At 66.0% G+C, this 56,009-nt stretch carries 58 protein-coding genes and 2 tRNA genes (1 of these 60 running past the window's edge); 21 read left to right on the top strand and 39 right to left on the bottom strand.

What is annotated here, in order from left to right:
- Positions 1-3: 3 nt before the first annotated feature.
- Positions 4-516: a single-stranded DNA-binding protein gene (locus ACIQTX_RS11415; protein ID WP_402972192.1), complete on the bottom strand. Its 513-nt coding sequence runs from the start codon at positions 514-516 to the stop codon at positions 4-6.
- A 205-nt stretch (positions 517-721) separates the two neighbouring features.
- Between ACIQTX_RS11415 and ACIQTX_RS11410 the strand changes: the two genes are divergently transcribed.
- Positions 722-991 carry a hypothetical protein gene (locus ACIQTX_RS11410; protein WP_028501936.1) on the top strand — a complete coding sequence of 90 codons (270 nt, stop codon included), beginning with the start codon at positions 722-724 and terminating at the stop codon, positions 989-991.
- A 76-nt stretch (positions 992-1,067) separates the two neighbouring features.
- Here the strand turns inward: ACIQTX_RS11410 and ACIQTX_RS11405 are convergent.
- A tRNA-Arg gene (locus ACIQTX_RS11405) sits at positions 1,068-1,140 on the bottom strand.
- A gap of 87 nt (positions 1,141-1,227) precedes the next feature.
- On the opposite strand from ACIQTX_RS11405, the gene orn reads away from it, so the two are divergent.
- From orn to ACIQTX_RS11375, 6 genes are all read left to right on the top strand, one after another.
- Positions 1,228-1,854: an oligoribonuclease gene (gene orn / locus ACIQTX_RS11400; RefSeq protein ID WP_402972190.1), complete on the top strand. Its 627-nt coding sequence runs from the start codon at positions 1,228-1,230 to the stop codon at positions 1,852-1,854.
- A 36-nt stretch (positions 1,855-1,890) separates the two neighbouring features.
- Positions 1,891-1,963, top strand: a tRNA-His gene (locus ACIQTX_RS11395).
- 91 nt (positions 1,964-2,054) lie between these two features.
- Positions 2,055-2,684, top strand: coding sequence for a LysE family transporter (locus ACIQTX_RS11390; protein ID WP_402972188.1), 630 nt, complete (start codon positions 2,055-2,057; stop codon positions 2,682-2,684).
- A 27-nt stretch (positions 2,685-2,711) separates the two neighbouring features.
- A complete protein-coding gene (locus tag ACIQTX_RS11385; RefSeq protein WP_402972186.1) occupies positions 2,712-3,059 on the top strand; it encodes a metallopeptidase family protein in 348 nt (115 codons plus the stop codon).
- Entirely contained in the window at positions 3,056-3,352 is a 297-nt protein-coding gene (gene clpS / locus ACIQTX_RS11380) for an ATP-dependent Clp protease adapter ClpS (RefSeq protein WP_402972184.1), read from the top strand. Before ACIQTX_RS11385 ends, clpS begins: the two co-directional genes overlap by 4 nt.
- Positions 3,349-3,843 (top strand): DUF2017 family protein, encoded by a 495-nt coding sequence (locus ACIQTX_RS11375; RefSeq protein ID WP_402972182.1) that lies wholly within the window; start codon positions 3,349-3,351, stop codon positions 3,841-3,843. Before clpS ends, ACIQTX_RS11375 begins: the two co-directional genes overlap by 4 nt.
- 4 nt (positions 3,844-3,847) lie before the next feature.
- Here ACIQTX_RS11375 and ACIQTX_RS11370 read toward each other — a convergent pair whose 3' ends face one another.
- The 6 genes from ACIQTX_RS11370 to gatC all read right to left on the bottom strand — a co-directional run bounded on the left by ACIQTX_RS11370 (position 3,848) and on the right by gatC (position 9,399).
- The gene (locus ACIQTX_RS11370) at positions 3,848-4,351 is read right to left on the bottom strand and encodes a hypothetical protein (protein WP_402972180.1); all 504 of its coding nucleotides are present in this window, start codon (positions 4,349-4,351) and stop codon (positions 3,848-3,850) included.
- A gap of 61 nt (positions 4,352-4,412) precedes the next feature.
- Positions 4,413-4,730, bottom strand: a complete 318-nt coding sequence (locus ACIQTX_RS11365) for a hypothetical protein (protein WP_028501943.1) — start codon at positions 4,728-4,730, stop codon at positions 4,413-4,415.
- 37 nt (positions 4,731-4,767) lie between these two features.
- Entirely contained in the window at positions 4,768-6,024 is a 1,257-nt protein-coding gene (gene dinB / locus ACIQTX_RS11360; RefSeq protein WP_402972177.1) for a DNA polymerase IV, read from the bottom strand.
- A gap of 47 nt (positions 6,025-6,071) precedes the next feature.
- A complete protein-coding gene (gatB, locus tag ACIQTX_RS11355) occupies positions 6,072-7,586 on the bottom strand; it encodes an Asp-tRNA(Asn)/Glu-tRNA(Gln) amidotransferase subunit GatB (protein WP_402972175.1) in 1,515 nt (504 codons plus the stop codon).
- Positions 7,586-9,103: an Asp-tRNA(Asn)/Glu-tRNA(Gln) amidotransferase subunit GatA gene (gene gatA / locus ACIQTX_RS11350; RefSeq protein WP_402972173.1), complete on the bottom strand. Its 1,518-nt coding sequence runs from the start codon at positions 9,101-9,103 to the stop codon at positions 7,586-7,588. The genes gatB and gatA overlap by 1 nt, the downstream gene beginning before the upstream one ends.
- A complete protein-coding gene (gene gatC, locus ACIQTX_RS11345; protein WP_028501947.1) occupies positions 9,100-9,399 on the bottom strand; it encodes an Asp-tRNA(Asn)/Glu-tRNA(Gln) amidotransferase subunit GatC in 300 nt (99 codons plus the stop codon). The genes gatA and gatC overlap by 4 nt, the downstream gene beginning before the upstream one ends.
- A 67-nt stretch (positions 9,400-9,466) precedes the next feature.
- On the opposite strand from gatC, the gene ACIQTX_RS11340 reads away from it, so the two are divergent.
- Positions 9,467-11,167, top strand: a complete 1,701-nt coding sequence (locus tag ACIQTX_RS11340; RefSeq protein ID WP_402972171.1) for a long-chain-fatty-acid--CoA ligase — start codon at positions 9,467-9,469, stop codon at positions 11,165-11,167.
- A 46-nt stretch (positions 11,168-11,213) separates the two neighbouring features.
- On the top strand, positions 11,214-13,040 hold the full coding sequence (locus ACIQTX_RS11335) for a DEAD/DEAH box helicase (protein WP_402972169.1): 1,827 nt from the start codon (positions 11,214-11,216) through the stop codon (positions 13,038-13,040).
- A 23-nt stretch (positions 13,041-13,063) separates the two neighbouring features.
- Here ACIQTX_RS11335 and ACIQTX_RS11330 read toward each other — a convergent pair whose 3' ends face one another.
- The 4 genes from ACIQTX_RS11330 to ACIQTX_RS11315 are packed head-to-tail and all read right to left on the bottom strand — an operon-like array spanning position 13,064 to position 18,182.
- Positions 13,064-13,531 carry a hypothetical protein gene (locus ACIQTX_RS11330; protein WP_402972167.1) on the bottom strand — a complete coding sequence of 156 codons (468 nt, stop codon included), beginning with the start codon at positions 13,529-13,531 and terminating at the stop codon, positions 13,064-13,066.
- Positions 13,528-15,861, bottom strand: a complete 2,334-nt coding sequence (ligA, locus tag ACIQTX_RS11325) for an NAD-dependent DNA ligase LigA (RefSeq protein WP_402972165.1) — start codon at positions 15,859-15,861, stop codon at positions 13,528-13,530. The genes ACIQTX_RS11330 and ligA overlap by 4 nt, the downstream gene beginning before the upstream one ends.
- A gap of 38 nt (positions 15,862-15,899) precedes the next feature.
- Positions 15,900-16,997, bottom strand: a complete 1,098-nt coding sequence (gene mnmA / locus ACIQTX_RS11320) for a tRNA 2-thiouridine(34) synthase MnmA (protein WP_402972163.1) — start codon at positions 16,995-16,997, stop codon at positions 15,900-15,902.
- 9 nt (positions 16,998-17,006) lie between these two features.
- A complete protein-coding gene (locus tag ACIQTX_RS11315; protein WP_402972161.1) occupies positions 17,007-18,182 on the bottom strand; it encodes a cysteine desulfurase family protein in 1,176 nt (391 codons plus the stop codon).
- 101 nt (positions 18,183-18,283) lie between these two features.
- Here ACIQTX_RS11315 and glgX point away from each other — a divergent pair, with 101 nt between their 5' ends.
- The 3 genes from glgX (at position 18,284) to glgB (ending at position 24,695) form a co-directional block, all read left to right on the top strand.
- A complete protein-coding gene (gene glgX / locus ACIQTX_RS11310) occupies positions 18,284-20,356 on the top strand; it encodes a glycogen debranching protein GlgX (RefSeq protein ID WP_402972159.1) in 2,073 nt (690 codons plus the stop codon).
- A 65-nt stretch (positions 20,357-20,421) separates the two neighbouring features.
- Entirely contained in the window at positions 20,422-22,494 is a 2,073-nt protein-coding gene (locus ACIQTX_RS11305; RefSeq protein ID WP_402972157.1) for an alpha-1,4-glucan--maltose-1-phosphate maltosyltransferase, read from the top strand.
- Positions 22,491-24,695, top strand: coding sequence for a 1,4-alpha-glucan branching protein GlgB (glgB, locus tag ACIQTX_RS11300; protein WP_402972155.1), 2,205 nt, complete (start codon positions 22,491-22,493; stop codon positions 24,693-24,695). Before ACIQTX_RS11305 ends, glgB begins: the two co-directional genes overlap by 4 nt.
- A gap of 136 nt (positions 24,696-24,831) precedes the next feature.
- Here the strand turns inward: glgB and ACIQTX_RS11295 are convergent, their stop codons facing one another.
- Both ACIQTX_RS11295 and ACIQTX_RS11290 read right to left on the bottom strand, forming a co-directional pair.
- Positions 24,832-25,755, bottom strand: a complete 924-nt coding sequence (locus ACIQTX_RS11295) for a tetratricopeptide repeat protein (RefSeq protein ID WP_402972153.1) — start codon at positions 25,753-25,755, stop codon at positions 24,832-24,834.
- Positions 25,752-27,698 (bottom strand): glycosyl transferase, encoded by a 1,947-nt coding sequence (locus tag ACIQTX_RS11290; protein ID WP_402972151.1) that lies wholly within the window; start codon positions 27,696-27,698, stop codon positions 25,752-25,754. The genes ACIQTX_RS11295 and ACIQTX_RS11290 overlap by 4 nt, the downstream gene beginning before the upstream one ends.
- Positions 27,699-27,878: 180 nt before the next feature.
- Between ACIQTX_RS11290 and ACIQTX_RS11285 the strand changes: the two genes are divergently transcribed.
- Positions 27,879-28,940, top strand: coding sequence for an AI-2E family transporter (locus tag ACIQTX_RS11285; RefSeq protein ID WP_105525439.1), 1,062 nt, complete (start codon positions 27,879-27,881; stop codon positions 28,938-28,940).
- Positions 28,941-28,958: 18 nt separating this feature from the next.
- Here the strand turns inward: ACIQTX_RS11285 and ACIQTX_RS11280 are convergent, their stop codons facing one another.
- The 9 genes from ACIQTX_RS11280 to rpsB form a co-directional block, all read right to left on the bottom strand.
- A complete protein-coding gene (locus tag ACIQTX_RS11280) occupies positions 28,959-29,681 on the bottom strand; it encodes an alpha/beta hydrolase (protein ID WP_402972150.1) in 723 nt (240 codons plus the stop codon).
- Positions 29,678-29,965 (bottom strand): hypothetical protein, encoded by a 288-nt coding sequence (locus ACIQTX_RS11275; protein ID WP_081663061.1) that lies wholly within the window; start codon positions 29,963-29,965, stop codon positions 29,678-29,680. Before ACIQTX_RS11275 ends, ACIQTX_RS11280 begins: the two co-directional genes overlap by 4 nt.
- Before the next feature lie 9 nt (positions 29,966-29,974).
- Positions 29,975-30,625, bottom strand: a complete 651-nt coding sequence (locus tag ACIQTX_RS11270) for a transglycosylase SLT domain-containing protein (protein ID WP_028501961.1) — start codon at positions 30,623-30,625, stop codon at positions 29,975-29,977.
- 96 nt (positions 30,626-30,721) lie between these two features.
- Complete coding sequence (locus ACIQTX_RS11265; RefSeq protein ID WP_402972149.1) at positions 30,722-31,300, bottom strand: DivIVA domain-containing protein; 579 nt, start codon at positions 31,298-31,300, stop codon at positions 30,722-30,724.
- Positions 31,300-32,445, bottom strand: a complete 1,146-nt coding sequence (locus ACIQTX_RS11260; protein ID WP_105525443.1) for a phosphatidate cytidylyltransferase — start codon at positions 32,443-32,445, stop codon at positions 31,300-31,302. The genes ACIQTX_RS11265 and ACIQTX_RS11260 overlap by 1 nt, the downstream gene beginning before the upstream one ends.
- A gap of 5 nt (positions 32,446-32,450) precedes the next feature.
- Complete coding sequence (frr, locus tag ACIQTX_RS11255) at positions 32,451-33,005, bottom strand: ribosome recycling factor (protein WP_402972146.1); 555 nt, start codon at positions 33,003-33,005, stop codon at positions 32,451-32,453.
- 68 nt (positions 33,006-33,073) lie between these two features.
- Positions 33,074-33,790, bottom strand: a complete 717-nt coding sequence (pyrH, locus tag ACIQTX_RS11250; RefSeq protein WP_017830711.1) for a UMP kinase — start codon at positions 33,788-33,790, stop codon at positions 33,074-33,076.
- Positions 33,791-33,881: 91 nt separating this feature from the next.
- A complete protein-coding gene (gene tsf / locus ACIQTX_RS11245) occupies positions 33,882-34,709 on the bottom strand; it encodes a translation elongation factor Ts (RefSeq protein WP_028501965.1) in 828 nt (275 codons plus the stop codon).
- Positions 34,710-34,753: 44 nt separating this feature from the next.
- Complete coding sequence (gene rpsB / locus ACIQTX_RS11240) at positions 34,754-35,704, bottom strand: 30S ribosomal protein S2 (RefSeq protein ID WP_028501966.1); 951 nt, start codon at positions 35,702-35,704, stop codon at positions 34,754-34,756.
- Between the two features lie 306 nt (positions 35,705-36,010).
- Here rpsB and ACIQTX_RS11235 point away from each other — a divergent pair, with 306 nt between their 5' ends.
- Entirely contained in the window at positions 36,011-36,532 is a 522-nt protein-coding gene (locus ACIQTX_RS11235) for a murein hydrolase activator EnvC family protein (protein WP_402972143.1), read from the top strand.
- Positions 36,533-36,562: 30 nt separating this feature from the next.
- Here the strand turns inward: ACIQTX_RS11235 and ACIQTX_RS11230 are convergent, their stop codons facing one another.
- The 9 genes from ACIQTX_RS11230 to ACIQTX_RS11190 form a co-directional block, all read right to left on the bottom strand.
- Positions 36,563-37,465, bottom strand: coding sequence for a tyrosine recombinase XerC (locus tag ACIQTX_RS11230; RefSeq protein ID WP_402972141.1), 903 nt, complete (start codon positions 37,463-37,465; stop codon positions 36,563-36,565).
- A 64-nt stretch (positions 37,466-37,529) separates the two neighbouring features.
- Positions 37,530-38,723 (bottom strand): DNA-processing protein DprA, encoded by a 1,194-nt coding sequence (gene dprA / locus ACIQTX_RS11225; RefSeq protein ID WP_402972139.1) that lies wholly within the window; start codon positions 38,721-38,723, stop codon positions 37,530-37,532.
- Positions 38,720-40,249 carry a YifB family Mg chelatase-like AAA ATPase gene (locus ACIQTX_RS11220; RefSeq protein ID WP_402972137.1) on the bottom strand — a complete coding sequence of 510 codons (1,530 nt, stop codon included), beginning with the start codon at positions 40,247-40,249 and terminating at the stop codon, positions 38,720-38,722. The genes dprA and ACIQTX_RS11220 overlap by 4 nt, the downstream gene beginning before the upstream one ends.
- Entirely contained in the window at positions 40,246-40,608 is a 363-nt protein-coding gene (locus ACIQTX_RS11215) for a YraN family protein (protein WP_402972135.1), read from the bottom strand. Before ACIQTX_RS11215 ends, ACIQTX_RS11220 begins: the two co-directional genes overlap by 4 nt.
- Positions 40,609-40,740: 132 nt before the next feature.
- Positions 40,741-41,067, bottom strand: a complete 327-nt coding sequence (locus ACIQTX_RS11210) for a DUF2469 family protein (protein ID WP_017204525.1) — start codon at positions 41,065-41,067, stop codon at positions 40,741-40,743.
- Positions 41,068-41,138: 71 nt separating this feature from the next.
- A complete protein-coding gene (locus tag ACIQTX_RS11205) occupies positions 41,139-41,798 on the bottom strand; it encodes a ribonuclease HII (RefSeq protein WP_402972133.1) in 660 nt (219 codons plus the stop codon).
- Positions 41,795-42,520 (bottom strand): signal peptidase I, encoded by a 726-nt coding sequence (gene lepB / locus ACIQTX_RS11200; protein ID WP_028501972.1) that lies wholly within the window; start codon positions 42,518-42,520, stop codon positions 41,795-41,797. Before lepB ends, ACIQTX_RS11205 begins: the two co-directional genes overlap by 4 nt.
- A gap of 117 nt (positions 42,521-42,637) precedes the next feature.
- A complete protein-coding gene (rplS, locus tag ACIQTX_RS11195; protein ID WP_028501973.1) occupies positions 42,638-42,985 on the bottom strand; it encodes a 50S ribosomal protein L19 in 348 nt (115 codons plus the stop codon).
- Positions 42,986-43,154: 169 nt separating this feature from the next.
- Complete coding sequence (locus ACIQTX_RS11190; RefSeq protein WP_105525452.1) at positions 43,155-43,643, bottom strand: MFS transporter permease; 489 nt, start codon at positions 43,641-43,643, stop codon at positions 43,155-43,157.
- A 109-nt stretch (positions 43,644-43,752) separates the two neighbouring features.
- Here ACIQTX_RS11190 and map point away from each other — a divergent pair, with 109 nt between their 5' ends.
- Both map and ACIQTX_RS11180 read left to right on the top strand, forming a co-directional pair.
- On the top strand, positions 43,753-44,535 hold the full coding sequence (gene map / locus ACIQTX_RS11185; protein ID WP_028501975.1) for a type I methionyl aminopeptidase: 783 nt from the start codon (positions 43,753-43,755) through the stop codon (positions 44,533-44,535).
- A 99-nt stretch (positions 44,536-44,634) separates the two neighbouring features.
- The gene (locus tag ACIQTX_RS11180; RefSeq protein ID WP_402972129.1) at positions 44,635-45,228 is read left to right on the top strand and encodes a histidine phosphatase family protein; all 594 of its coding nucleotides are present in this window, start codon (positions 44,635-44,637) and stop codon (positions 45,226-45,228) included.
- 35 nt (positions 45,229-45,263) lie between these two features.
- On the opposite strand, the gene trmD is transcribed toward ACIQTX_RS11180, so the two are convergent.
- Genes trmD through rpsP form a run of 4 tightly spaced genes read right to left on the bottom strand, consistent with a single transcriptional unit; the run spans position 45,264 to position 47,275 of the window.
- Positions 45,264-45,983, bottom strand: coding sequence for a tRNA (guanosine(37)-N1)-methyltransferase TrmD (gene trmD, locus ACIQTX_RS11175; RefSeq protein ID WP_402972127.1), 720 nt, complete (start codon positions 45,981-45,983; stop codon positions 45,264-45,266).
- 19 nt (positions 45,984-46,002) lie between these two features.
- Positions 46,003-46,620: a ribosome maturation factor RimM gene (gene rimM / locus ACIQTX_RS11170; RefSeq protein ID WP_402972125.1), complete on the bottom strand. Its 618-nt coding sequence runs from the start codon at positions 46,618-46,620 to the stop codon at positions 46,003-46,005.
- Entirely contained in the window at positions 46,604-46,834 is a 231-nt protein-coding gene (locus ACIQTX_RS11165; protein WP_017830729.1) for an RNA-binding protein, read from the bottom strand. The genes rimM and ACIQTX_RS11165 overlap by 17 nt, the downstream gene beginning before the upstream one ends.
- Positions 46,835-46,840: 6 nt before the next feature.
- Entirely contained in the window at positions 46,841-47,275 is a 435-nt protein-coding gene (rpsP, locus tag ACIQTX_RS11160) for a 30S ribosomal protein S16 (protein WP_028501979.1), read from the bottom strand.
- Between the two features lie 210 nt (positions 47,276-47,485).
- On the opposite strand from rpsP, the gene ACIQTX_RS11155 reads away from it, so the two are divergent.
- Positions 47,486-48,637: a glutamate--cysteine ligase gene (locus ACIQTX_RS11155; protein ID WP_402972122.1), complete on the top strand. Its 1,152-nt coding sequence runs from the start codon at positions 47,486-47,488 to the stop codon at positions 48,635-48,637.
- Between the two features lie 21 nt (positions 48,638-48,658).
- On the opposite strand, the gene ACIQTX_RS11150 is transcribed toward ACIQTX_RS11155, so the two are convergent.
- The gene (locus ACIQTX_RS11150) at positions 48,659-49,630 is read right to left on the bottom strand and encodes a sugar-binding transcriptional regulator (protein WP_036274056.1); all 972 of its coding nucleotides are present in this window, start codon (positions 49,628-49,630) and stop codon (positions 48,659-48,661) included.
- A gap of 102 nt (positions 49,631-49,732) precedes the next feature.
- On the opposite strand from ACIQTX_RS11150, the gene ACIQTX_RS11145 reads away from it, so the two are divergent.
- The 3 genes from ACIQTX_RS11145 (at position 49,733) to glpK (ending at position 53,828) form a co-directional block, all read left to right on the top strand.
- The gene (locus ACIQTX_RS11145; protein WP_028501982.1) at positions 49,733-51,442 is read left to right on the top strand and encodes a glycerol-3-phosphate dehydrogenase/oxidase; all 1,710 of its coding nucleotides are present in this window, start codon (positions 49,733-49,735) and stop codon (positions 51,440-51,442) included.
- 92 nt (positions 51,443-51,534) lie between these two features.
- Complete coding sequence (locus ACIQTX_RS11140; protein ID WP_028501983.1) at positions 51,535-52,287, top strand: MIP/aquaporin family protein; 753 nt, start codon at positions 51,535-51,537, stop codon at positions 52,285-52,287.
- Between the two features lie 26 nt (positions 52,288-52,313).
- Entirely contained in the window at positions 52,314-53,828 is a 1,515-nt protein-coding gene (glpK, locus tag ACIQTX_RS11135) for a glycerol kinase GlpK (RefSeq protein WP_105525458.1), read from the top strand.
- A gap of 79 nt (positions 53,829-53,907) precedes the next feature.
- Here the strand turns inward: glpK and ACIQTX_RS11130 are convergent, their stop codons facing one another.
- Both ACIQTX_RS11130 and ACIQTX_RS11125 read right to left on the bottom strand, forming a co-directional pair.
- On the bottom strand, positions 53,908-54,825 hold the full coding sequence (locus tag ACIQTX_RS11130; RefSeq protein WP_402972119.1) for a hypothetical protein: 918 nt from the start codon (positions 54,823-54,825) through the stop codon (positions 53,908-53,910).
- 67 nt (positions 54,826-54,892) lie between these two features.
- The gene (locus tag ACIQTX_RS11125) at positions 54,893-55,798 is read right to left on the bottom strand and encodes a LysR family transcriptional regulator (RefSeq protein WP_402972117.1); all 906 of its coding nucleotides are present in this window, start codon (positions 55,796-55,798) and stop codon (positions 54,893-54,895) included.
- A gap of 78 nt (positions 55,799-55,876) precedes the next feature.
- On the opposite strand from ACIQTX_RS11125, the gene ACIQTX_RS11120 reads away from it, so the two are divergent.
- Positions 55,877-56,009 carry the start of an EamA family transporter gene (locus tag ACIQTX_RS11120; RefSeq protein WP_402972115.1) on the top strand. Its footprint extends 782 nt past the window's final position, so 133 of the gene's 915 nt are visible here — the first part of the coding sequence; it begins with the start codon at positions 55,877-55,879; the stop codon falls past the right edge of the window.

Below are 56,009 nucleotides of genomic sequence, written 5' to 3'. Positions count from 1 at the left end.
TAGCTACGACCCTGTCATCCCGATACCCGCCGGATCCCCCCATGACACATCGATAGGAAGCGACGAGGGCTCATCCTGTTCTGATCCGGAGTCGTCGACACCTGAGCCCGAAACAGACTCCTCCCTGGGCGTCGCTGTCGTGCCGGATTCTCCGGCGGGACGGGATTGTGGTCGGTAGGCCGTCGTTCCCCACCGCAGATCGTGCCCGATCGCATCGGCCTCGATGTCGACGCTCGTCCCGTGTTTGCCGTTGCTCTCCCAGTTGCGGATCTTCAGTCTTCCGGTCACGATCACCGTGTCACCCGTGCGCAGTGACGCCTTCGCGTTTTCGCCCAGCTGCCGGAACGCTGCTACCGAGAACCAGTTGGTCCCCGAATCCGTCCACGCCTGTGTCACGGCATCGAAACGTCGGTGCGTACTGGCGAGCCGGAAGTTCGTGACCGGTACTCCTCCCCCGGTCTGCGCCTGAGTCGGGTCTGTCGCGACTCTCCCCACGATGGTCAATGTGTCGATCATGTCGTTGTCCTTTCGGCGGCCGGATCTCTTCCGGGTCGCACCAGCGTGAACCACGCGAGGACGACGCGATCGATGAGAACACGTAGTCCGTGGACAGAGTCGGTGGTGCGACAAAAGTGCAGAGAAAGCGCTGATGACAGGGCGAGTATCCCCGAAACCGAATGTCGGAGGGCGGTCGTATCTTCAAATCAGGAAAGGAGTTCCGATGCCCGACAACTTGATCACCTCTCTGCCCGAGGTCCCCTTCGCGACGCCCCGTCTCTCGTCTTCGCGAGAACGCCTGGTCCGCGCAGCGGATCATCTCTGGCGAGTTCAGGATCAGCGAGACCATGTCCTCGGTCACCTGCGCATCGTCGCCGACCCGCTCGGGCTCCGCTATCGCGCCGAACGACTGCATCTCGCCACGGGTGTGTTCCGCATCGTCGGCGAATTCTGGCGTGCAGACGAAGCTGTCGCCGTGCTCCGCTACTCCTGAGCGCCGGAACGGTTGTCGGCTGGATTCGTGCCAGCCGGCGCTTTTACATCGATCGCCAGTCCGTGACTGCGTGAAGTGCCCCCGGCAGGATTCGAACCTGCGACCAAGAGATTAGAAGGCTCCTGCTCTATCCCCTGAGCTACGGGGGCGCACTCATCTACCGTACCGCTGTCCCGCAGTCGGTTGACGAGGCACACTCCGTCAGCCGATGTCGGGGCCGTAGATAGTATGGCGATATGGTATCTGCGTCCGAGAATGATCGTCTCGTATGGATCGACTGCGAGATGACGGGACTCGATCTGGCGGTCGATGAGCTCGTTGAAATCGCCGTGGTCATCACCGATTTCGAGCTCAACCCCATCGACCCGGGCTTCCAGGTGGTGATCCGGCCCAGCGACGCCGCCCTCGCGAACATGAACGACTTCGTCACCAAGATGCATGAGACGTCCGGTCTGATCGAAGAGATTCCCGGCGGCATAACGGTCGAAGACGCGGAAGCGCAGACTCTCGCCTACATCAAGCGCTTCGTACCCCTGGAGCGCAAGGCCCCGCTTGCCGGCAACACCATCGGCACCGACAGGATGTTCCTCGCGAAGTACATGTCGCAGGTCGACCAGTGGTTGCACTATCGAAACGTCGATGTCTCCAGCATCAAAGAGCTCTCGCGACGCTGGTACCCGCGGGTCTTCTTCCAGGCTCCCGCCAAAGATGGTGGCCACCGTGCACTCGCCGACATCCTGGAGTCGATCCGCGAACTCCGGTACTACCGGCAAGCGGTGTTCGTCGATGAGCCCGGCCCCTCCAGCGACGAGGCACGCGAGATCGCAACCCGGACGGTGTCCGAGTTCACTCCGAACATGTAATAGACTCGTATGGTTGCCCGCTCCGGTGGGCACATGGTGGGTATAGCTCAGCTGGTAGAGCGCTGGCTTGTGGTGCCGGATGTCGCGGGTTCGAGTCCCGTTACTCACCCTCTGAAAGAAGGCCCGAATCGTGAGATTCGGGCCTTCTTCGTCGTGCCGGCAAGGTCAGCGTCCCTCCCCTGAAGCTCTAGACTGACGGGGTGTCGCTCGCGGTCTGGTTCTCGTTGCTGACCGCGTCCGTCGTGATCAGCTTCACGCCCGGAGCCGGGGCGATCAACACGATGTCCAACGCCATGAATCAGGGTTGGCGGCGCTCGATCTGGGGCATCATCGGCCAGCAGATCGCGCTGATCGTCCATGTCGCGATCGTCGCCGCGGGGGTCGGCCTTCTGGTCTCGCGATCGGAGGTCCTGTTCAACGGCATCCGCTATGCCGGCGCTGCGTACCTCGTGTTCCTCGGGATCCGGCTCATCCTCACGAAGCCCGCTGTCGTCGATGATGATGTTCCCGTTCCTGTCGATTCTCGCGAGAGTCATTGGTCGATGATCCGTCGAGGCTTCTGGGTCAACCTCCTGAACCCCAAGGCGATCGTGTTCTTCCTGGCGTTCATTCCGCAGTTCATCCGGCTGGATGAGCCGCCAATCCCCCAGTACCTCACCCTCGTCGGCACCGTGATCGTCGTGGACGTGATCGTGATGTGGGGATTCTTCGCGGCTGCCGCGCGACCCTTCCGCCGCCTGACACGAACCGCACGCGGACAGCGCATTCTCAACACCGTCTTCGGGGTGTTGTTCATCGTCGTCGCCGGCATCCTCGTTCTCCTCCACTGACCCCGACTCGCCCCTAGGCTGGACGAGATGGACATGGATACCGCCTCTTTCGAGAACCTCGTGATCGACGAGCTCGACCAACTGCCCGACGACATGGTCGAGGGCTTGGAGAACGTGGTCTTCGTCGTGGAGGACCGCCCGGAGGACGGCAGTCTCGATCTACTCGGCCTGTACGACGGTCTGGCGCTCACAGAGCGGACCCAGTACGGGATGGGCGAGCTCCCTGACCGGATCGTCGTCTATCGCGAGCCTCATCTGGCGCAGTGTGATTCCGAAGACGAGCTCCGCGACGAGATCCACACGACTCTGGTGCACGAGATCGCGCATTTCTACGGTATCGACGATGAGCAGCTGCACGAGATGGGGTGGGCATGACGATCCCGGCCGCCGTTCCGGACGTCGATGAGGTCACCGACCTCAGCGCAGCTCCGCTCGAGCCCTGGCAGGTCGTCGTGTGGAACGATCCCGTCAACCTCATGAGCTACGTGGTCCGCATCTTCCGTACCTACTTCGGCTATTCCGTCGATCACGCCACCGCGTTGATGCTCGCCGTGCATCATGACGGACACGCTATCGTGTCCACCGGTCCGCGCGAGACCATGGAAGTCCACGCGCAGGCGATGCACGGCTTCGGCCTGTGGGCGACCGTCAGGAAGGCTCCGCTGTGACCTCGGAGCGGATCGTCATCCCGATCACGGTGATCGAAGGACTCCATCTCGCTCAGCTCGTGGACGACTTCGTCGAGCTCATCGACACGTCGCGGGATACCACAGACCCCGCCATCGACCGATTGACGCCCACTCCGTATCCGGATGATCCCGAGTCCGCGGCGGACTTCGCGGACAGCACGCGGGAGGATCTTCTCGACAGGCGACTCATCGAGGCTCGACGTGTGCGCGCGGCATTCGGTGAGTTCGGCGGCGGAGTCGACGCACTCGATGAAGCAGACCCCCTCGCGACCAGAGAGATCGTCGTCCCCACGCATGAGATCGACTTCTGGCTGAGAACTCTCACCGCGATCCGCCTCGTGATCGCCACTCGACTCGGGATCACCTCAGACGAGCAGGCCGGGGAGGACGGTCGTCACGATGTGTACGACTGGCTCGGGTATCGCTTGGAGCTTCTCATCCAGGCGGCTGACGAGGCCGAAGCCGGATGAGCTCCTAGGGCACCTCGACGATGCGGGTTGCGAGCGTCCGAGGATCGTCGCGTTCGATGTGAAGACGCTCCTGCGCAGCCCACCTGTCCCAGTGCGGGCGATAGGTGTCACCATCACGCGCGAGAGCGCGCGCCTTGCGAGCAGGCTCCGCTGACTCCACCCAGATCCGAATGTCGGCGAGCCCGGCCGTCGACGCCCGGAGGATGCCGCTGCCCTCGACGATCACGCCCAGGGCAGGATCGACAGCGTGACTCTCAGCCTCGGTCTGGCGTTCCCAGTCCCAGCGGCGCCAGGTGCCGAGATAGCCGCGACCGTGCGGACGAAGGATCCAGTCGAGAGCACGCTCCACGCCGTCGTCGAGTCCATCCCAGCCGGGGTAGAGCGAGTCGAGTGCAATGAGCTGTACATGCCCGCTGACCGGCCAGCGCCGGACGAGTCGGGCGGCGAGCGACGACTTTCCGGCGCCGCTGCCGCCGTCGATCAGGACGACAGGGTTACCCGCGGACACGGCTCGAACATCTTGCTCGATCAGGGTCGCGGCGTGCTCCAGAGCAGTCGCGACAGGATCGTCACTTCTTGAGTGCACGGATGATGCGGGTGATTGCTCGTCCGGCCACCCAGACGAACGGTACTGCGACAACCAGCAGCGTGACGATGTTCGGCTCGAAGCGCAGGCCCTCCTCACGACGCACGTAAACGCCGACGGGGACAGACACACCGCCGCCGCCACCGCCCTCGGCACCGTCGCCGCTACCGCCGCCGAAGCCCGAGTAGGTGAAGGCGACCGGGGTGATGCTCACACCATCGACGTCTTGCGGCTCTCCGTATGCGCTCTTCACGCCGAAGGACGCAGCTTGCTTTCCGAGTTCCAGTGCAATGTTCGGCATAACCCCACGGTAGTCGAGGAACACCGAGCGTGTGCGATCATTCCACGCCGTGGGCCTTGGGATGCTGCGCGGCGCCCCTGCCCTCTCCGCGGCCGATGTGCCGCGCGCGGGAGATCGTGGCGATGCCGAACCGTGCGACGGCGTCGTCGACCGCGCCCTCGACCTTGCGCCAGCCCTCGTCGTCATCCCACAAGCCCAGTCCGCCGCCGCCGGCAGGTCGCAGATTCTCGGCCCGCACGCCGACCAACCGCACAGGATCGCGCCGGTCTATCTGCTCGAAAAGTGCCTGTGCCGCCTCGCCGATGCGCTGCCCGACGGCCGTGGGCTCGCCCAGCGTCTGGGACCTGTTAAGCGTGCGGAAATCATCGAAGCGAATTTTGATGGCCACCGTGGAGGTCTCCCAGTTCGCGCGCCGGAGTCTGGCAGCGACGCGGTCGGAGAGGCGCAGAAGCTCGGCTCGGAGAAACGGTCGGTCGAGGATGTCCTGGTCGAAGGTCTCCTCGTGACCGATGCTCTTCTCCACACGCTCGGTGTCGACGGCGCGGGCGTCTTCCCCGAGTGCGAGCTGCCTGATCCGCCCGGCCAGGGCGGGGCCGACGGCACGTTCGAGCATCTCGCGCGGAGCATCCCGCACGTCCTGTATCGTGCGTATGCCACGGGCCTCCAGAGCCTCAGCTGCCTTCGGTCCGACTCCCCACATCGCACGGACAGGTCGGGGTGCGAGGAAGCCGAGCGTATCGGCCCCTGCGACGACGAGCATCCCGTCCGGCTTCGCGATGGTGGAGGCCATCTTGGCGACGTGCTTCGTCGCGGCGACACCGACGCTGCACGTGATGCCGACCTCGTCGAGGACCCGTTCGCGGATCAGCTCTGCGATGCGAGCCGGACTCCCCCACAAACGCCGTACGCCCTGCACATCGAGGAATGCCTCATCGACCGAGAGCGGCTCGACCAGAGGCGTGAACGACTCGAAGATCGCCATCACCTGTCGCGAGACCTCCTGATAACGGTCGAAGCGCGGGAGCACGATGCGCGCTGAAGGGCACAGCCGCAACGCCTGCGACACCGGCATCGCCGCTCGCACACCGTACCGACGTGCCTCGTATGAGGCGCTGGAGACGACAGAACGACCGTCGGGTGCGCCGATGATGAGCGGGAGCCCGCGGAGTGACGGATCGTCGAGTACCGCGACGGCGGCGTAGAACGCATCCATATCGACGTGGAGGATGCGCGTTCCGGTGTCATCGGCATCTGCGGACGAGACGATTCGTCCTCTGCCGTCACCGTGTCCCATGACACCATTCTGCCCCGGGCCTCGGACACGAGACCCGGGGTGGCACGCTACTGGGCAGCGCGCTCGAGAATGAGCTCACGGACACGAGCGGCGTCGGCCTGACCCTTCATCGCCTTCATGACCGCACCGATGACGGCCCCGGCCGCCTGCACCTTGCCGTCCTTGATCTTGGCCATCACGTCCGGCTGCGCGGCGAGAGCCTCATCGATCGCAGCGATCAGCGCGCCATCGTCCGACACCACGGCGAGGCCGCGGGCGTCGACGACCTCTTCAGGCGTGCCCTCGCCGGCGATGACGCCTTCGAGTACCTGGCGAGCAAGCTTGTCGGTCAGAGTTCCGGCGTCGACGAGCCGCTGAAGAGCCGCGACGTTCTCCGGGCTGATGAGCTCGGTGGGGTCCTTCTCCTGCACGTTCGCGGTGCGGGTGATCTCGCCTGTCCACCACTTTCGTGCGGTGGCCGCAGTTGCACCGGCGGCGATCGTCGCCTCGACGACCTCGAGCAGACCGCCGTTGCGGACGTCCTGGAACTCCAGGTCAGTGAAGCCCCACTCCGTCATCAAGCGACGGCGACGCGCGACCGGCTGCTCGGGAAGAGCCGCGCGCAGTTCTTCGATCAGCTCGGCGGCGGGCTCCACGGGCAGCAGATCGGGCTCGGGGAAGTAGCGGTAGTCATCTGCATCCGACTTCGGACGACCGGGCGACGTCGTTCCGGTGTCCTCGTGCCAGTGCCGCGTCTCCTGTGTGATCGTGCCCCCGTCGGCGAGAATCTGCGCCTGGCGCTGGATCTCGTACTTCACGGCTCGCTCGACGGAGCGCATGGAGTTCACGTTCTTCGTCTCGGTGCGGGTGCCGAGCTTCTCCGTGCCTCGCGGGCGCAGCGAGACGTTCGCGTCGCAGCGCAGGTTTCCACGCTCCAGACGGGCCTCGGAGATGCCGAGACCGCGGACGATGTCGCGGATCGCCTGCACATAGGCCTTGGCGACCTCCGGTGCGCGGTGCTCGGTGCCGTAGATGATGTTCGTCACGATCTCGACCAGCGGCACGCCCGCACGGTTGTAGTCCACGAGGGAGTACTCGGCACCCTGGATGCGTCCGGTCGCTCCCCCCATGTGGGTGAGCTTGCCGGCGTCTTCCTCCATATGGGCCCGCTCGATCGGGATCGTGATGATCGTGCCGTCTTCGAGTTCGACCTCGACCGATCCCTCGTACGCGATCGGCTCGTCGAACTGCGAGATCTGATAGTTCTTGCCGAGGTCCGGGTAGAAGTAGTTCTTGCGGGCGAACCTGCTCGACTCCGCGATCGAGCAGCCGAGGGCGAGACCCAGGCTGATCGACGAGCGGATCGCGGTCTCGTTCACGACCGGCAGCGACCCGGGAAGACCGAGGTCGACGGGTGCGATGAGCGTGTTCGGTTCGGCCGCGTGATACAGCTCGTTGGCCGGGTTCGGCGCATCGGAGAACATCTTCGTGTTCGTGTTGAGCTCGACGTGCACCTCGAATCCGAGAACCGGCTCGAACAGCTCGAGCGCCTTGTCGAAGTCCATGAGCTTGGCGGTGGCCATCAGCGCTTCCCTCCTGCGAGCTGCGGTGCGTGGGTGAGCAGCGGCGCACCCCACGAGTCGACGAGCAGCGTCTCGAGCGCGGCGCCGACCTTGTAGAGACGTGCATCCTCCCGCGCCGGGGCGATGAACTGGATGCCCACGGGAAGCCCATCGTCGTCCGCGAGACCGCTCGGGATCGAGATTCCCGGGACTCCCGCGAGGTTCACCGGGATCGTGGTGATGTCGTTGAGGTACATCTGCAGCGGGTCGTCGATCTTCTCGCCGAGCTTGAAGGCGGTGGTGGGCGCCGAGGGCGTCGCGATGACATCGACCTCGGCGAACGCGTTCGCGAAGTCCTGCTGGATGAGTGTGCGGACCTTCTGCGCGCTCCCGTAGTAAGCGTCGTAGTAGCCGGCGGACAGTGCGTACGTGCCGAGGATGATGCGGCGCTTGACCTCGTCACCGAAGCCGGCGTCGCGGGTCGCGGACATGACGTCCTCGACCGTCGGGTTGCCGTCAGGCGTGACCCGCAGGCCGAAGCGCACGGAGTCGAACTTCGCGAGGTTGCTCGATGCCTCCGCCGGGAGGATCAGGTAGTACGCGGCGACGCCGTATTCGAAGTGCGGAGCGCCGATCTCGACGATCTCGGCGCCCTGCGCCTCCATGAGTGCGAGCGCGCTGCGGAACGAGGCTGCGACGCCGGGCTGGAACCCGCTGTCGGGCAGTTCGCGAATCACGCCGACCTTGAGACCCTTGAGCACGTCTCCGCGCGCACCTTCTCGAGCTGCTTCGGCGAACGAGGGCCACTCATCGCGCAGCGAGGTCGAGTCCTTCGGATCATGTCCGCCGATCGCGTCATGCAGCAGCCCGGAGTCGAGGACCGTCCGCGAGACCGGACCGACCTGGTCGAGGCTGGAGGCGAGGGCGATCGCACCGTAGCGGCTCACGCCGCCGTACGTCGGTTTGACGCCGACCGTGCCTGTGACGTGGGCGGGCTGGCGGATCGAGCCGCCGGTGTCGGAGCCGAGCGCCAGCGGAGCCTCGAAAGCTGCGACGGCCGCAGCCGAGCCACCGCCGGAGCCACCGGGGATGCGGTCGAGGTCCCAGGGGTTGTGCGTGGGACCGTACGCCGAGTGCTCGGTGGAGGACCCCATGGCGAATTCGTCCATGTTCGTCTTGCCGAGAGGGATCAGTCCGGCGGCGCGAGAGCGCGCGACGACAGTGGCGTCGTACGGCGAGCGGTATCCCTCGAGGATGCGCGAACCGCTGGTCGTCGGCTGGTCGGTCGTGACGAGCACGTCCTTGATCGCGAGCGGCACGCCCGCGAGCGGGCCGAGGGCCTCGCCGGCAGCGCGACGGGCGTCGATGGCCGCTGCGGCCTCGAGCGCGCCCTCGTTGACGTGGAGGAACGCGTGGACGTCGCCGTCCACGGCGGCGATGCGGTCGAGGTGCGCCTGCGTCGCCTCGACGCTCGACACCTCACGAGAGGCGAGCTTCGCGGCGAGATCCGCCGCGTCCAGCCGGATGATGTCGCTCACTGCTCTTCTCCCAGGATCGCGGTGACGCGGAAGCGGCCATCGGCGGCATCCGGGGCGTTCTGAAGCACCTGCTCGTGCGTGAGCGTCTCGCCGACCACGTCGGGTCGGAAGACGTTGCTCAACGGAATCGGGTGACTCGTCGCTACGACGTCGTCGGTGGCGACCTCCGACACCTTCGCGATGTTGTCGACGATGGCGTCGAGCTGGCCCGTGAGCCTCGACACCTCGTCGTCGTTCAGCTGGATGCGTGCGAGCACACCGAGGTGGCGCACGAGTTCAGGGGTGATTTCAGACACTCCCCCAGTCTAGTTGGCGCGCTCCGAACTCCCATGCCCCGAGAGCTGCTCCACCTATGCTGGGCGGGTGAGCACGTTCCAGCCCCCTCGCCCGTGGATCGCCAGCTATGCAGCCGGAGTCCCGGATGACCTCCCTCCCGTCGAGGGATCCCTGGTCGACATCGTGGCCGCTTCGGCACGCGACTATCCGGATGCCCCCGCCCTTCAGTTCTTCGGTCGCGAGACGACCTACTCGGAGCTGCAGGCAGCGATCGACCGAGCGGCTACGGGCCTGCGGGATCTCGGTGTCCGCGCCGGTGATCCGGTCGCGATCGTGCTGCCGAACTGCCCGCAGCACATCGTGGCTTTCTACGCGGTTCTCCGGCTCGGCGCGGTCGTGGTCGAGCACAACCCGCTGTACACGCCGCGCGAGCTGCGCAAGCAGTTCGAAGACCACGGCGCGAAGCATGCGATCGTCTGGAACAAGGTCGTCTCCACAGTGCAGGAGTTCCCAGCGGATCTGGCCGTGAGGAACCTCGTCTCCGTCGATGTGACGCGCGCCATGCCGTTCGTCACGCGCCTCGCCCTGCGACTCCCCGTCGCGAAGGCACGCGAATCCCGTGCTGCCCTCACCGAGAAGGTGCGCGGGACTGTCGCATGGGATTCCCTGCTCGGCTCCGTCCCCCTTCCGGCGTCGCACCCCCAGCCGGGGACCGACGATCTCGCGATCATCCAGTACACCTCCGGCACGACGGGAACCCCCAAGGGCGCGGCCCTCACCCACCGCAATCTGCTGGCCAACGCCGCGCAGTCCCAGGCGTGGGTTCCGTCGATCCAGCGGGGCAAGGGTTGTGTCGTGTATGCGGTGCTGCCGATGTTCCACGCCTATGGGCTCACCCTCTGTCTCACCTTCGCGATGTCGATGGGCGCGCGGCTCGTGCTGTTCCCCAAGTTCGATCCCGACCTCGTGCTCGATGTCGTGAAGAAGCACCCCGCCACCTTCCTCCCGCTCGTCCCGCCGATCGCCGATCGTCTGCTCGCCGCAGCGAAGGCGAAGGGCGTGTCGCTCGACGGCATCGAGGTCGCGATCTCCGGCGCCATGGCTCTCCCGCACGAACTCGTCGTGCCTTTCGAGAAAGCCACGAACGGGTACCTCGTCGAAGGCTACGGTCTGAGCGAGTGCTCACCCGTCCTGATGGCGAACCCCGTCGCTGACAACCGCGTGCCCGGCACCGTGGGTCTCCCCCTACCGGGGACCGAGTGCCGTGTAGTCGATCCTGAGAACCCGGGCCAAGACGTGCCGGCAGGTTCCGCCGGCGAACTCGTGGTCCGTGGTCCGCAGGTCTTCGCGGGCTACTACGGCAAGCCGGAGGAGACCGAGGCCGTCTTCGTCGACGGCTGGTACCGCACCGGCGATATCGTCACGATCGACGACGCCGGTTTCGTGCGCATCGTGGATCGCATCAAGGAACTCATCATCACCGGCGGATTCAACGTCGCACCCACCGAAGTCGAGAACGCTCTGCGGCAGCATCCGCAGGTCGTCGATGCCGCCGTCGTGGGACTACCGAGTGAACACTCCGGCGAAGAGGTCGTCGCTGCGATCGTGGTCGATGCCGGAACCGATGTCGACGTCGAAGCCATCCGCGAGTTCGCCCGCAGCATCCTGACTCCCTACAAGGTTCCCCGCCGCATTTTCGTCGTCGATGAACTCCCCACGTCGTTGATCGGCAAGGTGCTCCGACGCCAGGTGAAAGAGAAGCTGCTGGCTCTCAACACCGGGGCGTAGGCCGCCCTCACAGGCGCCGAGCGTCGCCGCGCGCTACCCTTGGGAAGTGACCCCTGAAGATGCAGTGCTGACCGACGCCCCCGAGGACTCTCCCGCGACCCCCGGATTCGAGGAGCTCGGCATCACCGGGCCCGTCCTCAAAGCCATCAAGGACCTCGGCTACGAGACCCCGTCGCCCATCCAGGCGGCCACCATCCCCACACTTCTGTCCGGCCGCGATGTGGTCGGACAGGCGCAGACCGGTACCGGCAAGACCGCCGCGTTCGCGCTCCCTGTGCTCGAGCGCCTCGACGTCTCGCAGAAGACCCCGCAGGCACTCGTGCTCGCACCCACCCGGGAGCTTGCGCTCCAGGTGTGCGAGGCATTCGAGTCCTACGCCTCCAAGATGAAGGGCGTTCACGTCCTGCCCGTCTACGGCGGTCAGGGCTATGGCGTGCAGCTGTCCGCGCTGCGCCGCGGCGTGCACGTGATCGTCGGAACACCCGGTCGCATCATGGACCACCTCGCCAAGGGCACCCTCGACCTCTCGCAGCTGCAGTACCTCGTGCTGGATGAGGCAGACGAGATGCTGAAGATGGGCTTCGCGGAAGACGTGGAGCAGATCCTCGCGCAGACGCCGGAAGAGAAGCAGGTCGCCCTGTTCTCCGCGACCATGCCGCCGCAGATCCGCCGCCTCGCGCAGAAGTACCTGCGCGACCCGGAAGAGATCAGCATCAAGTCGAAGACGGCAACGGGGACGAACATCACCCAGCGCTATCTCGTCGTGTCGTACGCGCAGAAGGTCGACGCGCTCACCCGCATCCTCGAGGTCGAGAACTTCGACGGGATGATCGTCTTCGTCCGCACCAAGAACGAGACCGAGACGCTCGCTGAGAAGCTGCGTGCTCGTGGATACTCCGCATCCGCCATCAACGGCGACGTGCCGCAGGTTCAGCGTGAGCGCAGCGTCAACCAGCTCAAGGACGGCAAGCTCGACATCCTCGTCGCGACCGATGTCGCCGCCCGCGGTCTCGACGTCGAGCGCATCAGCCACGTCATCAACTTCGACATCCCGACCGACACCGAGTCCTATGTGCACCGCATCGGCCGCACCGGTCGTGCGGGGCGCACAGGAGACGCGATCAGCTTCATCACCCCGCGCGAGCGCTACCTGCTCAAGCACATCGAGAAGGCGACGCGACAGCAGCCTGCCCAGATGCAGCTGCCCAGCACAGAAGATGTCAACACGACGCGTCTGAACCGATTCGACGACGCGATCACCACCGCACTGTCGGAGACCGGCCGTATCGAGGCGTTCCGCGACATCGTCGCGCACTACGTCCGCCATCATGACGTGCCTGAGGGCGATGTGGCAGCGGCCCTCGCCGTCGTCGCACAGGGCGACAAGCCACTGCTCCTCGACCCGGCCAACGATCCCCTGACCAAGGCGGTCGAGGCCGACAACCGTCCCCCTCGTGAGCGCAGCGCGGGGGGACGTGAGGCACGCGAGCCGCGTACCGAGCGCCGAGGGCGTGGTGACTACACCGCGTACCGTATCGAGGTCGGTCGGCGTCACAAGGTCGAGCCGCGTCAGATCGTCGGTGCTCTCGCGAACGAGGGCGGTCTGGGCCGTGACGACTTCGGAGCGATCAACATCCGCCCCGACTTCTCAACCGTCGAGCTGCCTTCCAACCTCAACCCCGCAGTGCTCGACAAGCTCCGCGACACCCGTATCTCGGGGCGCCTCATCGAGATCAAGCCCGATCGCGGCCCTGGTGCCCGACGCACCGCCCCGCGTGACGGCGAGCGATACGAGCGCCGGGACAGCGACGAGCGTCCCGCGCGCGACAGCCGTGAAGAGAAGCCGTTCCGCAAGCCGCGCCACAAGAGCTGACGCCGACTCGCGCGCGGATCGGGCTATCTCGTTCCGCGCGCGAGTTGCGCTGCCACGTCGATCAGAGGCTCCGGATGCGCGAGTAGTGCGCGCTGTTCGGGGTGGGCGATCAGATGGGCGATCAGGCGATGGGCGCCTACGAGTGTCGGCGCCCAGTACCCTCCGACATGGTGACGGCTCAGGGGCACGGTGCGGAGTTTCCCACCGACGGTGAGCGTCACCGAACCGTCGTCGGGATCGACGCCGGGGTCGCTCAGCATCGCGGCTGTCAGCGCACCGAGAAGGACGGTGCTGACGAGACCGGGGAGACGGAACTTCGTCGTCGGCACATCGAGCGTGATCGCTTCCACGTCGGTCCATGCGACGATGCCGCGGTTCTCGATCCCTTCACGGATGATCACGGCTTCGCGCGTCAGACGCAGATGGTTCCGACCGGGATCTCCGACGGCCAATGCCTCCGCGACGACGATCAGCGGCCCGTAGCGCCTCACGAGCCTTCCGGCGTCGGCGGCAGCGCGTCCGGGCCCTCGGTCACGAGAATGTGGAACTGCGCGGCATCGAGCACGCGCACGCCGAGTTCTTCGGCCTTGGCGAGTTTGGAGCCTGCTCCGGGGCCGGCGGCGACGAAATCGGTCTTCTTCGAGACGCTCGACGCCGCCTTGCCGCCCGCGTTGATGATGGCCTCCTGCGCGCCATCTCGGGTGTACCCGTCGAGGGAACCTGTCGCGACGACCGTGAGTCCTTCGAGCACGCCGCCTGCAGCCACCGCTGCTCCGGGTCCCGGGTGACCGGGAGTCGACCACTGCACCCCCGCATCATCCCACTGGCGCACGATCTCCTGATGCCAGTCCACCTCGAACCAGGCGAGCAGCGAATCGGCGATGATGCCGCCGACGCCTTCGACAGCGGCGAGTTCGTCGCGGGACGCCGTTCGGATCGCTTCGAGGGAGCCGAACCACTGCGCCAGTGCCCGTGCGGCGACGGGTCCGACATGCCGGATGTTCAGCGATACGAGCAGGCGCCAGAGGTCTTTCGTCTTCGCCTTCTCGAGTTCGGCCAGCAGGGTGAGCGCCTGCGACGACGGCTGAGGACCGTCGAGCCCGGACTTCTTCTCGGTAGCGGTGGCATTGCGCCGGAAGGGAGCGCGTGTCTTGACGATCCCGTCCTCATCCTCCTTGGGAAGCCCCGTCTCAGCGTCACGGACGAACAGCTCGATGGGCACGAGTTGCTCGAGTGTGAGAGCGAACAGACCGGCTTCGGTCTCCAACGGGGGTACAGCAGGCGAAGTCGGCTGTGTCAGGGCCGCCGCCGTGACCTCACCCAGCGCCTCGACGTCGAGCGCGCCCCTGGAACCGATATGCTCGACGCGTCCGCGGACCTGCGCCGGGCACGATCGGGCATTCGGGCACCGCAGGTCGATGTCGCCCTCTTTCATCGCACGCAGTGGTGTGCCGCATTCCGGGCACCCGACCGGCATCACGAACTCTCGCTCGCTGCCGTCACGCTTCTCGACAACCGGACCGAGGACTTCCGGGATCACGTCGCCGGCCTTTCGCAGCACGACGGTGTCTCCGATCAGCACGCCCTTGGCCTTCACCACATCCTTGTTGTGCAGGGTCGCCTGGCGGACGACGGAACCTGCGACGTGTGCGGGTGCCATGACCGCGAACGGTGTCGCGCGACCGGTGCGGCCGACCGACACGACGATGTCGAGAAGCTTGGTCTGAACCTCTTCCGGCGGGTACTTGTAAGCGATCGCCCAGCGCGGAGCACGGCTCGTCGCACCGAGCTCGTCGTGGAGCTCGAGCTCGTCGACCTTGACGACGATGCCGTCGAGCTCGTGCTCGATGTCGTGGCGGTGCTCGCCGAAGTACTCCACGAACTCCACGACCTCGTCGACCGTGCTGCACACCTTCGTGTGTGGACTCGTGGGCAGGCCCCACTCCGAGAGCAAGTCGTACACCTCGCTCTGCGCCGCGACGGGAGGGTTGGTCCACGCTCCGATGCCGTGCACGTAGAGGGCGAGCGACTCGATCCGCAGGAGTCCGGCTTCGAGCTCGAGCCCGTTCTTCTTGTCTATCTGCTGACGGAGTCCCCCACTCGCCGCGTTGCGAGGGTTCGCGAACGACGGGAAACGTCGGGCGGCAGCGGTCTGCGCCTTCTCCTCGTCGAAGGGCTTCTTCGCCCCTCCACGCGACTCCCAGCGAGAGAGGGCATCGGCGTAGGCGCGGTCGCGGAAAGCCGCCTGGGCTGCGTTGAGCCGCTCGAACGCTGCCACCGGAATGAAGACCTCACCACGCACCTCGACGATCTCGGGGTGCCCCTCCCCGCTCAGCCGATAGGGGATCTCGGGGAGGCGCAGCGCGTTCTCGGTGACGATCTCGCCCACACGGCCATCGCCCCTGGTCGCTGCCGACGTCAGGATGCCGTTCTCGTAGCGGAGGTTGATCGCGAGTCCGTCGATCTTCAACTCGGTGAGCCAGGCGACGTCTCGTCCCGCTGCCGCCTTCGTCTTCGCTGCCCACTCACGCAGCTCCTCGAGCGAGAAGACGTTGTCGAGGCTGAGCATGCGCTCTGCGTGCTCGATCGTCGCGAGCCCGGTCACCTCGGCGGCTCCGACCATCTGCGTCGGCGAGTCCTGTCCCTGCAGCTCGGGGTGCAGCCGCTCGATTTCTTCGAGCCGGTGCATCCAGCCGTCATAGGTGAAATCGTCGACGACCGAGGAGTCGCGACCGTAGTAGGCCTCTTTCGCCTCGAGAATGCGAGTGGTCAGCTCGTCGGCTTCGGTTCGGGCGTCTTCCAGCGAGATGTTCTCCGGCACCCCGCCAGTCTACGAGCGGGCACCGACACCGGAAGTGCCTACGCGCCGACGGGAACCGCAGACACCGTGGTGTCGATCGTGAGTTGGCCGAGCACTCGCGTTCCGAGGTAGAGCACGGCGGTCTGTCCCGGTGCGACGCCGTCGAGCGGCACCTCTGGGGTGACGCGGACCCCGTCGTCCGAGACAACGGCGTGCGCGGCGACCGGCTCGGAGTGAGCGCGGATCTGCACGTGACACTCGAACGACGAGTCCCTCGGTGCAGCTCCCGCCCAGCTGAACCGCGCACCCGCGATCTCCGCGATCGCGAGCGCCTCCTTCGGTCCGACGACGACAGTGTTCGATACCGGGCGAACCTCGAGCACGAATCGGGGCTTGCCGTCCGACGCGGGCACACCGAGCTTGAGGCCACGCCGCTGCCCGACCGTGAAAGCGTGGGCGCCCTCGTGCGAGCCGACGACGTCACCGCTGCGGTCGACGATCTCTCCCGTGGCCGTGCCGACCTTCTCTGCGAGCCACCCTCGCGTGTCACCGTCCGGGATGAAGCAGATGTCGTGGCTGTCCGGCTTCTGTGCGACGCTGAGGCCGCGTGCTTCAGCCTCAGCGCGGACGATGGCCTTCGACGGCGTCGTTCCGAGCGGGAAGTACGTGTGTGCGAGCTGCTCGGCGGTGAGCACGCCCAGGACGTACGACTGGTCTTTGGCGTTGTCGGACGCACGATGCAGTTCGAGGCCGTCGGCGCCTTCGACGAGAGTGGCGTAGTGCCCCGTGCACACGGCGTCGAATCCGAGCTCGATTGCCCTCTCCAGCAGAGCCGCGAACTTGATCTTCTCGTTGCAGCGCATGCAGGGGTTCGGTGTGCGCCCCGCCTGGTACTCGGAGATGAAGTCTTCGATGACATCGTCGCGGAAGCGCTCCGAGAAGTCCCAGACATAGAACGGGATGCCCAGCATGTCAGAGGCACGGCGGGCATCGAGTGCGTCTTCGATCGTGCAGCAACCGCGACTGCCGGTACGCAGGGTTCCTCCGGCTCGGGAGAGCGCCAGATGCACTCCGACCACGTCATGTCCCGCCTCCACGGCCCTGGCAGCCGCGACGGCGGAATCGACACCACCGCTCATCGCCGCAAGGATCCGCATGAGACCAGTCTACGAGCGCACGCCTGTGCCGGCGCCGGACGCTCGCGCGTAGGCATCCGCGATCGCAGCGAGCACCGCGTCGACGTCGGCATCCGTCGACGTCCTGCCGAGCGAGAAGCGGAGTACGCTGCGTGCGTCGCGCTCGCTCCGCCCCATCGCGATCACGACGTGCGAGGGCTCGGCGACGCCCGCCTGACATGCTGATCCGGTAGATGCGGCTACCCCGGCCATGTCGAGAAGGAACAGCAGGCTCTCCCCCACTGCTCCAGGGAACAGCAGATGAGCATTCCCCGGAAGCCGCTCGGTCGGATCGCCCAAGAGCACCGCTGACGGCACTGCGGAACGGACACCGGTGACGAGGCGATCACGCAACGCACGCAAACGTGTCGCCTCCTGTTCGCGCTCCAGCTCGGCGAGCTCGATCGCGGTCGCGAACGCCGCCGCACCCGCGATGTCCTGAGTGCCGGCGCGAAGGCCGCGCTGCTGTGCGCCGCCGCGCAGCAACGCGGTGAGACGTGCCGTGCGTGCTGTGACGAGAACGCCGACGCCGACCGGTGCGCCGATCTTGTGTCCGGCCAGACTCATCGCCACGAGACCGACACCGCTCTCGGCGTCACCGCGCAACGAACGGAATGACAGCGGCACGTGTCCGAGCGCAGCGACGGCGTCGAGATGAAAGGCGACACCGGCAGTCGCGGCGGCGGCCGCCAGCTCTCGCGCGTCGTTGATGGTGCCAGCCTCATTGTTCGCGACGAGGGCCGTCGCCAGCGCGGCGCCGGGGAGCTGCGCTGTGAACAGCTCAGGCGAGATGCGGGCCTGAGAACTCACCGGCACCCGCCGCAGCTCCGCACCCTCGTTCACGAGCGCGGCCACGGTGTCCAGGGTGGCGTGGTGCTCGGCATCCGGCATCACGATCGCCGACGTCGCATCGGGGCGTGCGTGCCACAGTCCCTGCAGCGCGAGATTGATGGACTCTGTCCCGCCGGAGGTGAACACGATCTCGATCGGGTCGGCCCCGAGCACCGCGGCGACACGCTCACGGGACTCCTCGAGAAGCTTGCGTGCGTCCTGTCCGGCGCCATGGGTCGATGACGCGTTGCCGACCGTCTCCGACGCCTCCAACCAGGCCTCTCGCGCCTCCGGGCGCAGGGGCGTGGTCGCCGCGTGATCGAGATAGTGCCGCATGCTTCGATTCTCTCGCGAATCGGCGGCAGCGGGTTTCTTCCAACATGGAACCGGGTACGCGTTGACATGAGACTGCAACACAACGCGCCTAGGGTGTACTCATGCCCGCGTCCCGTGACCTCGCCGTGCCCGGCGGCTCCGCCCTCGACAACCTCGGCGTCCGTCTGCACGACGGCGTCGGAACGCTGCGCGTCTGGTCGCAGAACGCGTCATCGGTCGAGCTGGTGGTCTTCGATGCCACAGACCTCGACTGGGCCACCGATGAGATGCCGCTTGAGCGTCTCCCCGGCGGCATCTGGGAGATCACCACAGAACTGCTGCAGCCCGGCATCCGCTACGCCGTCCGCGTCGGTGGCCCGCACGGCCCCGGGAACACCTTCAACCCGGAATCCATGCTGTTGGACCCCTATGCCCGCGGTCTCGCGCAGGGCGACGGCTACGAGGAATGGCGTTCAGTGGTCATCGTCGACGGCTTCGACTGGGGCGACTCCCAGAAGCCCCGAGTACCACTCGATCGCACCGTCATCTACGAAGGCCACCTCAAAGGCCTCACCAAGCGCCACCCCGACGTCCCTCCCGCCCTGCACGGTACCTACGCCGGGCTCGCCCACCCCGCGATGATCGAGTACTTCCACTCGCTCGGGATCACGTCGATCGAGCTCCTCCCCGTGCATGCGTTCGTGCCCGAGCCCCGTCTGCTCGAGCGAGGTCTCACCAACTACTGGGGCTACAACACGCTGAACTTCTTCACCCCGCACACCGCCTACGCGACCGAGGAAGCACGCAAGGAAGGACCGGAAGCGGTCCTCGCAGAGTTCAAAGGGATGGTTCGCCTCCTGCACGAGGCCGGGCTCGAGGTCATCCTCGACGTCGTCTACAACCACACGTCGGAGGAAGGGATCGGCGGTCCGCGTTCGAGCCTGCGGGGCATCGACAATGCGAGCTACTACCGGCAGGACGAATCCGGTGTCTACGTCGACACCACCGGATGCGGCAACACTCTGAACACCGCCACGGATGCCGGGGCGCGACTCGTCCTCGACTCGCTGCGCTACTGGGCACAGGAGATGCAGATCGACGGTTTCCGCTTCGATCTCGCCACCGCGATCGCTCGTGACAGCACGCACGCCTACACGCCGGAGCATCCACTCCTGACCGCCATCGCGAACGACCCGGTCCTCGCCGACACCAAGCTCATCGCCGAGCCGTGGGATGTCGGACTCGGCGGGTGGCAGACGGGAAACTTCCCTGCCGGCTGGCACGAGTGGAACGACCGCTACCGCGACCGCGTGCGCAACTTCTGGTTGAGCGACATCGACTACGCACGCCGGGCGTCCGCACCGGTGGGCATCGGCGGGTTCGCCACACGTCTCGCCGGTTCCTCGAACACGTTCAGCGAAGACCGAGGCCCGCTCGCCAGCGTGAACTTCGTCACCGCGCACGACGGCTTCACCCTGCACGACCTGGTCTCCTACGACGTCAAGCACAACGAGGCGAACGGGGAGCAGAACCGCGACGGCGCAGACATGAACCGTGCGTTCAACCACGGAATCGAGGGGCCGACCGACGACCCCACCATTCTCGCCGCGCGCCGGAAGGCCATGCGCAACCTGCTCGGGACGCTGCTGCTCTCCGCAGGGATCCCGATGCTCACCGCCGGCGACGAGGTCGGTCGCACCCAGCGCGGCAACAACAACGCCTACGCGCAGGACTCCGCACTGACCTGGCTCGGGTGGGAGTTCGAACCCTGGCAGGAAGACCTGCGTGCGCATGTCTCCCGTCTGATTCGGCTGCGCCAGGAGAATCCGGCGCTCCGCCCCAGCCGCTACGCACGACTCGGCGAGCACATCCCCAACGCCTCCGTCATGGACTGGTACGACCAGAACGGCGAGACCATGGAGCCGTCGCAGTGGACGGACCCTGGCAAGCGCACTCTGCAGTACGTGGCGGCATCCACCCCCGACCTCGAGGCTTACAACCGCATCCTGCTGATCGTGCATGGCACCGAGTCGCCGATCGATGTTCGTCTTCCCGACGAGATCGAGGACGCTACCCGTTTCGTGTCCCTGTGGTCGAGCGCCCAGGAGCGTCCCTCCGACGAACACGAGGTCTTCGCGCCCGGTGACGTGCTACCGGTCTCCGGGACCTCGATGAGGTTGTTCCGCATCGAATGAGGGCTGCCTCCGACGCACCCCGCGGCGCGCTACCCGCTACCTCGTCAGCGCGGTACATTCGGGGTGTGACTGCACGTGCTGGTACTCGGTCCTCGGCTCTTCGGAGCCCCGCTCAGATCCCGGCGCGCGCGCTCGGCGACGCAGATGCGCCCGGTTCGCTGCTGACGACCCGCATCCCTCTGCTCCACCCCTCACCTACTGTTCCCGGCGGGTTCCCGCCGAAGGCATTCGTAGGCGAGGTCGTTCCGTTCAGCGTGGTCGCGTTCCGCGAGGGGCATGACGCCATCGGGGTACACGCGCGACTCACGTCGCCGTCGGGAGACGAGAGTCTGCATCGACTGTCTCCCCGCAATGACGGCACCGACACCTGGTCGACCGATGTCGCGCTCGACGAGCAGGGCGCGTGGCTCTTCCGTTTCGAGGCGTTCTCCGACGACTTCGCGACCTGGGCACACGCCGCAGAACTCAAGGTGGCCGCCGGCGTCGATGTGCCGGTCATGGCGGCGCTCGGTGCCGATCTGCTCACACGAGCCGCCGCGGAGAAGGATCGTCCTGCGGCGCAACGGAAGCGGCTGCTCGCCGATGCCGCCTCGCTGCGCCACGGCGATGCGGCGACGACCATCGCAGTGTCGACGGATCCCGCACTGGCGCAGATCTTCCGGGAGCGCCCCGTGAGCACCATCCGCTCCGTCGCCCCGGCACAGACGTTGAACGTCGACCGCGTCGCAGCAGGTGTCGGCGCTTGGTACGAGTTCTTCCCCCGCTCCGAAGGCGCCAGACGCCTGAAAGACGGCACGGTGAAGAGCGGCACTTTCCGCACGGCGACGAAGCGACTGCCCGAGGTCGCCGCCATGGGATTCGATGTGGTGTACCTGGTACCGATCCACCCGATCGGCGCCACGAACCGCAAGGGGCGCAACAACACCCTGACCACCGAAGTCGGCGACCCGGGATCTCCTTACGCGATCGGCGCGGCAGAGGGCGGACACGACTCGATCCACCCCGGGTTGGGCACTGCACAGGACTTCCGTGCCTTCGTGCGCGCCGCACGGAAGGAAGGACTCGAGATCGCGCTCGACCTCGCTCTCCAGGCCTCCCCCGACCACCCATGGGTGAGTGCGCATCCGGAATGGTTCACGACTCTCCCCGACGGCACGATCGCCTACGCCGAGAACCCGCCGAAGAAGTACCAGGACATCTACCCCCTGAACTTCGACAACGATCCCGCCGGCATCTACGCCGAGATGCTGCGGGTCGTGCTGCACTGGGTGGCGCAGGGTGTGAAGATCTTCCGCGTCGACAACCCGCACACCAAGCCGCTGCAGTTCTGGGAGTGGCTCATCGCCGAGGTGAACGCGGTCGACCCCGATGTGATCTTCCTCGCCGAGGCATTCACCCGACCGGCAGTCATGCGGGCGCTCGCCGCGGTGGGCTTCCAGCAGAGCTACAGCTACTTCACGTGGCGAAACACCAAGGCCGAGCTCGAGGAGTTCCTCACCTCGGTGTCTCACGAGACCTCCGACTACATGCGGCCCAACCTCTTCGTGAACACGCACGACATCCTCACCGAGTATCTGCAGTTCGGGGGTATAGCCGCCTATCGCATCCGCGCCTGCATCGCGGCGACGGCCGGTCCCGTTTACGGCGTGTACGCCGGATACGAGCTGTTCGAGAACGTCGCTCGTCCCGGCTCCGAAGAGAACATCGACAACGAGAAGTACGAGTACAAGTTCCGGGATTGGGCAGGCGCAGAAGCCCGTGGAGAGTCCCTCGCTCCCCTGTTGCGCCGGCTCAACGAGATCCGCGCCGCACACCCCGCACTGCAGCAGCTCCGCAACTTCCGGGCGCACTGGAGCGACGACGACGCGGTACTCGTCTTCAGCAAGCACTTGGCCGCGCCCTTCACAGCCACGGGACAGGCGGACACGATCATCGTGGTCGCCAACGTCGACCCGCACTCGGTTCGCGAGACGACGGTGCACCTCGACACCACGGTGTGGGATGTACCCCTAGGGGAGCCGTTTGAAGTCGAGGATCTCCTCACCGGTGAGGTGTGGACCTGGAGCGACCACAACTACGTGCGGCTCGACGCCTTCGCCGAGCCGGTGCACATCCTGAAGGTGAGGGAGCGATCATGAGCTACACAGAAGACGTCGCCGCATCCACCGAGTGGGAGGCGATCTCCTCAGCAACGCATCACGACCCGCACTCCGTGCTCGGCGCGCACACACGCAAAGACGCCGCAGATCGCACCGTCACCGTGATCCGAGTCCGACGGCCACTGGCCGCGGCCGTCGCAGCTGTCTTCGGCGACGGGACCAGGCTGGAGCTCACCCATGTGGCGCACGGCATCTGGGAAGGTCAGCACAGCGGTCCCCCACTCCCGTATCGCGTCGCGACGCGATACGCGGACAACGACGAGACGGTGTCCGGCGATCCCTACCGCCACCCGCCGACCCTCGGCGACCTCGATCTGCATCTGATCGCCGAGGGACGTCACGAACGCCTCTGGGACGCGTTGGGGGCGCATCTGCGCACGTTCGACGGGGAGATCGGCGTCTCGTTCGCCGTCTGGGCGCCGAACGCCACAGCTGTCCGTGTGGTCGGTGACCACAACGACTGGAGCGGCGAGGCCCACGCCATGCGCTCGATGGGTGTCAGTGGCGTCTGGGAGCTCTTCATCCCCGGTCTCCCGATCGGCACCCGTTACAAGTATCAGATCCGCACACGCGAGGGCGCATGGATCCTCAAGGCCGACCCGATGGCCCTCGCCGCAGAAGTACCGCCCGACACGGCGTCGATCGTGGCCACCTCCGCGCACTCCTGGTCGGACGGCGCGTGGATGACCAGACGGGCTGCCACGCATGCGGTCGCCCAGCCGCTGTCTATCTACGAGATCCACGTCGGCTCCTGGCGCGAGGGGCTCGGCTATCGCGAGATCGCGGATCCGCTGATCCAGCATGTGACCGACGCGGGGTTCACCCACGTCGAGTTCATGCCTTTGGCCGAGCATCCGTTCGGCGGATCGTGGGGCTACCAGGTCAGCGGCTACTACGCACCCACGAGTCGATTCGGCAGCCCCGACGACCTGCGGTACCTGATCGACCGACTGCATCAGGCCGGTATCGGGGTGATCATGGACTGGGTCCCCGGCCACTTCCCCAAGGATGCTTTCGCCCTCGCGCGCTTCGACGGTCAGCCTCTCTACGAGCACCCGGATCCTCGCCGCGGGGAGCACCAGGATTGGGGGACGCTCATCTTCGACTATGGGCGTCCCGAGGTCCGAGGATTCCTGGTCGCCAACGCCCTGTACTGGCTCAAGGAGTTCCACGTCGACGGGCTCCGCGTCGACGCCGTCGCCTCGATGCTCTATCTCGACTACTCGCGCGAGCCCGGCGAATGGGAGCCGAACATCCATGGCGGTCGCGAGAACCTCGAAGCGATCCGCTTCCTGCAGGAGGTCAACGCCACCGCGTACCGACTCCACCCGGGAATCATGATGATCGCCGAGGAGTCGACGAGCTTCCCCGGAGTCACCGCACCCACCGATCACGCCGGTCTCGGCTTCGGCTTCAAGTGGAACATGGGCTGGATGAACGACTCGCTCCAGTACATCTCGCGCGACCCGATGTACCGAGGTCACCACGAGGGCGAGATGACCTTCTCGTTCGTCTACGCCTTCGGCGAGAACTACCTGCTGCCGATCAGCCACGACGAAGTCGTGCACGGCAAAGGCAGTCTGCTCACGAAGATGCCCGGTGATCACTGGCACAAGCTCGCCAATGTGCGCGCGTACCTCGCCTACATGTGGGGCCACCCGGGCAAGAAGCTCCTGTTCATGGGCCAGGAATTCGGTCAGCTCGCCGAATGGTCAGAAGGCCGCGAGCTGGACTGGTGGCTCCTCGATCAGCCATCGCACGCGCAGCTGCAGGATTTCGTAGGGGTGATGAACCGCACCTACCGCGCCCAAGCACCACTCTGGGAGCGCGACAACGATGGCTCGTCGTTCAGTCGCCTCGGTGCGCCGAGCTGGGATCCGACGGTGATCGCATTCGAGCGACGCGACGCGCACGGAGGACGTCTGGTCGTCATCAGCAACTTCGCCGGCGTCGAGCGCACCGGGCACCAGCTCGCGCTGCCACGGGAAGGTGTCTGGGAAGAGGTGCTCAACACCGATGCTTCAGACTATGGCGGACGAGGGTCCGGAAACCTCGGCATGGTGTTCGCACGTCCTACGGAGAGCGGGTCCGCGATCGCGACCGTGACTCTGCCTGCGCTCTCGACGCTCTGGCTGCGCCATCAGCCCGATCCACACGTGCCGACCGTCAACCACGGCTGATCCGACGATTCGTCAGGTCACTCCAGAAGTGCTTGCGTGCGCCAGAACAGCTTGCGATTTCTAGAACAGCTCGCGAGGTCTAGAACAGCTTGCGTGCGCCAGAACAGCTTGCGATTTCTAGAACAGCTCGCGAGGTCTAGAACAGCAGAGACGACAGACGGTTCCGCGCCGAGACGACCCGCGGGTCGTCCGCACCGATGAGACCGAACAGCTCGACCAGACGCTCTCTGACGGGCGTGCGCTGGTCGGAGGGCAGCTGCGCGAACAGGTCGAGCAGTCGCCCGAACGCGTCGTCGACGTGTCCGCCGGCAAGGTCGAGATCTGCCACGTCGGACTGCGCCTGGACGTCGAGGGGATCTGCTGCGGCAGCCGCTCTGGCGGTCTGCAGATCAAGTCCCTGAACACGGTCTAGAAGACGCACTTGGCCCAAGCCTGCACGAGCTTCCTCATCGCGTGGGTTCTCTGCCAGGGCTTTCTCGTAGGCCGAGATGGCTGCGGCATAATCGCCGACCTCGATGGCTGCGAACGCTTCGGCGTGCAGCGGGGGAAGTGCGGGCTCGGCGGGCGGCTCGGGCGCTTCCCCCTCTTGCGCGACTGAGAGCGATCCGGTGACGCCGTTCTGCGCGGCCACCTGGAGAAGCTGAGCGAAGACATCGCGCACCTGCTGTTCCGGGACGACACCGGTGAACATCGGAACGGGCTGCCCGGCGATAAGCGCCACGACCATCGGGATGGACTGCGCGCGGAAGCTCTGGGCGAGTTGCGGATTGGCGTCGACGTCGACCTTCGCGAGCAGCACACGTCCGCCGAGCTCGCGGGTCACCTTCTCGATGATCGGGCTCAGCTGTTTGCACGGCCCACACCACTCCGCCCACAGGTCGATGACGACCGGGACGGTGCGCGAGAGCTCGAGGATCTGCCCGAACGTCTCATCGGTCGCGTCGACGACGACATCGACGACGCTCGGAGTCGGCGCGCCCTCGTCCGGAGTCGCCGGGCGGTTTCGGAGGCTCGACAGGTCTACCGCGCCGCGCAACGCGGCCGGAGAGATCTCACTCATTTGATCACCTTCACGGACAAGAGATCCTGGGCAGCTGCCAGGAGTCTGATCTGCTCTGTCGATCCCTTGGCCGGGACCGAGAAGAACAGTTGGAACTCGTAAGTCGTCTCGACGCCCTTCGCAGACTCAGTCGCATCGGTGAGTGCCTTGGCCTGAGCGTTGTCACCGAACCGGATGGACACATCCTCTCCGGTCGGCGTCACGGTCTCGGTGTCGGTGAGCGTGACCGCCACGATCGCACCACTGTCGAGAGTCGTCATCGAGATGGGGGCATCAGTCGTCGGCGCCATATCGAACGCAGCCTTCGAGGTGTCAGCGGCGCCCTTGTCCGCGAGCCCCTGGACCACGAGCTGACGGCTGTCGGTGATCGTCTTCGCGTACTTCAGAGCCAGATCATCGAACATCGCGTAAGACGCGCTCTGCTCCCCTTGGTCAACGACATCGGCGAACGTCGCAGCGAGGTCGGCCGGCGGAATCGTGAGGAACGCGGAGTCGGATGGGACGAGAGACGTCCCGAGCCAGGAGGCTGCGACCTCGGGGAAGACCGCGTCAGCGGACATCTCGGCGATGTTGGAGACCTTGTAGTTCGACCACGGGTCGGCCTGCGTCATCGTGAGGACGACCGGCGGCACGGTGTCGTCGCCGGTCTTCGACAGCATGAGCACGGTACGCGGCCACTGGTCAGTCGCCTCGGGAAGCACGACCTCGACCTCATCGGTCGGGATCGCTTTGGGGGGCACCGTATCCGGGAGCTTCGTTCGAAGGGCATATTCCGTGGTCCTGGCAGCAAGCGCCGGGCCTTCGAAGCGTGTCGACAGAAGGTCGAGATCGAGTGCCGCGTCGGCCTCGCTCACGGTTCCGGCGAGCGTTTTGAGAATGCGCTTGGCCTGAGCCTCGGTCACAGCCGGCGGCTTCTGATTCTCCGGCGCGATCACCGTCGGGCTCGGAGACGGCGTGGGCGAGGCAGAACCCAGCTGCGGCCAGGAGTCAGACGAGCACCCGGCGGCGAGGATCGCGGTGAGTCCGAGAACCGGAAGCGCCAGCATGCGCCGACGGCGTCGCGCCGGAACAGCACGCATGGAGCGCTTCGAGTCGGGGTCTTTGCTCTCGTCCACGATCTCCGCCTCCTCGACGTCTCCTTCTGACGGAGCGGCAGAATCGGTGGGAGGCTCTGTGGCAGCAGCCCCGGACTCTTCGATGGCGGCACGCTCCCCCGGAGGAAGCGCGGCGACATCGATCGGCTCCGTCGCCGGAAGCGGGCCCGGCCCCTTGCGACGGGGACCGCGTCCACGGCGCTGGTGACGGATCGCGAGCACGTACAGGATGAGCCCGACCAGCAGCACGATGCCACCTGCGACCATCAGAGGTCCGGCCCACGGCGTCGAGTTGTCCAAGGGCCAGGAGACCACGATGTCGTCCGGCGCATCGGCGGTGCCGTCGTAGGCGATCAGCAGGCTGGTGCCCTCGGGGAGCTGCATGTTCTCGGCGGTGAGCCGATTCTCTTCGGCGAACGAATCGAGCCAGAGGTCTGAGCCGCGCGGGTCGCGCCCCGCGGACTCCGAATCGGATGCGTCGCCCTCACCACCGTCGCTCGGAGCATCGGTGGCATCGGCGTCGGAGGACGCCGTGACGTGCTCGACGTCCAGATCGCCGCTCTTGCCCATCGTGACGTGGTTGTAGTCGGAGTCGGCGAGCCAGGCCTCCATGTCAGCGGTGCGACCGTAGCTGCCGAAGATCTCGCCCTGGCCCCGTACGATCAGGGTCTGCGCACCAGGGTTCGCCCGAAGGACGTCGCCGTCCATGAGTACGAACGGCGCAGGTTCGTCGATCTCGACCTGGGTCTGCTGGGACGCGGGCCCCATGAAAATGGTGCGTTGGGCGATCCCCGCCCCGATCAGCACCGCAGCAAGCACGAAGGCCACCACGGCCCATACGAAACGCACGAATAGTCTCCTCACGCATCACCGGCATCTGCCTGCGACACAACACTCGACATTTCAGACTAGCGAAATCAGCTGTGTGTTGCCCACGAGCAGATGCAGTGCGCTCGCGCTCGGCACGTCGCCAGTGCCATTTCGGGGCGTCTAGATAGCCTTGCTGCATCCGTCTCGAGGAGTCGATACATGAAGATCCACAATCCCTTCCGCACCGCCCTGGTGGCGACGCTCGGCGTGGGGTTGGGAATCCTGCTGATCAACAGCGTGCAGAATCTCTCCACGGTGCTGCTGTATCTCGGCACGGCCCTGTTTCTGAGCCTCGGCCTAGACCCGCTCGTGTCGTTCCTCGAGCGGCGACGCCTCCCCAGGTGGGCGGCGGTCCTCGTGACGATCGTCGCAGTGCTCGGAATCTTCTCGGGCATCGTTCTCATCGTGCTCCCGGTGCTGGTCGACCAGATCTCCCAACTGATCGCCCAGATCACGGCGATCGTTCAGCGCGGCACCGCGATCGACGACCTCAAGCAGTGGATGACGGATGCGTTCCCCAACCTCAGAGTCGACGACGTCTTCAGCTACGTCGAGAACTGGCTCACCACCAATCTCACCGAGATCGGCGGCTCGATCGGTCAGGGCTTCCTCGTGGCGAGCGGTGCCGTGCTCAGCGGACTGTTCGGCGCGTTCATCGTGCTCATCCTGACCATCTATCTCACGGCTTCCACTCCCTCGCTCAAGCGCGCGGTCTACCAGCTGGCCCCGGCGTCGAAGCGTGACCGCTTCATCGATCTGTCGGAGCAGATCACGGATTCGGTCGGCTACTACGTGATGGGACAGGTGACGCAGGGTGTGATCAACGGCGTGCTCAGCGCGATCTACCTGTCGATCATCCAGGCGCCGTTCCCCGCAGTCCTGGCAGTCGTCGCGTTCTTCTTCTCGCTGATCCCGCTCGTCGGCACCTTGACCGGCTCCACGATCATCGTGCTGGCGTGCCTGATCCCGGGTCTCGGCTCCCCCGCGACGGCGATCGCAGCAGCGATCTACTATCTGATCTACATGCAGATCGAGGCCTACATCATCTCGCCGCGCATCATGAGCCGGGCCGTGTCGGTACCGGGAGCCGTCGTCGTAGTGGCCGCACTCGCGGGCGGCAGCTTGCTCGGGCTACTGGGGGCACTCATCGCGATCCCGGTCGCCGCCAGCATCCTCATCATCTACCGACAGGTGCTCATCCCCCGGATGAACGAGCTCTGAGCCCGTCTCGCAGGCCGCTCAGTCCGCAGTCGGCCAATGAGTGGCAAGCGGCAACGCAGACGGGTTTACCGCGGCGACGATCTCCGTGAGCACACGACGGGTCTGCGTCTCGCCCACCCACAGGTGCTTCCCGCCCTCGACCGCGATCAACTGCGCGTGCGGGATGGCGGCGAATCGTTCACGGGCTTCATCCGGACGCAGGTAGTCATCCAACTCCGGCACCAGGACGATAACGGGGACGTCGGTGGTCGCCCAGGCAGCGACCTCGTCGGGCGTCGCACGATGCAGAGGCGGCGAGAGCAGGATGATGCCCTCGATATCGTGCTCTCGTCCATACTTCAGAGCAAGCTCGGTACCGAACGACCACCCCAGGAGCCAGGGACGCGGGAGCGCGCGCTCCCGGACGAACTCCATTGCGGCAGCGACATCGAACAGCTCTGCGCCCCCGCCGTCGAAGGATCCCTCGCTCGTCCCCCGAGGAGACGTGGTTCCTCGTGTGTTGAAGCGCAGGACCGCCAGGTCGGCGAGAGCCGGGAGCCGGGCGGCTGCCTTACGGATGATGTGCGAGTCCATGAATCCGCCGGCAGTGGGAAGCGGGTGCAGAGTCACCAGCGTCGCGACCGGCTGAATCGTCTCAGGCTCGGACAGTTCGCCCACGAGCGTCAGGCCATCGGCCGTCGTCAGCTCGATGTCCTCACGCCGCGCCGGGAGCTCCAGCGGTCCTCGAATCTCGATACTCATGCCAGTCTCCAACAGTGTGTGTGCCAGTGCCGGCGGGCGGCGAGGTCGGCGGCATCGCCCAAGACGCCGTCTGCGCGCCAAGCGACGAGATGAGCTGTGCCGGCCTCGATCGCCCTGCTGCAACCGGGGCAGATGTACTCCTTCTGCGCCTGGGCCGCGGAGACCGGCTGGACCGTCCACTCACTGCCTCGGCGAGTCTCAGAACGCTTCCACCCGGCTATGAGCCGATCCAGCGAGTCTTCGTCGTCAGGGCGCGCCGGAGGGCGTCTGCGGGAGCGTGGCATCGTGCCTGCTCACCACCAGTGGTTGTTGACCCAGAAGTTGTAAGCGCCCGCCCAGCTGCCGTAACGACCTGTGGCGTATCCCGTCGCCCAGCGCAGATTGTCGACGGGGTTGTAGCCGTTGCCAGGCACCTTGCTGCACGGCAGAGCCTGCACGAGACCGCAGGCACCGGAAGACTTGTTGGTGGCGTTCGGGTTCCAACCGCTCTCACGCGAGACCACGTAGTCGACGTACTGCCAATCGCTCTGCGCGATACCAGCCGCTGCCATCCACTCTGCGGGAGCGCCTCCGCCCGTGTACGGCGGAAGGGATCCGCCAGAGGACCCCCCGGAGGAGCCGCTGCGCGGCGCTGCCGCGGCCGTGGGTACCGGCTCGGGCGGGGGCTTCGGCTTCACATACACATCGAAGTTTCCGCGGACCAGCGGCGTGATGTCTGCACCCTCGACGGTGACCGTGAGGTTCTGCGTGTCGGCGAGAGCCAGCGAGTACGCCGAGTCCGGAGCCTCAGCCTGCGCAGGCGTCGCCAGCGCTACACCGGTCGGAGCCACCAGCGCTCCCGCGAATCCGACCACCGCGATGGCGCTGAAAACACCGACGACCCCGCGCCGGCGTGACCAGCGGCGAGTGCCCGTGCGCGCCGAACCAGCATTCGCTGCGGGCACCAGCGAAAGTTCGTTTCGTTCGAGAGTCATGTCGTTTCGGGGGTTCACGATGAAGGACAGTCTACGCAACGGTGCCTGAATCGACCATCAGGAATCTCAGCGAACGGCGAGAATCACGTCGATGGTGGCATCGAGAAGGGCATCGACCTGCTCTTCACGGTATCCGCCGCGCTGCATCCGGAACGCCGCTGAGCGCAGTTGCTCGACGGTCAGCGCGTCGCCATCGCGGAGGTATCGGACGATTCGCGTCGACACGTGATCGACCTCATCGATGCGGTAACCGAAGGTGAGGACGCCGGTGCGGGCGAAGCGATGACGACGTGGTCGCGCCAGGTGATCCAGGATGGTCTGTGCGTCGGATCTCGCTTGCTCGACCCACACACCGGCGCCCTGTGCACGAACGACGCGCTCGCGCTCCCGCGCGGCGAAGGCGTCTTCGACTCGACCGAGCGCGGCATCGACATCTGCGACGACGTAGCCGCCCTTCACGAGAGGAAACGAAGCGGTTCGCACATCGTCGGCGCTGAGTTCGTCGCCGCCGGCCTCGAAGGCCCGACGCGCTGACGCGAGAAAGGTGTCGACAGCGGCGCGGTGATATCCGCGGACACGTCCCGAGGTCAGCGCGAACGCCGCCGGAGCCTGAGTCGTCTGTTCGTCGAGCTGGTTTTCGGTCATCACAGAACCACCCAAGGAGAGAGGAGGAAGTACAGACAGAGCGCCGGGATCGTCGATGGCAGGATGCTGTCGAGCCGGTCGAGCAGCCCACCATGCCCCGGCAGCCAGGAACTCATGTCCTTGATGCCGAGATCGCGCTTGAGCATGGATTCGCCGAGATCGCCGAGTGTCGCGGACAACAGGATCGACGCCCCGAAGATCAGGCCGGTCCACCACGGCAGTTCGAGGAGGAAGATCGCCAACAGAACACCGGCTGCGAGCGATGCGGCCACGGCACCGCCGAACCCTTCCCAGGTCTTTTTCGGGCTGATCTTCGGTGCCATCGGATGACGTCCGAACGCCAAGCCCGCGGCATAGGCGCCCGTATCAGCGGCCACGGCGATCGCGATGAAACTGAGCACCCACCACTCTCCGCCTTCCTGCTTGAGCAGGATGAGCGCGATGCCCGCGAGGAAAGGCACATAGACCTGCACGAAACCGCTGATCACGGCATCCGCCAGCACATCGCCGTAGGTTCGTCCGTCTTTCACGACCATCTGCGCGATGAGACGCCAGACGATCACGAATGCGACGGCAACGAACAGCATGACCCAGCAGAGCCATGGTTCTGCGAAATACGCCGAGAGCACCAGGAACGCGGCCGCGATCAGCTGCGGAACGACATCGATGCGGCGGCCGGAGCTCCGAAGGGCCCTGGAGAGTTCGTACACACCCAGTAGCGCGGCGGCGAGGGCGAACGGAACGAACAGCACCTTGAAGAACAACAGCGATCCGAGCAGCGCCGCACCGAAGGCGAGACCGATCAGGATCGCCAGGACGAGGTCGCGGCCCGTGCGCTGCTTGATGCGTTCGTTGGCCTGATCCAGCTGGTCGCGGGCATGCGAGACGTGACTGCCGAGTTCATCTCTCGCAGCCCGCCACTGTTCACGGATCGCATTGTGATCCGCCGTGTCGAGTGGACTCGCACCGATCGGCGCCACGCCATCCGCAGACACCGGAAGATCGGGTCGCGGCGGGACCGCGGCAGCGTCGAAAGCGGGGAACGCCGCATCCACGAGCGGAACGCCGTCGGAAGACGTATCGTCGCGTGCGTCAGCACGCGGGAACGGCTTGTCTCCCTCGGCGTCTCGCGTTTCGTCGGACATCCTGACTACACCTCGAGGAGTTCGGCCTCTTTGCGCTTCAGCGCGTCATCGATGAGCTCGACGTGCTGACGAGTCAGCGCGTCGAGCTCCTTCTCCGCGCGAGCGATGTCATCCTCGCCGAGCTCGCTCTTGAGCGCATCCAGCTCGTCCTTTGCCTTGCGACGGATACCACGCAGGTGCACCTTCGCGTCTTCCGCCTTGGTCTTGACGAGCTTGACGTACTCCTTGCGACGCTCAGCGGTCAGCTCGGGCATCGTCAGGCGAACGAGGTTGCCATCGTTCGTGGGGTTGGCGCCGAGGTTGGGCATGTCACGAAGAGCCTGCTCGATCGCCTTCAGCGCAGACTTGTCGTACGGCGTGATGATGAGCGTACGAGCCTCCTGGTTCGCCAGCGATGCGAGCTGGGCGATCGGAGTCGGCGTGCCGTAGTAGTCGACAAGCACCTTCTGGAACATCTGGGGGTTCGCACGACCGGTGCGCACCGTGGAGAAATCCTCCTTGGCAGCTTCGACCGCCCGGTTCATACGAGTGGTGGTTTCAGCGAGGACGTCCGCGATCACGGTGACTCCTATCGTCGGGGTGTTCAGCAAATTCTACCGGGCGAAGTCGTCTCCGCCGTGTCACACGCTCAGGCGGTGACGAGGGTTCCGATGGGCTCGCCCAGCAGCGCACGTGTCACGTTGCCGGCCGGTTCCATGCCGAACACGCGCATGTCCATGCTGTTGTCCATGCAGAGGCTGAAGGCGGTCGAGTCGACGACCTTCAGACCACGCTGCAGAGCGTCGCGATAGGTGACGCGCTCGATGCGCTCCGCATCGGCGTGCTTGTTGGGGTCTGCGGTGTAGATGGCATCCACGCCGTTCTTGGCGACGAGAACCTCGTCCGCACCGATCTCGAGGGCACGCTGCGCTGCCACGGTGTCGGTGGAGAAGTAAGGCAGACCGGCGCCGGCTCCGAAGATCACGACGCGCCCCTTCTCGAGGTGCCGCTCCGCACGGCGCGGGATGTAGGGCTCGGCGACCTGGGTCATCGAGATCGCCGACTGCACGCGGGTCGCGGCACCGGCCTGCTCGAGGAAGTCCTGCAGGGCGAGGGCGTTCATGACCGTCCCGAGCATGCCCATGTAGTCGGCACGTCCACGGTCCATGCCTCGCTGGCTCAGTTCAGCACCGCGGAAGAAGTTGCCGCCACCGACGACGATCGCAACCTCGACCCGATCGACCGCTGCGGCGATGTCACGTGCGATCTGCGAGACCACATCGGGGCTGACACCCAGCTGCCCTGCGCCGAATGCCTCGCCGGAGAGTTTGAGAAGGACGCGGCGGCGTCCAGTGCGTTCAGTCATGGTGGGTGTCCTCTCGTCCCGATTCAAGATAATGCCTTCTGGGCATGAAGAAGGGGTTCGGATCATTGCGATCCGAACCCCTTCGACGTTGCTACGCGCCGACCTTGAAGCGCGCGAAGTCCGTCACGGTGATACCGGCGTCCTTCGCCACCTGGGCGACAGAGAGCTTGTTGTCCTTTGCGTAGTCCTGCTCGAGCAGGGCGACCTGCTTGATGAACGCGGACACGCGACCCTCGACGATCTTCGGGAGAGCCGCTTCCGGCTTTCCTTCGTTGCGGGAGATCTCGGTGACGATCTCGCGCTCCTTCTCGACGGCGTCTGCAGGGACATCCGCGCGCGAGAGGTACGACGGGTTCGCGAACGAGATGTGCTGGGCGATGCTGCGCGCAGTCTCCGCGTCGTCACCCGAGTAGGCGACGACGACGCCGATCTGCGGCGGCAGGTCCTTGCTCGTGCGGTGCAGGTAGACCTCGACCTTGTCGCCGGCGATCGTGCGCACGCGGCGCAGCTCGACCTTCTCGCCGATGATCGCGGCCTCTTCGGAGATGACCTGCTCGACGCTCTTGTCGCCGGCAGATGCGGCGAGAGCGGCGTCGACCGAGTCGGCCTTGACTGCTGCTGCAGCGTCGGCGACCTTGTCTGCCAGCGCGATGAAGCGCTCGTTCTTCGCGACGAAGTCGGTCTCGCAGGCGAGTTCGATGAGCGTCACAGCGCCGTCCTGCTCGCGAGCGACGATCAGTCCCTCGCTCGTGGAACGGTCAGCGCGCTTCGCGTTGCCCTTCGCACCCTTGAGACGCAGGATCTCGGTGGCCTTCGCGACGTCTCCGTCAGCCTCCTCGAGCGCCTTCTTGGTGTCGACCATTCCGGTACCGAGCTGCTCACGCAGCGCCTTGAGGTCAGCGATGGTGAAGTTGGCCATGTGTGGTGGCTCCTTGCTTCGTTATGTATGTGTGAACGAGGGGATTACTTGGCGTCGGCAGCCTCGGCGGCGGCGACCTCAGCGGTCTCCTCACCGGAAGCGGCGGCGATCGCCTCGTCGTGTGCCTCAGCACCGGCCTCGTCGGCAGCGGTCTCGTCGGCAGCGGGCGTCTCGACGACAGCGGCCTCGTCTTCAGCCGTCACGATCTCAGCAGCGTCAGCGGACTCCTGGACCTCCTGGGCCGGAGTCTCGAGGAGCTCCTTCTCCCAGTCGGCGAGCGGCTCGGCGTCACCCGTCTCCGGGTTGTGCTTCTGCTGCAGGCCCTCGGCCGCGGCGTCGGCGATGATGCGAGTCAGCAGCGAGACGGAGCGGATAGCGTCGTCGTTGCCGGGGATCGGGTACTGGAAGTCGTCCGGGTCGGCGTTCGTGTCGAGGATTCCGATCACGGGGATGCCGAGCTTCTTGGCTTCATCGATCGCGAGGTGCTCGCGCTTGGCGTCGACGACCCAGATGGCCGAAGGCGTCTTGGTGAGGTTGCGGATACCACCGAGCGACTTGTGCAGCTTGTCGAGCTCGCGCTTCTTGAGAAGCAGCTCCTTCTTCGTGAAGCCGCTGTTCGCCGGGGTCTCGTAGTCCAGCTCCTCGAGCTCCTTCATGCGTGCGAGACGCTTGGAGATCGTCTGGAAGTTGGTGAGGAGTCCACCGAGCCAGCGCTGGTTGACGAAGGGCTGGCCCACGCGGGTCGCCTGCTCGGCGAGGATCTCCTGCGCCTGCTTCTTCGTGCCGACGAAGAGGATCGTGCCACCGTGGGCGACGGTCTCCTTGACGAAGTCGTAGGCCTTGTCGATGTAGCCGAGCGACTGCTGAAGGTCGATGATGTGGATGCCGCTGCGCTCGGTGAGGATGAAGCGCTTGACCTTCGGGTTCCACCGACGGGTCTGGTGTCCGAAGTGCACGCCGCTGTCGAGCAGCTGGCGGATGGTGACCACAGCCATGGTCGTCTCCTGGTTCTGGCGCGAATCTGCGCCGTTGAGGTTGCAAGCCGATCGGATGATCGGACTTCCTGGTGCCCGGCTCACACCCGCCCGCTCAGAGAGAAGGACCTGTGGGAGTGGATGCCGCGAGATGAATCGCTTTGGGCACGCGTAGTCACCTCGATTTCGAGGTGCTCCCCCAGCATACAGGATCGTGCACCCGCACTCGCCCTGCACCTCGTGGCGTCATCCTGACTTTCTCCCGGCGGGCAGGCATCCTCACGCCCCCTGTATTCACGACCGAAAGCGGATGGGCAGACTTCCGGCATGCGCGTCTTCTCGCTCCCCACGGTCCGCACTCTCGCGACGATCGTTGTCGCCCTCGCCGCGATCCTTGTTCACGCGGTCGCGGCTCCACCTGAATCAGTCGACTGGCCCCGCTGGCGCTGGCCGCTGACAGGTCAGCACAGCGTTGTGGCCCCATACCGGGCTCCTGCGCACGAGTACGGCCCTGGCCATCGCGGGGCTGACCTTGCGGCGCGGCACGAAGCGGTGGTGCTCGCTCCGGCCGACGGGGTCGTCGCCTTCAGCGGAACAGTGGTCGATCGTCCGCTCCTGACCATCGAGCATGCGGACGGTCTCGTGACGACCTTCGAGCCCGTCCGATCTGCGCTCCGTCCTGGCGACTCCGTGTCAGCGGGCCAGGAGATCGGGCTCGTCTCTGTCGGGGGCCACACCTCGGCGGGTGCACTGCACATCGGTGTCCGACATGACGGCGACTACGTCAATCCGCTGCTGCTCTTCGGCGAGGTGCCGCGAGCGATCCTTCTCCCCTGTTGCTCCGGGTAGTGATCGACCGGATGCCTGCTGGGCGTCGGATCAGGCCCTCGGATGGGCAAGCCGGTAAGTGGCGGTCAACCGCTCGGTGGAGACGTGTGTGTATATCTGCGTCGTGCCGAGGCTCGCGTGGCCGAGAATCTCCTGCACGGCTCGCAGATCGGCGCCGCCGTCGAGAAGGTGGGTGGCCGCGGTATGGCGCAACGCATGTGGTCCTATCGTCTCGGCGCCCACGATCGGAGCCAGGACCCGGGCGACGAGTTCGTACACCGTACGCGGTCCGATCCGAGCGCCGCGGCTTCCCAGGATGACGGCCGAGGTGTAGCTACGCGATCTCTCCACGAGAGTGGTTCTGCCACGACGAAGGTATGCGCTCAAGGCATCCCGCGCGGGCGTGCCGAACGGCACGACGCGCTCCTTCGCCCCCTTGCCGAGCACACGAGCGGTGGCAAGGTCGAGGTCGAGGTCGTCGATGTCCAGTCCGCAGAGCTCGGAGACGCGAATCCCTGAGCCGTAGAGCAGTTCGAGGATCGCGTGGTCCCGCAGCGCAATCGGGTCGCCCTCCCCTGCGGCGTCGCGGTGGGCGTCGAGCAGGCCGGACATCGCGTCTCTTGAGGCGACGGTGGGCAGAGTCCGTCCCTTCTTCGGCGCGACGAGTCGGAGGCTCGGATCATGTTCGACGAGCGCTTGCTCGTGCGCCCAGCTGAAGAACGCGCGGGCTGTGGCGGAGCGGCGGGCCAGCGTGGATCTCGCATCACCGCGCTGCGTCGCCCGCCACAGCCAATCCCGCAGTACTTCAAGGTCCACCGCGTCGAGTGAGATACCACCTGCTGATGCGTCGAGGTCGCGCAGGTCTGAGCGATACGCCTTCACGGTCGCAGGCGAGAGCCGACGCACCCGCTCCAGGTGGTCGGCGAACGACTCGGTCGCGGCCGCGAGATCCATGATCTCAGCTTGCCCTCGCTCGCGAGGTCTTCCCGGACGCCTCGCCGTCGCGACTCCCGGAGCTTCATCGTCGCCGTGGCTGCGGAGCCCGACGCCACCCCCGATCATCGCGCGCGACATCTCCCTCCAGATGCAGAAGCCCGAGCAAGGCACGTACCCGGTTCGGCGACAGGCCAGACCTTCGCGCAACCTCTTCGACCGACAGGCCTGACCTCGTACTCATCGCGTCGAGGAGTCGAACGCGATTCGGGTCACGTTCGACATGTTCCGCCGGCCGCTCAACGATCTGCCCCCACAGCTCCCGCACCTCGCGGGCGGAAGTGACGCACTGCGCGTCGTACTCGCGCAGTAGACGATGACAACCGGCCGACGTTGTGGAGGTCACGGCGCCCGGAACCGCGCCGAGAGGACGCCCGAGGGTTGCCGCGTGGGCTGCAGTGTTCAACGAACCGCTGCGCCACCCGGCCTCGACGACGACGGTGGCCTGGCCCAGTGCCGCGATCAGCCGGTTCCTCGCGAGGAACCGCCACTTCGTCGGTGCCGTACCGCAGGGCGGCTCGCTCACCAACGCCCCCTCGTCGGCGATCTGTCGTAAGAGCGTCTGGTGCCCGGCCGGGTAGGGGCGGTCGACTCCCCCGGCCAAGAATGCGATCGTCGCACCATGGACGCCGAGCGCGGCACGATGTGCGACGCCGTCGATCCCATAGGCACCGCCCGACACGATCACCGCCCCGCTCGCTGCGAGATCACCGGCGAACTCCGACGCGACGTGCTCGCCGTAACCGCTCGAGGCCCGTGCCCCGACGATCGACACCCGGGGTACCCGGCTCAGCAGCCCGGCGCGACCGCGCACCCAAAGCGCCGTCGGAGCGCTGGGACCGAGATCTCCGAGAGACTCGGGCCAGAACTCGTCTCCGGGGATGATGAGCTGCGCACCGACATCGGCCGCTCCTCGCAGAGCATCGTCTACAGCCTTGATGTGCAGCCGGGGACGCCACCGCGTTCGGGCCTCGACGAGTGCGCGCGTCGCGGAAGCACTCCCGACGCCCGGCGAGAGCAACGAGGCCGAGTCACCCATCGCCAGCGACAGCGCATCTTCTGCACCGAGCGACTCGATCAGCGCGCCGGCGACCGCGTCGCCCGGCTCTGCGATCACGGTCCAAGCGGCACGCGCAACACACTCGCGGAGGTCATCGCCCGGGTGGATGCGCCGGATGACGGCGACCACCTCGGCATCGGCGAGCAGGGTATCGATCATCGCGGCAGCCCCCGCCGCAGATGCAGTGCGCGTCCGATCTCGTCGATGCCGGGGCGGTCGAGCTCAGCCAGGTCAGCCATCGTCCACGCGACGCGGAGCACGCGGTCATAGCCTCGCAGTGTGAGCGCGCCACGCTCGAGTGCGCGGTCCAGCGGCGAGCGGGTGGTCGGCGGGAGGCGCAGAGACCCCTGACGCAACCAGGTACCCGGCACATCGGCGTTGCGTCGCCACCGAGTGCTCCTCAATCGGTGACTCGCCCGCTCCCGAGCAGCCGCGACGCGGTCACGCGCATGGGCCGTCGTCGTGTCTGCTCTCGCTTCACCCATCGCACGTGACGCGGCGACACGACTGACCTGCAGATCGATGTCGATGCGGTCACGGAGCGGTCCCGACAGCCGCGAGGAGTAACGCCGGATCGACATGGGCGGACAGATGCACTCCGCGCCACGGACCCCATGGTTTCCACAGGGGCAGGGATTCATCGCGAGCAACAACTGGAACCTCGCAGGAAACGTGGCAGTGAACCCCGCGCGGTGCACCTCGATCACACCGGACTCGAGTGGTTGCCGAAGCGCATCGAGGGCGACCCGGGAGAACTCCGCTGCCTCGTCGAGGAACAGCACACCTCGATGGGCCCTGGCGATCGCTCCCGGCCTTGCGACGCGTGATCCTCCGCCCACGAGCGCTGCGACAGACGCACTGTGATGCGGCGCCTCGAGCGGTGGCAGCGTGTCCAGCACAGCAACAGACTCACCGCTGAGGGAACGCACGGACGCGACCTCGAGAGCCTCCTGCTCACTGAGCGGCGGCATGACGCCGGGCAGTCTGCGGGCGAGCATCGTCTTGCCTGCGCCCGGAGGCCCACTCAGAAGCATGTGGTGCCCGCCCGCTGCAGCCACGATGAGCGCTTCCACCGCCTCCTCCTGCCCGACGACGTCGGCGAGATCGAGCAGTTCCCGATCGGAGTTCGTCGACGCCGGGCCCTCGACGGCATCGACGTCTGGTGCCTCGACATCGGCGCCGTGCCAGACGGCGACTTCCGCCAGCGACGAAGCCGCTCGCACCTCAACACCCGGCACCAGCTTCGCTTCTGCTTCATTGCCCCTCGGCACGATCACCCGTTCGAATCCGGCGCCTACAGCCGCGAACACGGCAGGGAGGACCCCGGGAACGGGCCGGATTCGACCGTCGAGCCCGAGTTCGCCGACATGGACGGTAGCTGCGATCGAGCGCGGATCGATCAATCCGGCGGCAGCGAGGGAGGCGACTGCGACCCCGAGGTCGAACCCGGCCCCGTGTTTGGGAAGACTCGCCGGAGACAGGTTCACGGTGAGTCGACGCCGAGGCAGGTCAAGTCCGGCGTTCTTGCAGGCGTTGTGCACGCGCTGCACTGCCTCCCCCAGCGACTTGTCCGGCAGCCCGATGATCCGGAACTCGGGAGTCTGATTCGACATGTCCGCCTCGACCTCGACGAGATGCCCGTCGACCCCGGTGAGTGCGACCGCCCATGTGCGCGCGGTGCTCACGCGATGTCCACCAGATGCTCGAGTGCACCGACGGACGGGTCAGGTCCGACGATGCCGATCGCCTCCAGCCGAAGGACGCGACCACGAGCGGCGTCCGGGTGCTCAGCGATCCAGGCCTGCGCGAGTTGCCACAGTCGACGGAGCTTGCGCCGGTCGATCGCCTCGAACGGGTGCCCATATGCAGCCGTTCGTCGTGTCTTCACCTCGACCACCGCGAGATGACCGCCGCACGCGGCGACGATGTCGATCTCACCTTGCGCACAACGCCAGTTCCTGGTGAGCACTGTGTAGCCATTGCCCGTCAGGTGCTGCGCTGCGCGCTCTTCCCCTGCTCTGCCGAGTTCATCCTTCGCTGCCATGTGCCCAGCATCACGCGGGATCCGCGCTGGCGGATCCGATATCGCGACCCTCGTGCGGACATTGGGGAGAAGTCAGCTCTTCGCTTTGATGTGGAGAGAGCCGTCACCGCGATCGCCTTGAGGGCGAGGCCATCACTCTCCGTCGAGCGAGAGCTCCTGCGGGAGCTCGAACTCCCGGCGCTGCAGCTCCTCGACGTTGACGTCTTTGAACGTCAGTACACGCACAGCCTTCACGAAGCGGTCGGCACGGTAGATGTCCCACACCCAGACATCGCTCATCGAGATCTCGAAGTAGAAGTCGTGCTCGGTGTCACGGCGGACGACGTTGACCTCGTTCGCCAGATAGAAACGGCGCTCGGTCTCCACGACGTACTGGAACTGCGACACCACATCCCGGTACTCCCGGAACAGTGCCAGCTCGAGCTCGCGGTCGTAGTCGTCGAAGGCTTCCTCATCCATGATGTCTCCATCCTAGAGTCGTGGGCGGTGCGGTGCGGCATCGCGCTCTTCCGACAGACCGACCGATTCGTTCAGAAGAGCGTGGGAACGTCAGCGATCGCCCAGGACGCCCTATGGAACGGGGATAGTCCGATACTTCGGATGGCATCTCGGTGCTCGGGGCTCGCGTAGCCCTTGTTCCGGTTCCATTGATAAGACGGGTGGCTCTCGTGAAGCTCCGTCATATATGAGTCGCGCGCCACCTTGGCGATCACCGAAGCCGCAGACACCGACGCGCAGTCACGGTCCGCCTTGATCACCGGTCGAACTCGCAACGGCACGGGGTGCACCTTCGACACGTAGTCGTGGTTTCCGTCGAGCAGGATGAGCGCTCCCTCCAGTGCGGCGCCCTGGGCCGCGATGGCCTGAACCGCGCGCGATGCGGCAAGCCCGAGTGCCCGCATGATGCCGTGCTCGTCGACCTCTGCAGCGCTCGCCCAGCCGACCGCAGAGGCCTGCACCCAGGCAGCCGCGCGGGCTGCGACGTCGGGGCGGCGCTTCTCGGTGACGAGCTTTGAGTCGCGGAGGCCCTCGGGCACCCGACGACGAGCGCCTGCCGCATCCATAGCCGCAGCCCCGACGGCGACCGGCCCGGCAAGAGCACCTCGACCGACCTCATCGAGCGAGACGATCAAGTCGCACTCGCCGAGGAGCTGACGCTCCAGGGTGAGACGCGGTGCGACAACGGTCATTCCGGCGCCGGTACGCCGTTGAAGATCTCGTGGTGACCGTCGATCGGCCCCATCCGATTCAGCGGCCATGTCGTGAGGAATGCCTTGCCCACGATGTTCTCCATCGGGACGAAGCCTCCGCTGGGAAGATCCTGGTGCGCACGCGCGTCGCGCGAACGGTCGCGATTGTCACCGAGCAACCAAACGGAGTCCTCGGGGACGACGACGTCGAACGGCTCGTTCGATGCGGCGGTGTCTCCCGGAGGGAGGTTGAGGTAGCTGAGCTCGTCGATGGGTGCCCCGTTGATGGTGATCTGACCCAGGGCGTTGCAGCACACCACATGGTCGCCGGGAAGACCGATGACTCGCTTGACGAGGTGGTCCTGCGAATCGGTCGCAGAGATGCCGACGAAGTTCAGGACCCAGTCGACTGCTTCGACCAGCGGCGGCTGGGCCGGCGTCTGCGGCTGAGCATCGAGCCAGCCACCCGGGTCCTTGAAGACGACGACATCTCCCCGTTCGTAGTCGGTCCACCTCGGTGTGAGCTCGTCGACGAGGATGCGGTCGTTGATCAGCAGCGTGCGTTCCATCGAGGCTGAGGGGATGTAGAAAGAGCGCACGACGAAGCTCTTCACCACGAACGAGACCAGAGCGGCGATCACGACGATCACCAGCACGTCGCGGAGGAAGACCAGGAACCCGCGGCGACGTCTGGAAGTGGGCGCGGACGAGGATTCAGTCATCAGGTTCCTTCACGATCATGCACCGGCTTGCGGCGACGGTATCTAGGTTCGCACACCGTGGGGAGAACACAGCACCCCGGGACATCGTGTCCCGGGGTGCTGTGGAGATGCTGCGACTCAGCGGTCGCGCTTCTCCTTGATCTTCGCCTTCTTGCCACGGAGCTGGCGGAGGTAGTAGAGCTTCGCACGACGCACGTCACCGCGCGTGACGACCTCGATGTGGTCGATCACCGGGGAGTGCACCGGGAAGGTACGCTCGACGCCCACCTGGAAGCTGATCTTGCGGACGCAGAACGTCTCGCGCACACCGTCGCCCTGGCGGCCGATGACGACGCCCTGGAAGACCTGGATACGAGAGCGGCTGCCCTCGGTGATGTTGACGTGCACCTTGACGGTGTCACCGGGGAAGAAGTCCGGGATGTCCGAACGAAGGGAAGCCGCGTCGACGGCGTCGAGGATCTGCATGATCGTCTCTCTCTGCACCCGCCACAGGTCGCATGCATGTTTTCAAAGGAACAAGAAAAGGATTGAACTGTACGGAGCTGACGCGTCCGCGGGCTCCCCTGTGGCAGAGCCGGTCACAGCACAAACAATCATTCTGCCATGGATGCCGCGCCCGTCCAAAACGCCGACGTCAGTCGCGGGTGTCGGTCTCCCGCACCACGATGACCTCGTGCGCCCGCGTCGGAGGCGCCGGTTCATCGACGGTCGGGATCGTGGACCACGTGATGGTCTCGCGCAGTCGGGATCCGCTGCCCTTCGCCTCGTTCCACAATTGCCAGAGCTGCAACCAGATGAGGCCGATACCCGCGATGATCGCCCCGGTGAGCAGCCACGGGAACGCTCCGTCGATGAAGAATCCGACAGCGATCGTGAGCCCGTGCCAAAGCGTGAACCCGGCGACGTCCCACCACGAGACGGCCCTTTCGATGCGGACGGATGGACGGGATCGAGTCAGCAGGGTGAGCAGAAGCTGGCCGACGAAGACCGACGGCATCGCGATGAGGAGCACCCAGAAGATCGACCAGCCGCCCTGGAAGATGCCCCACCCGATCAGCAGCCAGAGTGGCAGCAGGAAAGCCGCCGGAAGGAGCCACCGGAAGAAGGCCTGTCGCAACCACATGCTCAGATCGTACGACGCCGCTCACCCGCGCGCCCCGGTGTTCGCTGAGAGCGGTCGGGGATCCTGCCGCGCCGGATCAGGGAGAATGGACATGACGAGAGGACACCCGATGATCGAACTGCGCACCCCTGCTGAGATCGATGAGATGCGCGCGGCAGGACGATTCGTCGCCGAGACGCTGGCGACGCTGCGCGACGAGACGAAGGTCGGGACGAACCTCCTCTCGATCGATCGCCGCGCGCACGACATGATCCGCAAGGCCGGAGCCGAATCCTGCTACATCGACTACCACCCTTCCTTCGGCGCGAGCCCCTTCGGCAAGGTCATCTGCACCTCGGTCAACGACGCGGTGCTGCATGGGCTCCCCCACGACTACACGCTGCGCGACGGCGACCTCGTCACGCTCGACTTCGCCGTGTCGGTAGACGGATGGGTCGCTGACTCCGCAGTGTCGTTCGTCGTCGGAACGGCGCGTGAAGAAGATCTCCGACTCATCGACACCACCGAGCGCGCCTTGACCGCCGCTATCGACACCGCCACGGTCGGGAACCGCATCGGAGACATCTCCGCCGCCGTCGCGGCAGTCGCGCACGGCGACGGCTACTCGATCAACACCGACTTCGGCGGACACGGTGTCGGACGCACGATGCACGGAGACCCCCATGTCCCGAACGACGGCCGCGCCGGTCGGGGATTCCCCCTGCGTGCCGGGCTGGTCCTCGCACTGGAGCCGTGGTTCCTGGCGACGACAGACGAGCTGGTCACAGACCCGGACGGGTGGACTCTACGCAGCGCTGACGGCTCCCGCGGCGCGCACTCGGAGCACACCATCGCGATCACGGAAGACGGCCCGATCATCCTCACGGACCGGTCCTTCCTCGGTGTCGACTGAGGGTGTTCCGCGCCCCGACGGCGCGGGGCCGACTCGACGTCGGTGACGGGCGCCGAGCCTTTTGAAGACTCCACCTGCGGCGTATGCCATCCTGAGTCCATGATTCCGCAGGACCGTCACGTGCCGGAGCGTCTGCTCCTCGCTCGGCACGGGCAGACGACCTGGAACGTACAGCATCGCTTGCAGGGCCAGCTCGACTCCCCTCTCACCGACGAAGGCATCGAGCAAGCTCAAGCGATCGCGGCGAGGGTCGTGAATGCCGGCGTGCACACCGTGTGCTCCAGCCCACTCGGCCGAGCGATGCAGACCTCGATCATCATCGCCGACAGGATCGGTGCCGACCTCATCGAGGTTCCGGAACTCGCTGAGCTCGATCACGGAGAGCTGGCAGGCATGACCTGGGATGAGATCGATGATGTCTATCCGACTGCGAGAGAAGAGCGCGCCGCGAACCGCTACGGCTGGGCCTTCCCCGGTGGCGAGAGCTATGCGCAGGCCAGGGCGCGGGCTCGCAAGGCTCTCAGCAGCTGCGGATGGGCGTCAGAGGGCACACCACTGCTCGTGAGCCACGAGATGATCGGACGCATGCTTCGCGCCGAGCTGCGAGGGCTCGACGCCTCGAGCGCCCTCGCATTGAGGCATCCGCACGGAGTCGTCTTCGAGATCGATGGGCGGTCGGAGCGCATGCTCTGACGAATACCCGGACCGGATTCGGCTCTCAGCCCCGATCAGGACTGAGCGGAGTCGTCGTCCGGGAGAAGATCGGGACGACGATTCTTCGTGCGCTCGAGCTGCTGTTCACGACGCCAGGCGGCGATCGCGGCGTGGTTTCCGCTCAGCAGCACCTCCGGCACGGAACGCTCGCGCCATGATGCGGGTTTCGTGTAGGAGGGGTACTCCAGCAGGCCGTCTTCGTGGGACTCCTCGACGAGGCTCTCAGGGTTGCCGACGACGCCGGGGATGAGTCGACCGATGGCTTCGATCATCGCCATCGTGGCGACCTCTCCCCCGTTGAGCACGTAGTCGCCGAGGCTGACCAGACGCACTTCTCCGAGGGCCGCGGCATACTCGAACACGCGCTCGTCGATACCTTCGTAACGACCGCAGCCGAACACGAGATGCTCGCGCGTGGCCAACTGACGCGCCGTCTTCTGCGTGAAGACCTCGCCGGCAGGCGACGGGAAGATGATCGTCGGACGCTCGGAACCCGGGGCCTCGGAAGCACCGGCGACCTCATCGAGCGCGAGCCCCCAGGGCTCCGGCTTCATGACCATCCCGGCACCGCCCCCGTAGGGAGTGTCGTCCACCGTACGGTGACGATCGGAAGTCCAGTCCCTCAGGTCTCGTACCCGGAGGTCGATGATGCCCGCTTCCTGGGCCTTCCCGAGCAGGGAGAGCGTCAGAGCGTCGAAGTAGGACGGGAAGATGGAGACGACGTCGATACGCACGGGGGAACCGTATCAGCGCTCACTCGGCCGCTTCGGCGTCCGCGCCGGACTGCGGCTCGGCATCCGCGGCATCCGGCAGCTCCTCGAACAGACCTGCCGGCGGCGTCACGATCACTCGGCCGGCGGCGACATCGACGGTCGGGACGATTGCCGAGACGAACGGCACCATGACCTCATTCTCGCCCGCCTTGACGATCAGGAGATCCTGTGCCGGGAAGTGCTCGACACGGACGACGCGGCCGACGATCGTGTCGTCGCGGACGACGTCGAGCCCGACGAGCTGGTGGTCGAACCAGGCGTCATTCTCGACCTCGTCGACATCGTGGTCGATCCAGAGGATCGCCTTGACGAGACTCTCTGCCGCGTCGCGGTCTTCGACGTCGTCGAAGAAGACGACGGGGTTGCCGTTCATCACCCGGTACTCGCGGACGGTGATGTCCTTGCCGTGCCACGGAGATGCCTCTGGCACCTGCACCGTGAACCCGGCACCGGGAGTGAAGCGGCCTTCGGGATTGTCGGTGTACAGCTCGAGCTTGAGCCCGCCCTTGAGGCCGTGAGCCTTGACGAGGCGTCCGACACGCAGCTGATTCTTGCCCTGGTTGCGGTCCTTCGGCACCACGTCAGTCGTCCGCGACATCGACGCGGACCCGACGCCCGTCAGCGAGTGCGCTGACGAGAGTGCGAAGGGCCTTCGCAGTGCGGCCGCCGCGCCCGATCACGCGTCCACGGTCATCGGGGTGCACACGCACCTCGAGGAGGTCGCCTCGCGGCGAAGTGGATTCGTTGATACGGACATCTTCCGGGTGATCGACGATCCCCTTGACGATGTGTTCGAGCGCGGCGGCGAGCACGACGGATTACTCTGCGTCTGCTGCGGGAGCCTCAGCGGCCTCCGCGTCGGCCGCGGCGGGAGCCTCCTCAGCGGGGGCCTCCACCTTCTTCTCGACCTTGGGCTTGACGACAGACTTCTTGGAGCCGTCGATCTCGAACGGAACCTTGGGCTCCTTGACCTTGAGCGTGGACTTCGCGTCAGCGTCGCCCTTGAACTTGCCCCAGTCGCCCGTGATCTTGAGGATGGCGGCGACCTGCTCGGTCGGCTGTGCGCCGACGGAGAGCCAGTACTGCGCACGCTCGGAGTTGACCTCGATGAAGGAGGGCTCCTCGGTGGGGTGGTACTTGCCGATCTCCTCGATCACGCGACCATCGCGCTTGGTCTTCGAGTCGGCGACGACGATGCGGTAGTACGGCGCACGGATCTTGCCCAGGCGCTTGAGACGAATCTTGACAGCCACGATTCTCCTGAATTGTGTGGAAGGAAACGAACTGATCGCCTGGAGAGTGGGGTGCACACCCGGCGGAAGCTCAAATGAGTGTGGACACCTGCCGGATAGAGGGTCGAGCAGGTGGTCCGACCCTCTATTCTGCCAGATGCACGCCCCAGGCGCGAAACGTGGCGAAACCGGCGTTGCCGTGTCGCGCCGCACGCGTGCCAGACTGTGCGGGTGAAGCTCGAGTTCGCCTCATCGCCCCGGTCCACCGTCGGCCTCGAATGGGAGATCATGCTCGCCGATCCCGCGAGCGGTGACCTCGTCGGACGCGCCCCCGAACTGCTCGCTGCACTCGAGGCCGAGAGCGCCGATGAGCGCCATACCGTCACAGGTGAACTACTCACGAACACGATAGAGGTCACGAGCGGCATCGGAGATTCGGTGGCACACGCCGTCGACGACATCGCCAACGCGATCGCGGCCGTCCGCTCAGCTACCGACCCTGCGGGAATCGAGCTTCTGTCGGCGGGAAGTCATCCGTTCGCACAGTGGTTCGACCAGCAGGTGACCGACAAGTCGCGCTACCACACCCTGATCGAGCGCACTCAGTGGTGGGGGCGCAACATGATGATCTGGGGCATCCATGTGCACATCGGCGTGGAGGACCACCGCAAGGTGTTCCCCATCATCAACGCCCTCGCCGGATTCCTCCCCCATCTGCAGTCGCTGGCCGCGTCGAGCCCCTACTGGGCGGGCGAACGCACCGGGTACGCGTCGAACCGAGCGCTGGTGTTCCAGCAGCTCCCTACCGCCGGACTCCCCTGGCCTCTGCATGACTGGTCGCAGTACGAGTCCTACCTCGACGACATGGTGCGCACGGGCGTGATGGCCGACGCGACGGAAGTGCGCTGGGACATTCGCCCGGCTCCACGCTGGGGAACCATCGAAGTCCGGGCGTGCGACGGCCTGTCGACCCTTCCCGAGCTGGCATCGGTCGCCTCTCTCGTCCAGGTGCTCGTGGAGCATTTCTCCCGCCAACTCGACGAGGGAAAGACGCTCCCGGAGCTTCCCGCCTGGTTCCACCGCGAGAACAAATGGCGTGCGGCACGATATGGCCTCGAGGCGCGGATCATCGTCGACGCCGAAGGCACCCAGCGTCCGGTACGAGAGCATCTGGCCGAGACGCTCGACGAGCTGGCTCCGGTGGCCCTGGAGCTCGGTTGTGTTCGGGAGTTCGGCGGCGTCGCGACGATCCTGGAGAGTGGTGCGAGCTACGCACGTCAGCTCGCCGTGGCGGATGCCGCAGGAGGCGACCTCACAGCGGTGGTCAGGCATCTGATCCGCGAGTTCCGCTCCGGGCCGGAGGCTTCAACCGAGGTACCGTAGCCGTCGGTGAGGGCGATGCGTTCAATCCTCGACGAGTCGCCGAGCGAGCCCCTCATCGAGGACGACGTCAGTGATGAGCCCGGCAGCCAATGCGGCGCGAAGGCTCACCAGCTTGGGGATCCCCGAGACGACGCAGACCCGACGCGGAACGCGTCGAAGACGGTCCAGGCCAGGTCCGGTCGCCCTGGCATTGACCCTGATGTCACGCCACGAGCCGTCTGAGCGGAAGAAGACCGTCGCGACGTCGCCGATCGCGTGATCCTCACGGAGACTGCGGTAGTCGTCGCGTCCGAGATAGCCACCGACGTAGACGCGACTGGGCACTTCAGCTGCAGGAGACCCGAGGCTGAAAACGGCGACGTCCATCTTCGCCTGAAGGTCGAGCACACGACGCGTACTCCGCTCGCGCCACATCGCCTCCCGTGTCGCCGGGTCATCGAAGAATGCGGGAACGGGGAACTGCTGCACCTGCGCGCCGAAGGCGCTGCCGAAGCGTTGCAGGATGTCGCTGGAGTACTCCACTCCTGTCGTCTGCGTGTTGCCGGCGCCGTTGAGCTGCACGAAGGTCGTGTTGTGGGTCTCCTTCTGTGTGAGACCACGACTCACCGCGCTGATGGTCGATCCCCACGCGACGCCGATCACCATGTTCGAATCGACGAACTGCGACAGCAGACGGCCGGCGGTGAGCGCCACGCGCTCGAGACGCTCCACCTCGCTGAGGATCTCCGGCATCGGTACGACGTGCGCCGCCACGCGATGCCGATCGCGGATCCGATGTTCGAGCATGCCGAGGCGCTCGAGGGGCGAGTTGATCCGGATGTCCACCAGACCGCTCTCCCGCGCGAAGCTCAGCAGACGCGAGACGGACGACCGGGAGGTGCCAAGCTCCTTCGCGATGACCTCCATGGTCTTGTCCTGCATGTAGTAGAGCTGCGCCGCAGTGAGCGCCGCGATCAGCTTGCTGTCGCGTGATTCCGGGCTTACACCGACCATGACATCCTCCTCATCCATGATCCTTGCACATATGTGCAGTGGGCTTGCGCGGGATGCCACACAGGTCGATGCTGGTTGGCAAGTAGGAAGAGAGGGTCGACGATGATCGATTCGACACACTCGTCAGCGGAGCGCGAAGAAGTTCGTGGCGTCCGTGAATCCGGACGCACGAGCGTCCTCGTCATCGGCGGCGGGATCAACGGCATCTCGACGTTCCGCGACCTGGCACTCCAAGGAGTCGACGTCGTGCTCGTCGAGCGCGGGGACTTCGCCTCCGGCGCGTCGGCGGCGTCCAGCCACATGATCCACGGCGGCATCCGCTATCTCGAGAACGGCGAATTCCGACTCGTGCGCGAGTCCGTGGAAGAACGCAACGGCCTTCTCAAGATCGCCCCGCACTACGTCAAGCCGCTGCAGACGACGATCCCGATCTATTCGACCTTCTCGGGCATCCTTTCCGCTCCTCTGCGCTTCCTGACGCATAAGAGCGGCAAGCCCCAGGAGCGCGGCGCCTTCCTGATCAAGGTCGGCCTGACGATCTACGACACGTTCTCCCGCGACGGCGGAATGGTTCCTCGACACCGCTTCCTCGGACGCAAGAAGTCCCTCGCCGAGTTGCCTTCGCTCGACCCGAAGATCAAGTACACCGCGACGTACTACGACGCCTCGATGCACGACCCCGAGCGGCTCGCCCTCGACGTGCTGCAGGACGGCCTCACGGCGCACCCCGGTGCGCACGCCCTCAACTACGTCGAAGCGATCGCGCGCGAAGACGACAAGGTCGTGCTCCGCGACCGCGAGAGCGGCACCGAGTTCACGGTGCAGGCCGATGTGGTCGTGAACGCCTCCGGCCCGTGGACCGATCTGACGAATGACGCGCTCGGCACCGACACCCGCTTCATGGGCGGCACCAAGGGATCGCACATCGTGCTCGATCACCCCGAGCTGCTCGAGGCGACCCAGGGTCGCGAGATCTTCTTCGAGCACTCCGACGGCCGCATCGTGCTCATCTACCCGCTCAAGGGACGGGTCCTTGTCGGCACGACCGATATCGACGCCGACCCTCGTGAGATCCCGGTGTGCACGGAGGAGGAGGTCGACTACTTCTTCGACCTGATCCACCACGTGTTCCCGACCATCGCGGTCAAGCGCGACCAGATCGTGTACAAGTTCTCGGGCATCCGCCCGCTCCCGCGCCACGAGGACACCGCTCCCGGCTTCGTTTCCCGCGACTACCGCATCGAGGTCGACGAGAAGGGTGCGGTCCCGCTCGTCAGCCTCGTCGGCGGCAAGTGGACGACGTTCCGCGCGCTCGGTGAGTCCCTCTCCGACATCGTGCTCGGCCTCATCGACCGCACCAGGACGGTCTCGACGGCCGGACGCGCCATCGGCGGAGGACGCGCGTTCCCACGCACGGAGAAGGCGAAGCGCATCTGGTTCGAAGAGAACCTTCCGGGGGCAGGCGCTCGGGCAGACCGTCTGCTCGCCCGCTACGGGACACGGGCCGCTCAGGTCTGGGAGTACGTCGAGCAGGGAGCGGATGCACCGCTCGCCGGCGGTGACCTTTCCACACGCGAGCTCGAATGGATGGTGCAGAACGAGATGGTGGCCCGGCTCGAGGACGTCGTCCTCCGCCGCACCAGCATCGCATTCACCGGTGGCGCGAATGCCGAGGTGCTCGATGAGATCGCTGATGCTCTGGCGCCGATGCTCGGCTGGGACCGCTCGCGTCACGACGCCGAGCTCGAACAGACCCGCGAACTGCTGAACGAAAGACACGGACTCGACATCCCGTCCCGCACCCGCGGCTGACAGGATCTCGCACTGCCGCCCTCCTCGCGGTGCAACTCCCATAAAGTGTCGGGGCAGAGGGGCCTCGACACACAAGAAAGGTCAAAGAAGACATGGCTGATGTGAATCTCGGTCTCTACTTCCTCTCCGAACTGGTCGGCACGGCGATGCTGGTGCTGCTCGGATGTGGTGTCGTAGCGAACGTCGCTCTCGCGAAGAACAAGGGCTTCGGCGGCGGCTTCCTGATGGTCAACTGGGGATGGGGCCTCGCGGTCTTCGCCGGTGTGCTCGTCTCGGCGTACTCCGGTGCGATCCTCAACCCGGCCGTCGGAATCGGCCTGCTGATCTCGGGCACGATCGACTTCCCGATGTTCCTGGTCGCCACCGCGGCTGAGCTCGTCGGCGCGATCATCGGTGCGATCGTCGTGTGGCTCGCCTACAAACAGCACTTCGACGAGGAGCCGGAGGCCGCCAACAAGCTCGGCGTCTTCTCGACCGGTCCCGCGATCCGCTCGTACGGCTGGAACCTCGTCACGGAGATCATCGGCACCTTCGTGCTGGTCTTCGTGATCCTCGCCTTCGCCGACTACGGCGACATCGAGGTCGGCACGCCCGGAGGCCTCGGACCGCTCACGGCCCTCCCCGTGGCACTGCTCGTGGTCGCCATCGGCGCCTCGCTCGGTGGACCGACCGGTTACGCGATCAACCCTGCACGTGACCTCGGTCCGCGCATCGCTCACGCGATCCTGCCGATCAAGGGCAAGGGCTCGAGCGACTGGTCCTACTCGTGGGTCCCGGTGGTCGGGCCGCTCATCGGTGGTGCGATCGCCGCTGCTGCAGCTCCCGTCCTGCTGCACCTCGCCTGAACGACCTGAATTCAAAGGAGAACACAATGGCTGACTACATTCTCGCCATCGACCAGGGAACGACTTCGAGCCGCGCGATCATCTTCGACAAGAAGGGCAGCATCATCGCGACGGGCCAGAAGGAGCACGAGCAGATCCTGCCGAAGGCCGGCTGGGTCGAGCACGATGCGGCAGAGATCTGGCGCAACGTCCAGGAGGTCATCGGTCTGGCGCTGAGCCGCGCCGACCTCACCCGCCATGACATCGCCGCAGTGGGCATCACCAACCAGCGCGAAACCGCGGTCGTCTGGGACAAGAAGACCGGCAAGCCCGCCTACAACGCCATCGTCTGGCAGGACACCCGCACCCAGGACATCGTCGATCGCCTCGCTGCTGATGGTGGCGTCGAGAGGTTCAAGCCGGTCGTCGGTCTCCCGCTCGCGACCTACTTCTCGGGCACCAAGATCGCCTGGATCCTGGAGAACGTCGACGGCGCTCGCGAGAAGGCGGAAGCCGGAGACCTTATCTTCGGCACCACCGACAGCTGGGTGCTCTGGAACCTGACGGGCGGCGCCGACGGCGGTGTGCACGTGACCGACGTCACCAACGCGTCGCGCACGATGTTCATGGACCTCGAGACGCTCGAATGGCGCGACGACATTCTCGAGGCGTTCGGCGTGCCGCGCTCGATGATGCCGGAGATCCGTTCGTCCTCCGAGGTGTACGGCGCGGCGGAGGACTCCTCTCTGTTGCGAGAGACGCCGATCGCCGGCATCCTCGGCGACCAGCAGGCCGCGACGTTCGGGCAGGCAGCGTTCCAGACCGGTGAGAGTAAGAACACCTACGGAACCGGCTGCTTCCTGATCTTCAACACGGGCGAAGAGATCGTCCATTCGAAGAACGGGCTGCTGACCACCGTCGGGTACAAGCTCGGCGACGGCCCGACCCACTACGCGCTCGAGGGTTCGATCGCGGTCACCGGATCTCTGATCCAGTGGCTGCGTGACCAGCTCGGCATCATCTCCTCCGCACCTGAGGTCGAGGAGCTGGCGGACAAGGTCGACGACAACGGCGGCGTGTACATCGTCCCGGCGTTCTCCGGCCTGTTCGCGCCGTACTGGCGCCCGGACGCCCGTGGGGCGATCGTCGGCCTCACGCGCTACGCCAACAAGAACCACATCGCGCGCGCAGCTCTCGAAGCCGTGGCCTTCCAGACGCGCGACGTGCTCGATGCGGTCAACGCGGACGCCGGTGTGGACCTGACCGAGCTCAAGGTCGACGGCGGCATGGTCGCCAACGATGCACTCATGCAGTTCCAGGCTGACGTCCTCGGCGTTCCGGTCGTGCGTCCGGTGGTCGCGGAGACCACCGCGCTCGGCGCGGCCTACGCTGCGGGACTCGCAGTCGGGTTCTGGAACGGCCTCGATGATCTTTCTGCCAACTGGCAGGAGGACAAGCGCTGGGAGCCGTCGATGGAAGCCGGAGAACGCGACCGTCAGCTGCGCCTGTGGCGCAAGGCCGTCACCAAGTCGATGGACTGGGTCGACGAAGACGTAAAGTGATCTGACACCAAGACGAAGCGGGTCCGGAGCTCTTGCTCCGGACCCGCTTCTCCGTCCCACCGAAAGAAGCGTCGGACCGTCAGAATCCGTTGATCGAGGCGAAGAACGCGCCGGTGCCGTCGACGGCGATCCGTCCGCTCTCATCGCTCGACGTAACCTGCTCGTACCCGGCATCGCTCCAGTAGAAGACATCCGCCGAGATCTCTCCGACGCCTTGTCCGAACATCTGCTGAGCGAATCCGTGCAAGTCCTGCACGACGTGGATCGCCTCCGGTCCGGTGATGACGTGGAACGCCACGTGATGACGAGAGGGTACGGCGAAGAGCACGCCGTGGGGCGCAGAAGCGACGCCGGCGGCGGCCAGAAGGCCCGGGAAGTCGAGTACGCGACTCGCCGTGAACATCGAGTCCGAGACGATCGCCTGGAAAGCTCCGTTGCCAGTGTCGAGGGTGTGGATCTCGTCGATCGGCTCGGTCGACACCGCCGCGAGGGCGGCCGCCCACAGCTGTTCGGCCTCGAACCGGTCGACGATCGAGTCAGGAACGGCACTCGTGATCTCGGGATGATCCAGCATGAGGATCACCTCGAGGCCGTCCACGATCGCACGGCGGTATCTGAACGTTTCGCGTTGGGCCGCCGGAAGGTACGCCGAAGGAATGAGACGCGCTTTGATCAGCGAGAGGATCTCGTCATCGGAGAGATCCTCATCCCGAGGTGCGGACTGCCGGCTGAGCAGCCCCGAGATATGGCGTTCGACAACCTCGGGCCAGTTCGACTCCGGCTCGAGCTTCACAGCGCGGGAGAGGTTGTAGAGCCCGTACTGCGCCCCGGATGCTCCCTCGGCGTAGTCGCCGTGCAGGGTGATCGCCCCCTCTGCCGCAGGCCACTTCGACGCGAACAGCGTCCGCAGGAGCGCGGCCTCACGAACAGTGAGGTCTTCAAGGTCGGGATCGGGCTGTGAGTTGTTCGACTTCTTACCGAAATTCAGAAACCCCACGCAGTACCCTCCTCCGATGGGTCACCGTCCGAAGAACCTCCTCGGCACGCGCTCAAACGGACTCAGGCTAGCGCAGGCCTCGGGGTGATGACGTCACCACGTCGGTGGCTTCCATGACGGCGACGAACGCCCGAGCGACGTTCCGTGGCGCTGCGATATCCCAGGCGAGATACTCGACACGTACAGGGCCACCGCGCACCTCCGCCGTGGCCACATCGAATCCGGAGCGCTCGACGGTTCCCGGCGCCAGCAGCGTCACCGCCAGCCCCGACTCCACCAGCCCGAGGATGAGCGTCGCGGAGTCGGCCTCGAAAGCGACATCCCGCGTCAGCCCCGCAGCCGCGAACGCCGCGTCGCTCTGGGCACGTCCTGAGGTCGCCGCGGGGAAGTCCGCGAAGGTCATCCCCGCGATGTCCTCCAGTTCGATGCTGTTCCTGAGCGCGACCTCGTGTCCCCGGGGAAAGACGGCGACGAGCTGCTCGCGAGAGAGCGCGTACGATGCCACACCGACCGGTTCCAGCCCATCGCGCAGGCCCAGCAGGGCGATATCGAGCTCACCCTGTCGGAGCCTGCGTATCAGGACGTCACTGTTGCCTACTTGGAGTTCCACTCTCACGCGTGGGTGCGCCGCACGATAGGCGACGAGCACCGTGGGGACGTCGATGGCAGCCACCGTCGGGATCACCCCGATACGTAGCGTGCCCTCCACGACGCCGTCGACGGCGGCGGCGTCTTCCTTCGCCCGCTCCGCTGCGCGAAGAGCGATACGCGCATGCTCGACGAAGGCCTGGCCGGCCTCGCTCAGGCGGACGCTACGGCTCGACCGCACGAAAAGACGGCGCCCGATTTCGCGTTCGAGGGATGCGATCTGGTGACTCAACGCCGACTGGGTGACGAAGCACCGTTCGGCTGCCCGGGTGAAGCTCAGGGTGTCGGCCACTTCCACCACGTATCGGAGCTGCTGGAGTTCCATTCATCCATGATGCAGCGTCATGGCTTGCGTGACAAACATGCGTTGGACTCATGGACAGTCGGGACGCACGCTGGAAAGATGAACCGCCTGACACTGGTGCTGACGACAGCTCTCGCCCCCATCGCCTGGGGCACCACCTACCTCGTGACAACGGAGCTGCTCCCCGCCGGGCATCCGCTGTTCGCCGGCCTGCTCCGCTCGCTCCCGGCGG

The sequence above is a fragment of the Microbacterium sp. NPDC090281 genome (genome assembly GCF_044769635.1).
In the GTDB taxonomy this organism is placed as follows: domain Bacteria; phylum Actinomycetota; class Actinomycetes; order Actinomycetales; family Microbacteriaceae; genus Microbacterium.
Note: the sequence above shows the minus strand (reverse complement) of the source record. Positions and strands in the feature narration are given on the sequence as shown.

Excerpts from the sequence above, each read along its gene's own strand:
- pyrH (WP_017830711.1), bottom strand. The coding sequence starts at position 33,790 with ATGACTGAACGCACTGGACGCCGCCGCGTCCTTCTCAAACTCTCCGGC.
- lepB (WP_028501972.1), bottom strand. The coding sequence starts at position 42,520 with ATGACTGAATCCTCGTCCGCGCCCACTTCCAGACGTCGCCGCGGGTTC.
- glgB (WP_402972155.1), top strand. The coding sequence starts at position 22,491 with ATGAGCTACACAGAAGACGTCGCCGCATCCACCGAGTGGGAGGCGATC.
- gatB (WP_402972175.1), bottom strand. The coding sequence starts at position 7,586 with ATGGCCACCGCCAAGCTCATGGACTTCGACAAGGCGCTCGAGCTGTTC.
- clpS (WP_402972184.1), top strand. The coding sequence starts at position 3,056 with ATGACGATCCCGGCCGCCGTTCCGGACGTCGATGAGGTCACCGACCTC.
- dinB (WP_402972177.1), bottom strand. The coding sequence starts at position 6,024 with ATGGGACACGGTGACGGCAGAGGACGAATCGTCTCGTCCGCAGATGCC.
- rplS (WP_028501973.1), bottom strand. The coding sequence starts at position 42,985 with ATGCAGATCCTCGACGCCGTCGACGCGGCTTCCCTTCGTTCGGACATC.
- ACIQTX_RS11180 (WP_402972129.1), top strand. The coding sequence starts at position 44,635 with ATGATTCCGCAGGACCGTCACGTGCCGGAGCGTCTGCTCCTCGCTCGG.
- ACIQTX_RS11295 (WP_402972153.1), bottom strand. The coding sequence starts at position 25,755 with ATGAGTGAGATCTCTCCGGCCGCGTTGCGCGGCGCGGTAGACCTGTCG.
- ACIQTX_RS11315 (WP_402972161.1), bottom strand. The coding sequence starts at position 18,182 with ATGCGGCACTATCTCGATCACGCGGCGACCACGCCCCTGCGCCCGGAG.
- ACIQTX_RS11415 (WP_402972192.1), bottom strand. The coding sequence starts at position 516 with ATGATCGACACATTGACCATCGTGGGGAGAGTCGCGACAGACCCGACT.
- mnmA (WP_402972163.1), bottom strand. The coding sequence starts at position 16,997 with ATGCGGATCCTTGCGGCGATGAGCGGTGGTGTCGATTCCGCCGTCGCG.
- ACIQTX_RS11385 (WP_402972186.1), top strand. The coding sequence starts at position 2,712 with ATGGACATGGATACCGCCTCTTTCGAGAACCTCGTGATCGACGAGCTC.
- ACIQTX_RS11275 (WP_081663061.1), bottom strand. The coding sequence starts at position 29,965 with ATGCCACGCTCCCGCAGACGCCCTCCGGCGCGCCCTGACGACGAAGAC.
- ACIQTX_RS11285 (WP_105525439.1), top strand. The coding sequence starts at position 27,879 with ATGAAGATCCACAATCCCTTCCGCACCGCCCTGGTGGCGACGCTCGGC.
- dprA (WP_402972139.1), bottom strand. The coding sequence starts at position 38,723 with ATGATCGATACCCTGCTCGCCGATGCCGAGGTGGTCGCCGTCATCCGG.
- ACIQTX_RS11260 (WP_105525443.1), bottom strand. The coding sequence starts at position 32,445 with ATGTCCGACGAAACGCGAGACGCCGAGGGAGACAAGCCGTTCCCGCGT.
- tsf (WP_028501965.1), bottom strand. The coding sequence starts at position 34,709 with ATGGCCAACTTCACCATCGCTGACCTCAAGGCGCTGCGTGAGCAGCTC.
- orn (WP_402972190.1), top strand. The coding sequence starts at position 1,228 with ATGGTATCTGCGTCCGAGAATGATCGTCTCGTATGGATCGACTGCGAG.
- glgX (WP_402972159.1), top strand. The coding sequence starts at position 18,284 with ATGCCCGCGTCCCGTGACCTCGCCGTGCCCGGCGGCTCCGCCCTCGAC.
- ACIQTX_RS11140 (WP_028501983.1), top strand. The coding sequence starts at position 51,535 with ATGGCTGATGTGAATCTCGGTCTCTACTTCCTCTCCGAACTGGTCGGC.
- ACIQTX_RS11145 (WP_028501982.1), top strand. The coding sequence starts at position 49,733 with ATGATCGATTCGACACACTCGTCAGCGGAGCGCGAAGAAGTTCGTGGC.
- ACIQTX_RS11235 (WP_402972143.1), top strand. The coding sequence starts at position 36,011 with ATGCGCGTCTTCTCGCTCCCCACGGTCCGCACTCTCGCGACGATCGTT.
- ACIQTX_RS11410 (WP_028501936.1), top strand. The coding sequence starts at position 722 with ATGCCCGACAACTTGATCACCTCTCTGCCCGAGGTCCCCTTCGCGACG.
- ACIQTX_RS11215 (WP_402972135.1), bottom strand. The coding sequence starts at position 40,608 with ATGGCAGCGAAGGATGAACTCGGCAGAGCAGGGGAAGAGCGCGCAGCG.
- ACIQTX_RS11280 (WP_402972150.1), bottom strand. The coding sequence starts at position 29,681 with ATGAGTATCGAGATTCGAGGACCGCTGGAGCTCCCGGCGCGGCGTGAG.
- rpsB (WP_028501966.1), bottom strand. The coding sequence starts at position 35,704 with ATGGCTGTGGTCACCATCCGCCAGCTGCTCGACAGCGGCGTGCACTTC.
- ACIQTX_RS11365 (WP_028501943.1), bottom strand. The coding sequence starts at position 4,730 with ATGCCGAACATTGCACTGGAACTCGGAAAGCAAGCTGCGTCCTTCGGC.
- ACIQTX_RS11230 (WP_402972141.1), bottom strand. The coding sequence starts at position 37,465 with ATGGATCTCGCGGCCGCGACCGAGTCGTTCGCCGACCACCTGGAGCGG.
- ACIQTX_RS11190 (WP_105525452.1), bottom strand. The coding sequence starts at position 43,643 with ATGTGGTTGCGACAGGCCTTCTTCCGGTGGCTCCTTCCGGCGGCTTTC.
- ACIQTX_RS11205 (WP_402972133.1), bottom strand. The coding sequence starts at position 41,798 with ATGACCGTTGTCGCACCGCGTCTCACCCTGGAGCGTCAGCTCCTCGGC.
- ACIQTX_RS11125 (WP_402972117.1), bottom strand. The coding sequence starts at position 55,798 with ATGGAACTCCAGCAGCTCCGATACGTGGTGGAAGTGGCCGACACCCTG.
- rimM (WP_402972125.1), bottom strand. The coding sequence starts at position 46,620 with ATGTCGCGGACGACTGACGTGGTGCCGAAGGACCGCAACCAGGGCAAG.
- map (WP_028501975.1), top strand. The coding sequence starts at position 43,753 with ATGATCGAACTGCGCACCCCTGCTGAGATCGATGAGATGCGCGCGGCA.
- ACIQTX_RS11150 (WP_036274056.1), bottom strand. The coding sequence starts at position 49,630 with ATGGTCGGTGTAAGCCCGGAATCACGCGACAGCAAGCTGATCGCGGCG.
- ACIQTX_RS11210 (WP_017204525.1), bottom strand. The coding sequence starts at position 41,067 with ATGGATGAGGAAGCCTTCGACGACTACGACCGCGAGCTCGAGCTGGCA.
- ACIQTX_RS11265 (WP_402972149.1), bottom strand. The coding sequence starts at position 31,300 with ATGACCGAAAACCAGCTCGACGAACAGACGACTCAGGCTCCGGCGGCG.
- glpK (WP_105525458.1), top strand. The coding sequence starts at position 52,314 with ATGGCTGACTACATTCTCGCCATCGACCAGGGAACGACTTCGAGCCGC.